Source organism: Aquisalinus luteolus (genome assembly GCF_009712425.2).
GTDB lineage: Bacteria > Pseudomonadota > Alphaproteobacteria > Caulobacterales > Parvularculaceae > Aquisalinus > Aquisalinus luteolus.
Genome location: NZ_VCJR02000001.1, coordinates 1,718,193 through 1,775,863, shown reverse-complemented (window position 1 = coordinate 1,775,863; position 57,671 = coordinate 1,718,193). Strand labels below are relative to the sequence as shown.

Below are 57,671 nucleotides of genomic sequence, written 5' to 3'. Positions count from 1 at the left end.
TGTAAGCCGCAAAAGGGATAAAAAAAGCCCCGGCTGAACTGCAGCCGGGGCTTGATTTCTACTGGCTTTGAGAGCAGGCGCTTACGCGTCTTTCTCTTCCTCGCCAGCGTCGCTTTCGACTGCATCGGCAGCGGTGGTGATACCCGGTTCGTCGAGGACTTCTTCCGGAGATACAGCCTGGTCGGCCAGGATCTCGTTGTCGACGGCGGCGTCGCCGGCGGCTTCCTCGATCTCGTCATCGGTGCGGGCCAGAACATTCTCGCCGCGGGCCTGGGCTTCTGCCTCTTCCTGCGAGCGGGCGATGTTGATGGAGACCGTGACGGCGACTTCCGGGTGCAGGAACACGCGGATGTCGGTGATGCCAAGGGTCTTCAGCGGCTTGTCGAGGACAACCTGGTTGCGGCTGACATTGAAGCCTGCTTCCCCGATCGCGGCAGCGATGTCGCGGGAGGAAACGGAGCCGTACAGCATGCCCATGTCAGAAGCCTGACGGATAAGCACGTAGGACGTGCCGTCCAGCTTGCCGGCTTCACCGGAGGCAGCTTTCTTGGCTTCCTCGTTGCGGGCTTCGATCTCGGCGCGCTGGGCTTCGAAGATCTTCTGGTTCTTCACCGTGGCGCGCAGCGCCTTGCCGCGCGGCAGGAGGAAGTTGCGGGCGAAGCCGGCCTTGACGGACACGGTGTCGCCGATGCCGCCGAGATTCTCGACGCGTTCAAGCAGAATGACTTCCATGGTTCTTACTCCCCTACGAATGGCAGCAGGGCGAGGAAGCGCGCGCGTTTGATCGCACGGGCCAGCTCACGCTGTTTCTTCTGGGATACCGCCGAAATGCGCGACGGGACGATCTTGCCTTTTTCAGAGATGTAACGCTGAAGCAGGCGCGGGTCCTTGTGGTCGATTTTCGGGGCGTTCTCGCCGGAGAACGGGCAGGTCTTGCGGCGACGGAAAAACGGTTTTGCCATTGGTCCTGTTCCTTTCTCTGGTCCTAGTTACGGTCGCGGTCGCGGTTGTCGCGGCGCTCGCCACGATCCCCACGGTCGCCGCGATCGCCACGGTCATCGCTGCGGCGGGACATGACGGGTGACGGGTCTGTATCGTGCTCTTCGACGCGCAGGGTCATGAAGCGGAGGATGTCCTCGTTGATCTTCATCTGGCGCTCAAGCTCGGTGATCGCCGCAGCCGGGGCCTCAATGTTCATGAGGGTATAGTGGCCCTTGCGGTTTTTCTTGATCTTGTACTGCATGTTGCGCAGGCCCCAATATTCGTGCTTGGCGATCTTGCCGCCGTTTTCTTTCACGATGGATTGGAGGCTGTCTGTCAGGGATTCCACCTGTGCAGGGGAGATGTCCTGACGTGCGATGAACACGTGTTCGTAAAGTGGCATTATGGCCTTCTCCTGTGAGGCGACGGAGACCGGCAGGGCGGAGGGCCCTGGCGACCTTCGGCTCGGCAACTGGCGGGACCATCCCGCACTACCAGCCACTATGGAGTACTGGCGCTGACGACCGTCGCTCGTGAACGGCGGGCTATAGCCGAGGATCGGGCCTGTGGCAAGAGGTTTACGGTGAAGGGGATTTCCTCAATTATGAGGGCTTATAAGCCTAAAAGGGGAGACAGGCCATGGCTATTCGCGCTGCATTATTCTCGATCATCCTGCTTTTCGCCGGGTCCGCTTTCGCGGCAGACGAGCCGTTGACGTCTGACGAGGTGAAACACTGGATCGAGACCGAGATCGAGGTGGTCGAGCTGCAGATGGACTACAAGGCCAATGCTGCCGAATATGAGGATGTCATCGCCGCCTTTTTCGCCGCCAAGGCGGATCTGGTGACGGATCGCAGCTATGCCTCCAACGATGCTTATGACGCACGGGCAGAGCGCATCTATGCGGCGGTCAATGCCATGGAAGAGCAGGAACGGCTGGAACAGGAACGAGCTGAGCGTGCTGCGGAGCCCAGCGAAGAAGAAAAAGACTCAGCGGCGATCGCCGAGCTGAAAGCCATGATCAGGGATATCGAGGAGAGCCCGTATCTGACACCTGAGCAGAAAGAGGAATCCATTGCTGCCATGGAAGAGGCGATGGGGGTGACGCTGGAGCACGACACCGAGGCAATGCAGGGCGAGGTGGATGCTGCCCAACAGGCTGCTGTCGATGCGACGAAGGCCGATTGGCCGGCTGTCGAGCCGTGGATCGAGGAACTGAACCACCTGACCGACTGGGCAGCCGGCAACCGACCCGATGCGCCGGTTATCGGTTAGGGCGATCAAATTCCTGCGGCCAGATTTACCGTACCGGCAGGCGCTGTTCGTACACACCGTTCCAGACCACTGTCCTGCAGTCACTGCCGCCATTCTGGTCGACAAAACGATGACTCGGCATCCAGTAGACCGGTTGGCCACGATAGGACGATCCGATGGCCGCCTTGACGGTATCGAAGTCATTGCTGGCCGAGCCGGAAAGCCCATAAGGCGCGATTTCCAGGAACGGGTCGTTCGCGGCGCGTTGTTCCATAGCTGCGACCTGTTCATGGGTCGCATCGTCCCAGATCACGTATACAACTTCACGCAGCGTGGCTTGCATAGGTGAATTGGCGCTGCACGTCCGGGTGCTGGTAACGAACGGTTCGATCCGTCCAATCCGGCCTGTATCGCCGGTGCCCGGAATACTGACGCGAGCACCCGAGAAGTTCTTTATCTCGCCATTCTGCATGTCCTCTTCCATGATGAAGGTAACATAGTGACGGGTCGGGAAAGCATCTTCACCGGAGGTCGCATCAGAGGAAGATGCCGTGCTGGTCCCGGCAGACCGAGACCGGTCTGTTGCATCGGGAAGATTCGTGTCTGCCGTCGCTAGGGTCGATGGCGTGGGGCCGCCATCGGCAGTACTTCTCTGCGAACGCCGTTTGTTGGGCACACCACCACCGACGGGTACGCCGGGGGCGCGGGAAGTCCTGATTGCGCCGTTGCGATCCCAAAGGGCCTGGGTGTTGCCATTGGCCGCGGCACGGGCGTTGTCCATCATTCCCTGTACGTCGAAAGTCTGCATACCCGGGCGCTGATAGAGGAGGTTTCCTTGAGCACCACCGCCGGGACGCCGACGGTTTTGCATCGCCAGCCTGTTATTCATCATGGCTGCGTCGGAGCCGCTATAGCCCTGTTCGGCTAGGCCGCGGCAATATCCCTGCGAATAGGGCGTGAGGTTGCCCGCGGCGGCCAAGCCCATCAGGCAGACCTGAGTTTCTTCTTCTATCCAGGCTTTGCGGGCCAATTCCGCCTGTTCGTCCTGATACTCGAACCAGTCATTATAGGCATATTGAAGATCTTTGCCGTTCTCTTCGTATCGCGCTTCGACCTCTTGGAGGTAGTCTTCCTGTTCGGCCAGCATGGTATCGAGGTCGAGAGGGGTGAGCCGCTGGTCTTCCGGCAGGTGGACGGCTGGCCATAACAATGTCTCGATCTCGTTCAATTCATCGATTTGCTGTTGGTAGATATCGAAATCGATCTCTGTGAGCATGCCGATGACACAATTCATATGGCGCTCGAAGGCCTCGGCATTGTCCTCGGCGATATATTCATACTCCTCCGGAAAAGCATCAGCGGGGTGGGGCGGCTCCTCCAGATCGAGGTCACCGCACGATGCCTTCCGCCCACCGGTCAGGGAAAGGGCAAAGAATTCTTTTTCGAGGGTCGCGTATTCAGCTCGGGCAGCGCCGTAGAGGCGTTGTTCTTCCGCCGCTTGTTCTTCCGCCAGTCTGGCTTTTTCTTCAGCGATCAGCCTGTCCTGTTCGCGCTCTGCGTAGACCGCGCCAGCTTTTTCGATCGCTGCCTGGCCGAAGGCGTCGGGCCTGATCGTCGGCGAGGCATAAAACAGGATATTGCCTTCGTCACTGATGCTGGATCTCATTGTCGGCATCCCGCGATAATAGCGCGCGGTTTTGCTGTCGAACGAGGCGATGCAGGCGCTGCAATAGGTCCAGTCCGTGGACAGCTTGCCCTGTGCATCCAGTGTACGATCTTCAGGCAGGCGGGCGTGGAGGGTGATTTTTTGCTTCCCCCCCAGTACCGGGCTCATCTTGATCGAAAACCATTCTGGCCAGCCAGTGATAATCGACTGGTCTATATCCCGGGGATAGAAGTGAACACGATAATAGGGCTCGGTGCCGGCAGTCTTCACCTCTATCGCTGCATCGACCACAAACAGTTTCTGTTCAGGGGTGATGTAACCGCCCCATAACTTGGACGGCTTATAGGTATCTCCCAGATATCTTGCATAAAAGAAGCCGGTTTCAGGGTGGTTCGCAACGCGATCAACACTGACCGGGCCATAGGAGGAAACCGTATCTGACATTTCGACAGGGCCGGTGGCGCAGGATGTGAGGGTGAAAAAGAACAGCGACGCGGTAACGAGAAAAGACTTATAAGACAAAACAGATCCTTGCACAGAATGAAACTGGACACTCGATGGAACTGCTTGGACGCAATCCCCCCTGTGCTATTTATAACGAATGCTGCGAGTAAATCAAATTCGCTAGTCTACGAAGCGTTTTGATGGAAAACTGAATTTGTCGATTCGCAGGAGGACCATCCCGATGGCTTGAAAAGCGTAGCGTCGTGGCAATCATGCTGGAAATGTCGGGCAGTCTAGCGGTTACTCCCGCAATGCAGCGCGTTGTTCGCGCAATGCGCGGACGGCTTTCACCTCCCGGCGCAGGCGGCGGGCGAGGAAAGCACGGCGGTGATCGGATGGCTTGCGGTTGCGGAATTGTTCGGTGCGCTGGCGTGGCATCATTGTCTCCTTAAAGCTGGACAGCGGGAAGGGCACCGCCGGTTCTCCCGGCGGCGTTGAAGACAGGAGGAAGGCCCGTGGAAGGCGTTTTCCAATGCGTTATTGCGTGAGTGCGATATGCGTTGAAGCGCAGATCGCCCGCCACGGCGGCATTCTGGTGCGCGGCCCTGAGGGAGCTCTCGCGTCCGCCCGTCTGGGCGGAATGCCGATCCCTGCCACGGGCGCCGACGCGCGCTCGCCCCTCCCGGCGGCAGGAATGCCTGTTGCCCTTGGCTGGCGGGTAGATCGCCCGAAAGCCAGAGACCTCCGCCCGGTTCTCACCGGGCTTGGGGAGAGAATAGACGGGTACGGAGGGGCGGGGATAAGTTTGGGGAGTAGTTGAGAGTTTTTAGTTAGGAGTTTTAAGAGGGGTAAGCTGCGGCCCACTAAAAACTTCTAACCACAAACTGTCCCTCACTTACCGCGTAATGCGCAGCTTGTTCAGCTCAGAGCCGATGGCGCCGAAAGCGTTGTCGAGGGAATCTGCCGAGGGTGCGAACCAGTATTTGCCGGGGTCGGAGGCGCAGCTCTCATAGAGCTGGCGCGTGCCGGTATTGGCGCTGGAGGCGAAGACGACCGTATAGATCGTGATGCCTTGCGATTTCGCCTCATCGCACAGGTCCTCCAGCCGGTCCTCGACCTCGTTGCGGGCGGTGGTGCTGTTCGACGTGCCGAGGATGGAGGTCATGCGAGCCTCGCCGAGGCGACCATAGCCGGTAATGTCGGAGCTTTCCGATCCTGCCTGAACGCGGCTGCCTTCATTGCCTGCATTGTAGACTGTGTTGTCGCCGTCGGTCATCAACACGATCGCCCGACGCCAGCGGTTGGAGTCCCAGATGGCGACACCTGTCTTGGGATCGTTGTAGTTGGCCGACTGGGTGAAGGGTTCGCCCGGCGACAGGGTGCGGATGCCCCAGGCCATGCCGATATCGGCGAAGGTGCCACCGCGGTTCCAGGCGGTCATCGCGTTCAGGGCACCGACGACTTCCGATCGAGTGCCGGTCAACGGGGTGATCGGCGTCGGGCAACCGACATTCGGGCCGGTGAAGTGGTTGGAGTTGCGATCGCCGCCTGGGTCGACCGTGTCGGGGTCGATTTCACCGAGGTCGGAGCCGGATGTTTCGACTTCATACTGGTTGTCATTGTAGATCGGCCAGATCAGCGGTTCCCATTTCGTTGTCGCTGGCGGGGTGTCGTCGAAGGAAGCGTCGCCAAGCCGCTCATAGACGCAGCCCTTCCACTGGGTCTTGTCCGTCGCGTGATAGGACAGCACTTCCAGTTCGTCATCGTCGAGGCCAGTGCGGTCCTGGGGGTCCTTGATGCGAAAATTATCCGTGATCGTCGTGTCGACGATGGAGGGGGCGACACTGCCAGGGTTTACCATCGAGGCATAGGGCACGACGGAGACGCGCAGTTCCGTCTCTTCGTCCTTGTTGAAGATGGAACTGGTCAGGCTGAGCGATGCAGAGCGCAGCGCCTCGATGCGGGTGGTGCCGTTCAGCGCCCCCCACATGGAGCCGGTATTGTCGAGGACGAAGGCAACCATCAGGCCGCCGCCGGCACGGTTGACGGAAGTCTTTGCCGTGATCGAAATATCCTCGCTGCGGACGAGCTTCATGAAATAGGTCTTCATTTCGGCATTCGCCGTGATCTTTACGGACTCTGCTGTCGACTGAACATTGACCGATTTTACGGTCGCTCCCGAAAGCTGGAAGTTCTGCGCGACATAGGATGTCGCAAGCGCCTCCAGTTTCTCCTGCGTGTCGAAAGTCGTGCCGACAGCGAGGGCTGCCGCGTCTGCTGCTCCCTGAAGCTCGTATTTCAGGAGCATGACCCGGGCACCGTCCACAGCGAGGCCTGCCGCAGTAAACATTGGCAGAAGCATGAAGGCCGTCAGTACGGAGATGTTGCCACGGCAAGCCTTGTTGAAGCGGCGCAGGGTTGAACTTATCCTATTCATTTTCGTATCCCACAATCACTTCGCCGACATCGGTGAGGTCGCCATCGATGGCGATGGCGCGTGTCGTGCGCGGTTTGAAGACTGAATCAGACGCCAGAGTCAGTGTCGTTCCGCCAAAAACGGAAAACATCGTTGTCGTCGAAAGCTTTGTGCGGATCAGCATGATGCTCTGGCCCGGCGGGGCGAGGCCGCGAGCGGTCTCGATATCATAGACAAGCTGGTCGGGTCCTCGCGACCGTGTCCATAGCAGCACCGGGTCGCCATCCTCCTCGAAACCGATGCTGACGATGATGACGGAGAGCGAGCTTTCCTCGTATTCGACCCCCGGCATGATGCGGTCGGACATGTCGTAAAACTCGTCGATGTCATCGTCAGTAAGCTCTGCGAAACGCGACAGGAAATCACCCAACTGGAACGTATAGCGGTCCAGCTCATCGGCTGCCTGGACACGGAAGGTCAGCTCGAAGATAGAAAGGGACAGCATGACGAGCAGCGGCATGATCAGCGCAAACTCTGTCGCAGCGATACCCTTCCTGTCTGAGAAGAAGCCCTTCATCGATTGCCCCTGGCCGTTCCCTCAGCACTCGTCGATACAGCCGAACGGCTCGTTCTTGGCGATCGAGTAGCCAACCATCAGGACCGGCTTGCCATCGGGCTGGAACACCTCCTTCAGCACCGGTGTATTGAACTTGTAGCGCATGGCGGCAGTGACCATGGTGACCTGTTCCTGGCGACCGGGGTTGAAATTGAAGTTCGTCGCCGTGCCCTCGTCATCGAATTCGGGCTTTTCGAACGTTACCGCGCTGAGCGAATTGAAAGCACGCACATCGAACTGGATGGAGTTGCAGTCGACAAAGGATGGCGTGTGCGAACAATAGGCGGTCTTGAACGCCTCTGCCGGCGTTCCGGCCCGCTGGATCTCACCCGTCTGGATATCGCGGGTCGATTCGAAAACCACATAACGCAGCGAGTGCCGGTGCAGCATGAAAAGCGAAGACTCGATGATGCTGAACACCATGAAGAAAAACACTGGCGCAACGATGGCAAATTCGACGGCGGAAGTGCCATCATCCTTGCCGGACAGAAACTTTCTGAACTTGTCGACGATCATCATCAGATGCCCCGTTAGGTTTGCAACGAGGCCGATTGTGATACCAAAATGTTAATAGCGCGGAAGAAACGCCGCTCGGATTTTTCGCAATTTTTAGGAAAACATTCAGCATGTTAGCCCGGTTCAAGCCGGAAATGCCGATCAGTGGTTGCGAATGTCAATCTTAGATGGCGTAGGGGCGGGATCAGTCGCCGAATTGCCGCATCCAGCCTGCATATTTTCCGACGCATTCTGGATAGAGGACATGTTCAGCCGTCAGGATTCTCTGCGACAGGGTTTCGACGGTATCGCCATCCTTAACCGGCACCGCCGACTGGCCGATGATGGGCCCGTCATCGAGATCCGGGGTGACGAGGTGGACGGTACAGCCGGAGATTTTAACGCCGGCGTCGAGCGCCTGTTTCTGGGCGTTGATGCCGCGGAAGGAGGGCAGGAGGGAAGGGTGAATGTTCAGCATGCGCCCCTTCCAGTTCGTGGTGAAGTCAGCCGTCAGGATGCGCATGAACCCGGCCAGACAGACCAGCTCGATATCATGGTGCTGCAGGGCATCGTCGATGGCGGTGTCGAACGCCTCGCGACCGTCATAGTCGCGGTGGTTGATGACCAGCGTCTCGATGCCCGCATCCTGCGCGCGGGTCAGGCCATAGGCGTCAGGCTTGTTGGAGATGACGAGCGCGATCTCTACCGGCCAGGCATCATCCTTGCCCGCGTCAATCAGCGCCTGAAGGTTCGAGCCGGAGCCGGAAATGAGGACGGCGGTCTTTACTTTCTGCATGCCGACGGGCCCCTACGTCCCGGCGAGGTCGCCGATGACGACGGGTTCTTCGCCGGCGGTCTCAAGCGAGGTGATGACATCGCCCGCATGGGCCGGGTCGACAATGAGGACGCCGCCAATGCCGCTGTTGAAGGTGCGGCGCATGTCGGCAAGGGAGAGGTTGCCTTGCTGCTGCAGCCACTGGAACACCGGTGGCAGGGAAAGGGCGCTCTCGTCATAGCGCGGGGTCAGCGTTTCCGGCAGGACGCGGGGGACGTTATCGGTCAGCCCGCCGCCGGTGATGTGGGCAAAGCCCTTGACCTGCCGGGCGGCGAGGAGAGGCTTGAGCGCATTGATGTAGAGTTTGGTCGGGGTGATGAGCGCCTCGCCGACGGTCTTGCCCTCGGCGAAGGGCGCGGCGTCTTGCCAGCCGAGACCGGATTCAGCGACGATCTTGCGGATCAGGGAATAGCCGTTGGAATGGGCGCCCGAGGAGGGCAGGCCGATCATCACGTCGCCCGCTTTCATCCCGCCGGGTCCAGCCTGAAGCGGTAGCAGGGCATCGCGTTCGGCTGCGCCGACGCAGAAACCGGCCAGGTCGTATTCGCCCTGGCCGTACATGCCCGGCATCTCGGCCGTTTCGCCGCCGATGAGCGCGCAGCCGGCCTGGCGGCAGCCCTCGGCGATGCCCGCGATGACGGTTTCGGCGACGCCGGTATCGAGCTTGCCCGTGGCAAAGTAGTCGAGGAAGAACAGCGGCAGCGCGCCCTGGGCGAGAACGTCATTGGCGCACATGGCGACAAGATCGATGCCGATCGTGTCGTGCAGACCGGTGTCGAAGGCGATTTTCAGCTTGGTGCCGACGCCATCCGTACCGGAAACGAGGATCGGGTCGGTGAACCCGGCATCCTTCAGGTCGAACAGGCCGCCAAAGCCGCCGATGGAGCCCATCACGCCGGGGCGCATGGTCGATTTGGCCAGCGGGCCGATGGCCTTTACCAGCCTGTCACCGGCATCGATATCGACGCCTGCCTTTTTATATGCATCGCTCATGACGGGTGTTTAGCAGGTTTGCCACGATTGGAAAGGGGCTGGTTTTCCCATACGCAAGCAGGGTTTGCGTGCCGCAATTTTGCCCGGCTCCCATGATGGTGTCGGGTCATAATTTGGGGGCAATCTGACCGGACTTTAAGGGTGTCAGGGCCGGTCAAGCACTGTATAAGGGCGCCTGAAGGAAGAATGGACAAGTATACCATGCGATTAGCCCTGATTGTTTCGGCTCTGGCGATTGTGCTGGCTGGCCCCGTTGCCGCCCAGACAGATGATGCCAGCACCGGGAACCAGCTCTCAGCCACCACTGCACAGCCTGTTGCTCAAGCGAGAGCAGGCAGCGTGTTCGAGGTGCCGATGGTGCCGGTCAGTGCCGAGGCGGAAAGTGCATCGGATGCGCAGGCGATCGCCCGTGACCGGGGCCGCCGGCGGGCGATGGATATCCTGTTGCGCCGGCTGACCGCCGAGGAAGACTGGGATTACCTGCCGCGCCTTGCCGCAGGCAATGTCGCGCCCGCCGCCGAAGGGCCTCAGCCGGTCGAGCCCGATGGTGGCATCGGTGATGGCGCAGGCCCCCCCGGCGCAGAGCCGAGCCTTTATGACCGCAGCTATTCCGGTGGCAAACAGGCAGTGATGCTCGATGCCTCGCAGCTGCCTGCCATGGAGCAGGGCTTTTCAGTCTTTGACGAGAAATCCTCCGCCCGCACGTATTCGGCCAAGATCAGCTATCGCTTCAAGGCAGAAGATATTCGTAACCTGTTGAAACGGGCCGGTATTCCCTATAGCGAATCGCAGACGCGCATGGCGCTGGTCATTCCCGTGCTGGAGACCCAGAACGGCGATTACCTGTGGGAGACGAACAATCCGTGGGCGCGGGCGTGGCTGGCCCGGTCCCTCACCAATGAGCTGACCCCCATGCTGCTGCCGCGCGGCGATGCGACGGACATGGAGATCCTGCCGGTTGGGGCGGCCCTGTCCTTTGACCAGGAGGCGCTGCGCCAGATGGCCGAGCGCTATGGCGTGCGGCAGGTGCTGATCGCCCATGCCTTCCTGGATGAGGAAGACGGCCAATACCGTATGCGCGGGCGCCTGCTCGACGGCTATCTCGCCTCCAGCGGTCGCAGCGCTGCGAACTACACTGCCGACAACGCTGGTGCGCTCTATGATGACACGGCGGGCTTCGGCTCTTCCGGTGTTCTGGTGCGCACTTCCGGCGAGCAGCCGGGCCGGGCGCTGTTCGAGAACTTCTTCCGTGACAAGACCGGTGACTTCCCGGCGCTGGCCCAACGGGCTGTCGAAAACATGGTCAGCCGCTATGCGGCCGGCTGGAAGGCACAGACACTGGTCGACCACTCGGTCGTGCGCCAGGTGCGCATGAATGTGTGGGTCGACTCGCTCGATGATTTCGCGTTGATCCGCCGGGCGCTGGAAGACTCGCCGATCGTGGAGAGTATCGAAACCGGGCCGATCTCGCTGCAGGGCGGCACGATCACCGTGTCCGTGGCTGGTGCGATGGACCAGCTGGTCGCTGATATGCGCCAGAGAAACGTGATCCTGTGGACCGTCGACAATATCGTCTGGAACGTGGCAACGCCTGAAAAGGCCGATGAAGTGCGCGACCGCGTGCGCCCTGTCGATGGCCGTGCTGAAGGCGAGTTTGGTGAGGGAGGCCTGCCGGGTGCCGGCCTCGTCGATCAGGCAGAAGACGCGATTGGCGAATTCTCCGCCCCATCAGACCGCGAGCGCCGCCTGCGCGATGGACCGCGCTCCCTCGTCGGGGGTAGCCAGGCCGACGAGAGCGCCGGAAACGAGGATGAGCCCCAGGACGATGCGAACTGACGACGGAAATCGCCGCCAGCTGCCGCTTCCGTTTGGAACGCCCAGCCCTGATGATGACCTGCCGCCATTCCTGCCCTCCGCCACCAATGAGGAGGCGCGGCGGATGCTGCAGTCGTGGGAGGCGGGTCTTGGCGATGCAAACAGCAGCCATTCCATGCTGATTGCCGGTCCGGCGGGGACAGGCAAGAGCCTGTTGCTCGCCTATGTCGCCCGGGACACTGGTGTACGCATTCACGAAGGTGATGATATCTGCAACCGGCAAAATCCGTTGCCGGACGATCCGGTGATCCTCGTCGACGATATCCATCTGTGCGAACCGAGCGACGTGATGCGGTTGATCAATGTCTGCATCGAGCGCGGGCGGATCTATGTCTTCGCCGGGACCGGCAACCCGAAAGACTGGGCCGGCGAGGGCGACGGGCGGCTGGATGACCTGGCCTCGCGGCTTTCTGCGACACCTACCGCCAGCCTCGAGAAGCCTGACGAGGCGCTGATGACCGAGGCGATCCAGCAGATGCTCGCCGACCGGCAGGTTAAGATTGCGTGGGATGTGGCTGCCTCTGCCGCCATGCGGTTGAAGCGTTCTTTTCACGCGGTTCGGCAATTCGTGGAAGTGCTGGACTCAGAGGCCATGGAACGGCAGAAAAAGATCGACAAGGCTCTGGTTCAACAGGTGCTGGCGACCATTCCCGACGCTGTTCTGTAGGTGCGGGTTTATCCCCGCGCCTTTAGGTCTAGATTAAGCCTGTTGGGGTATAGGCTCTCACCATCGAGCCAGCAGTGCAAAGCCAGTAACTGAGGAAAGCAGCGATCATGTCTGAAGCCGGCAAGACCGATAGCCTGCAGGAAATGGATGCCGAGACGCGGCCCCCCTCGCGGGCACGGCGCGAAACGCGTGACCTGGTCGAACGGGCCGAAGGCGTCGGCGAGGGGCTGGTGCCGATATCGCCTGACTCAAGCGACAGGTTCATCAACCGCGAACTGTCCTGGCTGGAATTCAACATGCGCGTGCTGGAAGAGGCCGCGAACGAAAAGCACCCCGTGCTGGAGCGCCTGCGCTTCCTGTCGATCTCGGCAAGCAATCTCGATGAGTTCTTCATGGTCCGGGTTGCCGGGCTGGTCGGCCAGGTGCGCGAGGGCATCACCGCCCTGTCGCAGGAAGGGCTGACCCCGAAACAGCAGCTCGACATGATCAACGAGCAGGCCTCGGAGCTGATGGAGGAACAGCAGCGCTGCTGGCGTGAACTGATCGGCGAGATGGCCGAGGCCGGCGTGGAAATCCTGAGCCCCGAAGACCTGTCCGGCGACGAGATGGACTGGCTCGAGGACGAGTTCCTCAACAATATCTTCCCGGTACTGACGCCGCTGGCGCTTGATCCCGCGCACCCGTTCCCGTTCATTCCCAATCTCGGTTTCGTTCTCTGCTTCGACCTGAAGGCCGACAAGTCGGGCAAGCAGATGACGGCGTTGTTGCCGGTGCCGGCCAAGATCGGCCGGTTCATCCGCCTGCCGTCCGGCGAGAAGATGGAAAACGGCCTGCCGCGGGTGCGGTATGTGCTGCTGGAAAAAGTGATCGCGCGTTTCCTGCATTATGTTTTCCCGCGCTACCAGAATATCGGCCAGGGCTCTTTCCGGCTGGTGCGTGACAGCGATGTGGAGCTGGAAGAAGAGGCCGAAGACCTGGTGCAGCAGTTCGAAACCCTACTGCGCCGCCGCCGCCGTGGCGATGTCATCCGCCTGAAGATGGATTCCGAAACACCGCAGCGGCTGATCGACATGGTCTCCCAGAAGCTGAAGGTGACAAGCCGCGACGTGGTGCTGGTCGATGGTATCCTCGGGCTGGCCCAGTCTGGCGAGCTGATCCCCGATGACCGGCCGGACCTGACGTTCACGCCGTTCGAGGCGCGCTTCCCGGAGCGAATCCGCGAGCATGGCGGGGATTGCTTCTCGGCGATCAAGGCCAAGGACATCGTCGTCCATCACCCCTATGAGAGTTTCGATGTCGTCGTGCAGTTCCTCAAACAGGCTGCCGCCGACCCGGATGTCGTTGCGATCAAGCAGACGCTGTACCGCACCTCGAAACAGTCGCCCATCGTTGAGGCGCTGATCGAGGCGGCAGAAGCCGGCAAGAACGTGACGGCGCTCGTCGAGCTGAAGGCGCGTTTCGACGAGGAAGCCAATATCCGCTGGGCACGGGCGCTGGAGCGGGCAGGCGTCAACGTCGTGTACGGATTTGTCGACTACAAGACCCACGCCAAGCTGTCGCTGATCGTGCGCAAGGAAGGCGAGGGCACGCGCTCCTATGTCCATATCGGTACCGGGAACTATCACCCGATCACGGCGAAGATCTATACCGACCTTGCCCTGTTCACGACTAACGAGGCGATTGCGAGGGATGCGGCACGGGTGTTCAATTTCGTCACCGGCTATGCCGAGCCCGAGGCGTTCGAGAAGATGGCCGTCGCGCCGCTGAACATTCGCGACAAGCTGTACAGCCATATCGATGCCGAGATCGAGCACGCGAAGGCCGGGCGGCCTGCCTCCATCTGGATGAAGATGAACTCGCTGGTCGATGGCGACATCATCGACCGGTTGTACAAGGCGAGTGCGGCGGGCGTGCAGATCGATCTCGTCGTGCGCGGCATCTGCTGCCTGCGGCCCGGCGTGCCTGAGCTGTCGGAGAATATCCGTGTGCGCTCAATCGTCGGGCGGTACCTCGAGCATTCACGCATCTATTGCTTCGGCAATGGCCACCCGATGCCGAACCAGAGCGCGCTGGTCTATATCGGCTCTGCCGACCTGATGCCGCGCAACCTCAACCGTCGCGTGGAAGTGCTGTGCCCGGTGGAGAACCCGACCGTGCACCGCCAGGTGCTGGACCAGATCATGGTCGCGAACCTGAACGACGAGGCACAGAGCTGGCGGATGATGCCGGACGGCACTTACCGCCGCCTGCAGACGCCGGAGAACGTGAAGCCGTTCAACATCCATTCCTATTGCATGACCAACCCGAGCCTGTCGGGCCGGGGGGCGGCGATCAAGGGCAATGCGCCGACCAAGCTGCGCCCGAAGAAGAAATAAGAATCACGCCATGGTTAGCCTCAAGGCAGGTAAAGAGTGATCCTGAAAGCCGCAGAACAGACCCGCACGCAGTTCCGGCACTGGCATCGCCGGGCGGTGATCGATATCGGGTCGAACTCGGTACGGATGGTCGTCTATGGCGGGCCTGACCGCACGCCTGTTTCCATCTTCAACGAAAAGACGCTGTGCGGCCTCGGGCGGCGCGATCCTGACACCGGCGCGCTGCGCGACGATGCGATGGAAGAGGCGCTGCTGACGCTCGCCCGCTTCAAGGCCGTGCTGGCGCGCTATGGCGACCCGGACCTGACGGTGTTCGCGACGGCGGCGAGCCGCGAAGCCTCCAACGGGCCGGACTTCATCGCGCGGATCGAGGATCTGGGCTTCCAGCCGGAAGTGATCTCCGGCGAGGAAGAAGCCCGGTTTGCGGCGCTTGGTGTGCTGTCCGGCGATCCCGGCGCTGTGGTGTGTGAGCCGGACCGACCGCATCTGTGCGGCGACATGGGTGGCGGCAGCCTGGAGCTGACACGGTTCACGGACAATTTCGACGAGCCGCTGGGCGAGCGGGTGAGCCTGCCGCTCGGGCCGCTGCGCCTGATGGCGGAATGCGGTCCGAAAGTGATCGACGCGGTCAGCTTTACCGAGGACCGGCTGGCGGAGAACCCGTGGCTGACCGAGGTGAAAACCGGTGACCTGCATGCCGTCGGCGGTGCGTGGCGGGCTATCGCCAAGGTACATATGGCACGGCGTAATTATCCCCTTCAGGTGCTGCATCACTACGTCATGAGCAAGGACGAGGCGGTCCAGATCTGCGAGCTGCTGGAGCACCAGTCCGCCGCGGCGCTGGAGAATATTCCGGGTGTCCAGAAGAAGCGTATTGACGTCCTGCCCCACGCGGCGATGGTGATGAAAGTCGTGATCAACATGACCAGGGCGCAGCGGCTGATCGTCTCCTCCAGCGGTGTGCGCGAGGGAGTGTTGTTCGACAAGCTGCCCATGGATGTGCGTCGCCGCGACCCGCTGATCGAGCTCGCCGAGGAATATGCGCTGCGCTATTGCCCGGACCCGGCCTTCGGCGAGACGGTGTTCGTGATGACAAACGATCTGTGGCCGGATGAAAGTGAGCAGGAGCGGCGCTTACGACAGGCGGCGTGCCTGTTGTCGGACGTCGCGGCGCTGCACCACCCGGACATGCGCGCCGACCAGGCCTGCGACATGGCACTGCGCTCGCCTTTCATTGGCATTGATCACCCGTACCGCGTCGCGCTCGCCATGGCGTTATACCAGCGCCACAAGAGCAAGCCGTCGACGCCGAACGAGCATGTGCCGATCCAGCTGGTCGGTGAAGAGCTCCAGAAGCGGGCGACGGGCATTGGCCTGATGCTGCGCTTTGCCGCTGACTTCTCGCCGAAATCCGCCGAAGGCATCGAAGGCTGCACGTTGGCGCAGGTAGACGACAAGCTGGTCTTCACCGCCCCGGAAATGCTTGCCGGGCTGATGGGGGAGCTGGCCTCGAAGCGGCTCGACACCCTCGCCAATTTCTTGGGCAAGCAGGCGGTGGTGGAGTTTGTTTGAGGTCTAGCTCTCGATCAGGTCGAGATTGCCGTTGGTGAGCTTCATGGCGATCTTGCCGTGTTTCAGCTTCAGGGCGGCTTCGCCGAAAACCTCGCGGCGCCAGCCTTTCATGGCTGGTACGTCGGCATTGTCATCGCGGGCGATTTCCTCGAGGTCGGCGACAGAGGCGATCAGTTTCGGCGCGACGTCATATTCCTTGCACTGACGGGCGAGCAGCACGCGCAGCAGGTCGAGCACATCCCCCGGCACCTGTGGCAGGTTGCGCGGGCGGTCGATGTCCGGCAGGTCGTTTTTCGGGATACCCTTGCCTTCCGTGATGGCGGACAGAAGCCCCTTGGCAGCGCTGGAGCGCTCGAACCCGTTGGGGATGCCACGGGCGCGGGCGAGGTCCTGCGGGCTTTCCGGCGTCTGGCGGGCAAGCTCGAACAGGGCGTCGTCCTTGAGAATGCGGGCGCGGGGCACGTCGCGCTTCTGGGCCTCTGCCTCCCGCCATTCGGCGATCTTCATCAGGGGGCCGAGTTCCTTGCTCTTGGTATTGCGCAGCTTGAGCCGCTTCCATGCGTTTTCGGGCTGGGTGAAATACAGCCCGGGGGAGAGCAGCGCTTCCATTTCCTCGATCACCCAGGAGAGGCGATTGGTGCGGGCAAGCTCAGACGACAGTGCGTCATAGACATCGCGCAGATGGGTGACGTCGCCAATGGCATATTGCAGCTGCCGGTCGGTGAGCGGGCGGCGCGACCAGTCGGTGAAGCGCGAGCCCTTGTCGAGGCTCTTGCCGGTAATGGTGCGCACCAGCGGCTCATAGCCGATCTGGTCGCCATAGCCGCAGGCCATGGCCGCGATCTGGGTGTCGAACAGCGGCTGCGGCACCGTCTGCATCATCTGGAAGAAGATCTCTATATCCTGACGGGCGGCGTGGAAGACCTTGGTCACCGCCGGGTCTGCGAGAAGCTCGAGGAAAGGCGTCAGGTCGAGGCCGTCGGCGAGGGGGTCGATGATCGCTGCCTCAGCCGGGCTGGCCGCCTGAATGAGGCAGAGCTGCGAAAAGTAGGTCTTTTCGCGCATGAATTCGGTATCGACGGTGACGTATGGGTGCTGCCGGAGGCCTGAACAGAACTCTGCGAGGGCGGCGGTGTCTGTAATAATCAACATGGATGAGTGACTTAGCAAGATTGGTGCGGGTCGTCATCCAGATAATCACGCGTTATATGAAGAGCATCCGGAAGAAGGAGACATACCATGATCAGGAACCTAATTTTTATCGTCGGCCTTATCGTCGTTGCGCTGTTGTTGCTGTCTGTCTTCGGCGTGATCTAGTCGAGCAACTCATCGAGCAGGCCTTTATGTAGGGATTGCCGGACGGTGGCGTAATCGGCCCACGGGTCTGATTTCAACTGAGCCAGCCGCTGGCGGATATTGGCGAGCGTGTAGTCGGCGCCTGAACTGGCGCGGGACAGCTCGTCCCATGTCAGCGGCGTTGCGACCGGCGCGTCCTTGCGCGCGCGGGTGGAGTAAGGGCAGATTGCGGTCGCGCCGCGCTCGTTCCTCAGCCAGTCGATGAAAATCTTGCCCTTGCGCTTGGCCTTGGACATGGTCGCGGTAAAGCGGGACGGGTCTTCCTGCGCCAGCCGCTTGGCAAAGCCGGACGCGAATCCCTTTACCGTCGCCCAGTCATGCTGGCGCTCCACCGGGATCACCACATGCACGCCCTTGCCCCCGGTGAGTATGGGGAAGGACTGAAGGTCAGCGGCGGCGAGCAGGTCGCGGATATCCCGGGCGGCTTTTTTGACGTCCTCGAAATCCTTGCCTTCATCCGGGTCAAGGTCGAAGACGATGCGGTCGGGCTTTTCGATATTGTCCCTGCGCGCGCCCCAGATATGCAGTTCGAGCGCACCGATCTGCGCGGCGGAAACGAGCGCTTTCTGTGAGCCGAGCAGGAGATAGTCGCCCTTGTCGCCATCTTTCTCGGTGATGGTGACTGACCCCATGTGGTCCGGCGTGCCGGCATTATGGTGTTTCTGGAAGAAGCAGGAGCCGGTGCGCCCGGACGGGCAGCGCACGAGGGACACGGGCCGGTCCTTGATGTGGGGCAGCATCTGTTCGGCGATCTCGGCGTAGTATTCCGCGAGGTCGCGCTTGGTGACGTCCTGGTCCGGGTAGAGGACCTTGTCGGGGCTGGAGAGCTTCACGCCCGCGACGGTGTCGCCGGATGATCTGTCAGCGGATGACTTTGCCGGTTCTGCCTCTTTCATTTTCTCTTTCTCCGACGTGACCTCTTTGGCCGGCTTGTCCTCGCGCAGGCCCAGGAAGGACGGATGACGCAGATGGCCGTCGCTCGTGACCTCGGTATAGGCGATCTGGCCGACGAGGTCAGGCGTCAGGAACACCGCGCCGCGTTTCGCGTCGGCGGGCATGTCGGCAAAGGGCGGTGTCTTGCGCTCCAGCTTTTTCATCTTCGCCGAGAGGCTGGCCATCAGGTCTTCGGAAAAGCCTGTGCCGACGCGGCCGCGATAGACGAGATCGCCATCGACATATTCGCCCAAGAGAAGCGAGGCGAAGGGGCGGCCCTTCTTGTCGGATTTGCGATAGCCGCCGATGACGAACTCGTCATTGCCGGTACATTTCGACTTGATCCACGCGCGGGTACGTTTGGACTGGTATCTCGCATCGGCGCGTTTGGAGATGATGCCTTCGAGGCCCATCTGGCAGGCCTTGCCGATGACATCGTCGCCCTTGCCGACGACGTGGTCGGAATAGCGGATCGGGTCTTTCACCCCGTCGAGCAGGTCGGCGAGGGCGTCCTTGCGGGCGTCCTGGGCTTGCTTGCGCCAGTCCTTGCGGCCGTGTTTCAGCAGGTCGAAGGCATAATAGATGAGGCGGGCCTGGTCGCCGGATTTAGTCGCCTGTTGCAGGGCACCGAAATCACTGTGGCCCTGATCGTTGATGGCGACGAGCTCGCCGTCGATGACGCCTGTGCCGGGCAGGGTGGCGAGGGCTTCGGCAATAGCCGGGTACTTATCCGTCCAGTCCTTGCCCGAGCGGGTGTATAGTTTGGCGCGTCCTTCAGCCCAGCAGGCGATGAGGCGGTAGCCGTCATATTTGATCTCGTGCAGCCATTCCTCGCCCTGCGGTGGTTCGTCATCGAGGGTCGCCAGTTGCGGCTCGATGAAGGCGGGCAGGCGGGCGGAAGATTTTGAAGAGGATTTTGGGGATGACTTTGACGCGGTTTTCTTCTCGCCATCCTTCCGGCGCTTGGTCTCGGTCTGCGCCTCCTTCAGGGTCGGGCCCTTTTTCTCGATGCCGTCGAAGCCGCGGCCTGTTTTGACCGAGTCCGGCCATTCCTTGACCGGGTCGAGGTCTTCGTTCTCGGTGCCGTCCCGCTCCTTGATCAGCAGCCAGTTTTCGCGTTTCTCACCCTTCTTGTTCTTCATGCGGACGAGGGCGAAACCACCCTTGAGGCGCTCGCCCTTCAGGGTGACCTTGAGCGAGCCTTTCTTCAACCCTTCATGGGGATCTTCCTGTGGCTCCCAGCTGCCTGTGTCCCACAGCATGACCGTACCGGCACCATAGCCGGAGGGGATCACGCCTTCGAAATCGCCATAGTCGACCGGGTGGTCTTCAGTGCGCACGGCAAGACGCTTGACCGAAGGGTCGAGGCTCGGCCCCTTCGTAACGGCCCAGCTTTTCAGGACGCCGTCCAGCTCCAGCCGGAAATCGAAATGCAGGCGCGTCGCGTCATGCTTCTGCACCATGTAGAGATTGCCCTTCTTGCGGCTGACCTTGCCCTTCGGTTCGGGTGTCTTCCCGAAGTCGCGTTTGTCGTGATAGGTCTGGAGCGAGCCGGCCATGGGTTAGCTCGCTTTCTTCTTCGTGCTCTTCTTCGTCGTCTTCTTTGTGGATTTCTTCGAAGACGATTTCGATCCGGAGACGGATTTCTTCAGTGCGTCCATCAGGTCGATGACATTGCTCTCGCTTTTCGTGGAGCTTTCAGAGTCATCGTGGCTGACCTTGCCCTTCTTCTCTTTCTCCTTGATCAGCTCGCGCAGGGCAGTCGCATATTGCGCCTCGAAATTCTCCGCGTTGAAAGGCTTCGATTTCTTCTCGATCAGCTCACCGGCAAGCTCCAGGAGCTCCTTGTCGAGCTTCATGTCCGGAATATCGTCGAAGATGCCGTCGCTCTGCTTGATCTCCTCGGCATAGCGCAGGGTCTCCAGCAACAGGCCATCGCCGCAGGGCTTGATCGCGACGACATAGTCGCGCCCGCGCACGGCCATCTGCCCGAGGGCGACTTTCTTGGCGTCGCGCAGCGCCTCGCGGATGACGATGAAGCCTTCATTGGAAATGTCGTCCTTCGGCACGACGTAATAGGGCTTCTCGAAATAGCGCGGGTCGATCTCGCAATGGTCGACGAACTGGACGAGCTCGATGGTCTCCTTCGTCTCCAGCCTGATCTCGTCCAGCTCCTCATTGGAGAGGATGACGTAATTGTCCTTGGAGACCTGATAGCCCTTGACGATCTCGTCGGTGTCGATGGGACCGACGCCCTCGACGATTTTCTGGTAGCGCACGCGCTTGCCCGACGGCTCGTGGATCTGGTTCAGGGAGGGCCGGGCGGCGGATTTCGTCGCCGAGAACAGCTCGATCCCGATCGAGACGAGCGAAAGTTTCAGATAGCCTTTCCAGTATGCGCGCGCGGCCATAGTCTTCCCCTGAAGTTGCGAATTCATGGGGGTAAACAGGGGTTTGGCGGGCGTGGTTCCGATTCGGAGCAGGGAGTAAAAAGCGGTAGGCGATGGCGGATTTTAGGATAGGATCGCGGCAGAGGATCGTATCAGGGGGATTTCATGCTGAAAAATCTGGTGGCCGGAACGGCAATCGCAGCGGCGCTTTGGGCTTTGCCTGTTATGGCGCAGGAGACTGGCTGCGCGGGGATCAGTGAAGACGGGGTCGGCATACCGAAGCAGGACATGGTGCTGACCTGGGAAGATGATGACGGCGACACCTTCGATGAAACGGTCATGGTCGTGCAGGAGGGTTTCGTCGTCACCCTTGCTGATTACGAGGACTTCCAGACCTATCTCGTCTTCTACAAGCACGAGTTCCTGACCGAGTTCGCGGCAGACCGTCTGGGTGTGGAGGATGTTATTTTTTCCGTAGAGGAAGATGGCACCCGGAAACTCCCTGCGGCCATCATCATCGACCTGCGCACCCGGTTCACAGACGATATCGCGGCGCTGGACCAGCTATGGCCACTGGAGGCGGGCAAGACGGCCGCGATGATACCGGATGCGGCAGGCGATTACGTCAGGTGGACCGTGGGTGAGGCCAGCGAGCAGCCGTTTCCCGATGCTGATGGTAAAACCACGATCATGCCCTTGCTCGGCGCATCGGAATCGCCCGGCATCGAGCCGGGGCGCTGGACGCTGAACTATTCAACAGAACACTGCATGGTCGTCGAGTTGTGGGAGAGTTTCGGTCACGATGCCTATCATGAGCGCGTAACCGGCATTTCCTTGCCGTAACGATATCTACTTCAAAATCCTTACATCGATGATCAGGGGAAGATGATCAGAACCGGTGCCGCGCCCGACGCGGACATGCGCTTCAAGATCGTTTGTTACAAAGGTGTGGTCGATGGGCAGGCCGAAAAATGGCAGGGGGCCCATCCAGCTTGACCATGGACCATAGGGAACGCGGCGCATGGCGCTTTCCCGCTCAGCATCGATCATCGCTTGCGACCAAGGCACTGTATTGAAGTCTCCGACCAGTACAGCGTGCTTATGCTCGCCCAGCGTTTTCATGGCCGCGGTAATGTCTGCGTTCCGATGACGATTCCAGGAGGGATACATGGGCGTGTGTGGATGGATGCCACCCACTGTAATGACCCCCGCTGGCGTTTCGATGGTGACCTTGCTTACCGGTCGAAAAGGAGCATCCATAACAGCCATATTGTCGACCGATCCTCGGCTGAGAATGACAACCTTCGTGAGAGTGGTTTCGTCTGGAAGAAGACGATATTGCCAGTTATCCGGCAAGGTCATTTCAATCCCGTCATATTCTGCCAGCAGAACGAGATCGGCATTTTCCTTCTCCGCAAGCTGGATAACTCTCTTCAGCGCAGAGGGTTTGTGAAACACGTTGGCCCACACGATCCGCATGTCGGGTTGTTCTACAGATGCTGGCGACGTTCTGAATTGGGCGCTCATCCCGATAATCGCGATGGCGGCAAATCCCAGTGAAAACAGACAGGAAGCGGGACGGCCGATCATGATCATGTAAAATGCCATCGCCAGCATCAGGAGAGCCAGTTGCGGCCTCAGGCTCGTGAATATCTCGAAGGGCCAGCCAAAACGCCCGGCGAAGCCTGCAAGGACAAGCACTGCGAGAATGAAATTGATGATCCAGAACATGTTTTCGTCTCACCCGATGGTCGCAACAGTGAGTTAACAGGATTCAAGATGGAAAATATGACGTTCTCCAGGTGAAAGCGTGTCCGGGTCCCCGCCACCCCTTTCCCCCCGCCGGAAAACCCGCTAACAACCGCCGCTACAGACAGAATTTCTGCCTGTGGCCGTCTTTTCGCGCGGTTGCGGGCCATCAGGAGTACGACATGCATATCTATCGCAGCCATACCTGTGGCGAACTTCGTAAATCCGATGTCGGCGAGAGCGTTCGCCTGTCCGGCTGGGTGCACCGTGTGCGCGACCATGGCGGGGTGCTGTTCATCGACCTGCGCGACCATTACGGCATGACGCAGGTCGTCGCCGACCCGGATTCCCCGGCGTTCAAGGCGGCCGAGCAGGTGCGCAGCGAATGGTGCATCCGCATCGACGGGCGGGTGAAGGCGCGCGATGACAGCCTCGTCAACGCCAACCTGCCGACCGGCGAGATCGAGCTTTATGCCGACGAGATTTCCGTGCTTGGCGCGGCGCAGGAACTGCCGCTGCCGGTTTTCGGCGAGCCGGACTATCCGGAAGAGATCCGGATGAAGCACCGCTATCTCGACCTGCGCCGGGAGACGCTGCACGCGAACATGATGCTGCGTTCCAGGATCATCCGCAGCTTGCGCAACCGGATGGAAGACAAGGGCTTCAACGACTTCCAGACGCCGATCCTGACGGCGTCCTCGCCGGAAGGCGCGCGGGACTTCCTGGTGCCGTCGCGGCTTCACCCCGGCAAGTTCTATGCGCTGCCGCAGGCGCCGCAGATTTTCAAGCAGCTGATCATGGTGTCTGGCTTTGACCGCTACTACCAGATCGCGCCGTGCTTCCGCGACGAGGATGCCCGCGCGGACCGGTCCGCCGGCGACTTCTACCAGCTCGACCTGGAGATGAGCTTCATCGAGCAGCAGGATGTCTTCGACGCGGTGGGGCCGGTGATCCGCGACACGTTCGAGCAGTTCGCCGAGGGCAAGCCGGTGTCGGCCTATCCGTTCCGCGAAATTCCGTATGCGGAAGCGATGCTGAAATACGGCTCCGACAAGCCGGACCTGCGCAACCCGCTTGAAATGCAGGTGGTGACGGAGCATTTCGTCGATTCAGGGTTCAAGATCTTCGCCCAGATCGCGGCCGATCCCGCCAACGAGATCCGCGCCATTCCGGCGCCGGGTGGTGGCAGCCGTGCCTTCTGTGACCGGATGAATTCCTGGGCGCAGAAACAGGGCCTGCCGGGCATGGGCTATATCATGTTCGATGAGGGCGACGGCAAGGGGCCGCTGGCCAAGAATATCGGCCCGGAGCGCACCCATGCGATCCGCGAGCAGCTGGGCCTGAAAGAGGGCGATGCAGCCTTCTTCCTCGCCGGGAAGCCGGCCGAGTTCGTCGACATCGCCGGCAAGGCGCGTAATGTCGTTGCCGACGAGCTGGAACTGGCCAACAAGGACTCGTTCGAGTTCGCGTGGATTGTCGACTTCCCCATGTATGAGTGGGACGAGGAGAACAAGAAGGTCGAGTTCGGCCACAACCCGTTCTCCATGCCCGCCGGTGGCCTCGAAGCGCTGGAAGAGGCTGGCGACGACCCGGAGAAGATCCTGGCGATCAAGGCACGCCAGTATGATCTCGTCTGCAACGGCTATGAGCTGGGCTCCGGTGGTATCCGTAACCACAAGGAAGAGATCATGTACAAGGCGTTCGATCTCGCCGGCTATGGCGCGGAAGTCGTCGAGGAGAAATTCGGCGGCATGCTGAACGCTTTCCGCTATGGTGCCCCGCCGCACGGCGGCGCGGCCTTCGGCGTCGACCGCATCGTCATGCTGCTGGCTGGCGAGCAGAACATCCGTGAGGTGACGATGTTCCCGCTGAACCAGCAGGGCGAGGACCTGCTTCTCGGCGCACCGGTCGAGGCATCGGACAAGCAGCTCAAGGAGCTGCATATCCGCGTGTCGAAACCGATCGAAGAGAAGAAGGGCTGAGGCGGCTTGTTCGGCTGGCTGACAGACCGGTTCCGGCGCAAGCCGAAAATGGTGCCGCCGGCCGAACAGCTAGCCCATCTCGACAAATGGGCGGCGGGGTTCGAGGGGATCGACCCGCCGCTGGAAGACCCGCATTACTGGAACTGGAAAATCTCCTGTTCCAGCGGCATGTTCCAGCCGCCGGTAGTGACCCGCGAGATCGAGGAGCGGGCGATCAATGCGCTGTTGACGGCGGCGGGGCATCTGTCGCGCACGCCATATGCCGTCGAGTTTCCGTATTTCCGAGCAGCCGTGCTGCTGCCCATGGGCGACCTGTTCATGAGCGAGGTGACGGCGTTTTATGATCGCGACTATGCGCTGCGGTTCTGGAGCGGCGAGCCGCTGCCGGTGGAGCGGGTGACGGAAAAGTATGACCTGAACATCCCTGAAGGCTTCGAGCTGCACGGCACCATCGTCGCCCATCCGCTGGACGATGAAGACGTGGTCGAGGGCATGCGCATTGATGAAGACGGCAAGCGCTGGTTCGATGAAGAGCGCTGGGTGATTGGGCAGAGACCATGAGGGGGCAGCGATAATGGGCAGGCGGCTTTCCATCCACAGGCCAACGGCGAAGGTGAGGGGTGTCGACCGCCGCCTGCGGGCGCTTGACCGGTGGGCGGACGGTTTTGCCGGATACGAGCCTTACATCGACGAGCGCTATATGAACCACAAGATCCCCGTGCTCGACCGACTTGTGAACCCGCCGACGACGACAGCGGCGATCCAGGAAAAGGCGCTGGCTGCGCTGATCAAGGCGGCGGACTATCTCTCCCGCTCGCCGGTTTGCGAGCGCGTGCCGTATTATCGCGCATGCGTGCTGATGGGACTGCCGGACATGTTCCATAGCGAGGTCACGGCGTTTTACGACGAGGAATACTATCGCAGCTTCTGGCGCAGCGACCGCATGCTCGACTCAAAGGTGCTGACCGAAAGTTTCGATGTGACCATTCCGGACGGTTTCGAAGTGTGCGGTTATATCGTGCCATTCCAGGTCGATTTCGACGACATCAATGGCGTGCGGACCGACGAGGAAGGCCGCTTCTGGATCGACGAGGAACGCTGGGTGATCGGCGAGAGGCCTTGATCTGTGTTGCGCGCTTGGCGGTGAGGGAGCAGCGCGATAGGCTGCGGGTGAGCAAATCGAAAGACCCGTCATGATCACTGTCCACCATCTCAACAATTCCCGCTCGCAACGTATTCTCTGGCTGCTCGAGGAGCTGGAGCTGCCATACGAGATCGTGCGCTATGAGCGCGATGCCGAGACCATGCTGGCGCCGCAATCGCTGAAGGATGTGCACCCGCTGGGCAAGTCGCCGGTGATCACCGATGGCGAGACGACCATCGCGGAGTCCGGCACCATCGTGGAGTACCTGCTGGAGAAATACGGGTTGGGTCGCCTGATGCCGGGCAAGGACAGCGCCGATTACTGGCAGGCGCGGTTCTGGCTGCATTATGCCGAGGGCTCTGCCATGCCGCCGCTACTGATGAAGCTGGTGTTCAACCGGGTGAAAGAGGCGGACATGCCGTTCTTCGTCAAGCCGGTCGCCAAGGGCATCGCCGACAAGGTGCTGTCGAATTTCGTCAATCCGCAGGTGAAGAACCACATGGCGTACTGGGAAGACTCTCTCGCCGCGACGGGCTGGTTCGCGGGCACTGAGCTGAGCGCCGCCGATATCATGATGAGTTTTCCGGTCGAGGCTGTCGCCGCCCGCACCGGTCTCGGGTCGGATCATCCGAATTTGAAGGCTTGGCTGGAGAAGGTCCATGGCCGAGACACCTACAAGGCGGCCCTCGAGAAGGGCGGTGAATACGCTCTGATGAGCTAGAGCTGGCGTAACCCCCCCCTGTTACTTTGGAAGGCTGGAACAGTCACCATACCCTGTGCGTTTGCGGGGCATGGAGCAGCTGGACCAGATATTCTCCACGCAGATCGGGGCAGGGGTAATCCTGCTGCGCTTGGCACTGGCCTGTCTGTTCGGGGCGATTCTCGGCATCGACCGGGAAATCCGCGACCGTCCGGCGGGGCTGAGGACTTTCATCATGGTCTCGCTCGCCGCCTGCCTGTTCACGATCATCGCCATCGAACTGAGCCTTGCCCTCGATGGCAGCGAGGACGAAACCTCGATCAGACCCGACCCGTTGCGCATTATCGAGGCGATCACTGCCGGGGTCGCTTTTCTCGCCGCCGGGTCTATCATCCGCCACGGTCGGCGGCTTGAGGGGCTGACGACAGGGGCCGGGATGTGGCTCGCCGGGGCCATCGGCCTTGCCTGCGGCGCCGGGTTCGAGGCCATCGCTGCGCTGGTGACGCTGCTGGCCCTCATCATTCTTGTCGGGCTGAAGAAGCTCGAAGATGGTCTGGATCGCAAAAAGTAGCCGTATTTTCCTGACTTAGCTGCCCTTCTTTATATCCGATAACAAACATAAAAAGTGAGCGTTCACTCATTTTCTGTCTGAACTGTAATTATGAACAATGTTCATTTCGTGGGATGTTTGTGAATGAAGGAGGCCTGTTCGGGCAGCTGACATGGTATGAACCGTTAACCGCGCCAGCACAGTTTCAGCCCAGATTAGAGCAGGCAGCATGATTTGGAGAGTGGATTATGCGTGACGTCTATATCAATGCGGCGGGGGCTCATTTGCCCGGCGAGGCGGTCGGCAATGACCGGATGGCGGCGATCCTCGGCGAGATCGACGACCAGTCGCAACGGCTCGGCCGGCTGATCCTGCGCCAGAACCGGATCGAGCAGCGCTATTACGCGATGAACTATCGCGGCGAGGCGCTCGACACCAATGCCGGGATGGCGGCAAAGGCGGCCCGGGCGGCGGTCGACACGTCTGAACTGGACCTTTCCGACATCGATTATCTCGCCACCGGCACGACACAGGGCGACCTGCTGGTGCCGGGTCATGCCAGCGCGGTGCATGGGGCGCTCGGTACCGGGCCATTGGAGATCGCGTCATTCCAGAGCGTCTGCGCGTCTTCCATGATGGCGGCAAAGAGCGCCTGGATGGCGCTGAAATGCGGCGAGGCCGAAGCGGCGCTCGTCACCGGCAGCGAGATGTCGAGCCGCTGGTTCCGACCCGGCTTCTATCGCCCGGCGCTGGACAGGCTGGGGAACCGGGATACGCGCATGGCGGCGGAATTCCTGCGCTGGACCCTGTCCGATGGCGGTGGTGCGCTTGTCATGCAGCCGCGCCCGCGGCGACGGGGTCCGAGCTTCAGGGTCGACTGGATCAAGCTTGTCTCCCTCGCCGATCGCTTCGATGTGTGCATGCATGCCGGCATCGCCCATGAGGACCGGCACGAGCCGGTGCGCTGCTGGAGCCATAATGAAGCCGGCCCGCAGGGCGCGGCGGCCGATGGCGCGATCATGCTGATGCAGGACATGATGCTCCTGAAACGGATCATCCGCGGCTGGGTCGGCGAATATCTCGCCCTGATCGACAGGGGCGCGATCGTGCCCGGCGATGTCGACCATGTGCTGTGCCATTATTCCGCCCATTCCCTGCGCGAGGAAATCATCAAACTGATGACCGCCGCAGGGGCGATGATCGACGAGGAAAAGTGGTTCACGAACCTCTATACCAAGGGCAATACCGGCTCCGCCGCCTTCTTCATCATGCTGGAGGAGTTCATGGCGCGGGGCGGGTATCGGCCCGGTGAAAAAATTCTGTGCGTCGTGCCGGAAAGCGGCAGGGCGGTGATATCGTTCATGATGCTGACAGTCGAGGAGGCTTGAGTATGTTACAGGACATTTCAAAACGCAGGCAGGAACTGGTCGAGGCGACATTTCGCGGGCTCGCCATGGCGTGGACCGATTTCGAGGGCCAGCTGGAGCAGGTGCCGGTCATCCGCAAGCTCAATCGCGGGCAGCTGCAGATCGAGGATTACCGGGCGCTGCTGAAGAATTTGCGCCAGCAGGTGGTCGATGGCGGCTGCTGGATCGCCAGAGCGGCAAGCCATGTGGATGCGGAGCATTTCGAGATCCGCTCCCACTTCATGAAGCATGCGGTGACGGAGCATCGCGATTTCCAGATGCTGGAGGCGAACTTCATTGCCTGTGGCGGCACGCTGGAGGAAATCAGGTCGGCGTCGAAGAATATGGGCTCCGAGGCGCTGTCTGCCTTCATGTTCCACAAGGCGTCGCAGCCGAACCCGTTCGGTCTCTTGGGCGCGATGTTCATGATCGAGGGGCTCGGCTCGCGCAAGGCGGTAGAGTGGGGTGCGGCCATCAAGGAACAGCTGGGGCTGGAAGACCACCAGGTCAGCTTCATGCTCTATCACGGCGAACACGACGACGATCATCTGGAAGAGCTGGAGACGCATCTGGCGATGACCGTGCATGACGAGGATGATGTGCAGGAGGTCGTGCGCACGGCGCGGATCGTCGGGCGGCTTTATGCCCTGCAGCTAGAGGAACTGAATCATGTCTGATGCTTGCTTGCTAATTCGCCCTCGTCCTTCGTGGCCCGGCTATGCCGGGCACCTCAGGATGAGGGCAGTTGCGGCAAACCCTCATTCTGAGGTGCTGCCCTTCGAGAAGCCGCCTACGGCGGTTCCTCAGGGTGAGGGCAGCCACGAAGAACGAGGGTTTGCGTCATGACAGCCAGACCGTTCGATCCCGCCAGTTTCGATCCGAAGGATCCGGATCCGTGGCTGGCGCTGTATCTCGACGACTCGCTACCCTTCGATGACAAGGCGAAGGCGGCGCTGCTGGAAGGCAACCGTTCATATGCGCGGCGGTTCCTGCTGCCGGCATCACGGCCTTTCATCTTTCTCTTCTTCGTCCTGGTAAAGATCTTCCGGCGCTTCTTCCGCAAATGGCCGCATGCGCCCAAGACGCTGCACAGGCTGATCTATTGGGGGCTGAAGACGTTTGCGCGGCCCGAGGCGAACCTGCTGATCCTGCGCCACTTCAATATCGGCACGGAAATCCTCGCCTTCATCAAGGCAAATGTGCCGGGGGTGGAGATCAATTCCCATCCGCTGCGGCCGATGACGCTGGCGGATTTGAAAGACAACACGTTTCTTCAGCACGACCTCAATATCTATAATTTCATCATCGAACTGAACCGGGGGCTGCGGGCGCAGGGACGGGAAATCGAGACGCCAGCGCGAATCGATTTCAGCCCGATCAGCGATGGCGGGTTTGACCTGGAAGCCTTTCCGGACAAGTGGCACAATTTCGTCGACGTGCAGACGGCAGTTGAATTCTACACCCCGATCTATGCGCTGTTCCTGTCGGATCATGACTTCGTGCGGGCGGCGAATTCTTTGCAGCTGGACGAAACCATCGGCATCTATCTCGCCCGAATCCTCGGCTCTGACTATCACATGAGCCTGATCAACAACCACCACCCCATGGTGCCGCTGTCGACCTTCCAGGCTGGGTTTCGGCTGATGATGCATGGCTATGATGCGGAGGCGCTGCATGGGCATCTGCGCGAAATGAAACGCCGTCAGCAGGCGGAGGATGCGGCTAAGTCCTCGTCCTTCGTGGGCGATGCTGTCGCCACCTCAGGATGAGGACTCTTTAATCGAAAGAGCCCGAATGGCGGGGGAGGGTAACCCTGCCATTCGGGCGTTCGAGCCTTGCCTGTCGGAGGGATGCGGCTTGGCGATCAGTACAAGGTCGAGTTTTGCGTCGCTTCATTGGGTGTCGCTTCGGGCCATGCTCAGTATCGAGCATTCCTGCACCTTAAGCCCGGCGGGCAGTTTTGTCATGGCATTGCCACAGGCGGAATTGAGCTGTTCCTGCATCAGCCCGGTGACGGTGGTCAGGTCAGCGCCCGTCAGGTCGGCATTGGTGAAGGTCGCGCTCGTCACGTCCGTCTCGTGCAGCACCGCCCCGATCAGCAGCGCCTCGTCGAAGCGGGCCCTGCGGAAGCTGACCCGCTCGGCGACCACGCCGATGAGATCGGCGCGGTAAAATACGCTGCGCATCGCCATCGTGTCCGTCAGCCGTGCTTCGCGGAAGGACGCACCGGAGAACTGGACGGCGGTCATGCTGGTGTCGCGGAACTCGGCATTGTCGAAGATCGCAGATTGCATCAGCGAACCGCCGAGGTCGGCCCTTTCGAACACACTGCCGGAAAAATCGCTGCCGCGGGCGGTCGTCTCCTTCAGGTCGGTCTGGACGAAACTCGCCTGGCGGATGAAGGCGCTGTCGAGCATGGAGCCGTCCATGATAGTGTGAGAGAAGGTGCTGCGGTCGAGCGTTGCCTTGACGAAGCTCGACTTGGGCATGAGTTCGCGTGAAAAGCGGCTGCCGGTCAGGTCTGCGTTGAGAGCCGTAACAGGTGCCTGTTCGACCTCCTTGCCTGTAAGGGCGTCCCAGACACTGGCGAGGCCGCGCCCTTTGGTGACGCGGTTCAACTCGATGCTGCCGGTGACGACCGTATCGATGGTCGTGTCGAGAACACTGCGAATTGGCCTCGGGAAGCGCTGTTGTTCCTGCAGGCTCGCATTGGCATAGCTGTAGAGCATCGTGTTGAAGATGACGGCGACGGTCAGGATGACGATCTTGATCATTGTCTGTCTCCGGGGAGTGAATGTGCCCCTGAAGGCTAGCGCCAGCGCGTATCCGATCGCTTAAATCCATTATTAGGGTTTGCGAAAATTTCGACTAAAGGGCGTCGCCATTTTTCGGCCATCTTTGCCCAACTACGGCGAGCATTGCCAACAAACGCCAGTGTTTGCGCGGTATTCGTTGGTGAGCGGATGGTTTTCAGAATGACTAAAACTGGAATGATTAAAAGGCGCTCTGTCGAGCGCCTTGTTAACCGCGAAATTTTTTGAACGAAAGCGACGAGTGCGCTTACGAGCAGCCGGTCGAGGAGCCGCAGCTTTCGCATTTCAGGCAGGTGCCGGAACGCACAAGCGTGAACTGGCCGCAATCGGGGCAGGCATCGCCCTCATAGCCCTTCACGATTGCTTCCTCTCGCTCGCCGCGCGGAGAGGAGAGTTTGCCGGACGGGATCGAGCCTTTGGCTGGTGAAGAGCCACGGGCGTTGGTTTGGCGCTCCTTGATCTCTTCAAGGCCCGCTTCGATGTCGTCTGGTTCCACGATCTCAGTGTCATTCGCACCGCGAGCGGATTTTTCGCGACCGGAGGCTTCCTGGCGCAGGCGGTCGAACTCGCCACCGCGCAGGACGACGAGATTGTCCATGCCGGATGAGCGCGAGAAGCCCTTGGAGATGAGGCGGGAAGCCTCTTCCTGAACCTTCTCTTCGTCAACGCCCTTGCCGAGGGAGTCGAAGCTTTCATTGCCCGGCGTGTGGGCGAGGTCGTCGCGGCCGAGGTAAGAGATGGCCAGTTCGCGGAAGATATAGTCGAGGATCGAGTTGGCGTTCTTGATCTTGTCATTGCCTTGAACAGGGCCTGCCGGCTCGAACCGGGTGAACAGATAGGCGTCGACATATTCTTCCAGCGGCACGCCATATTGCAGGCCGAGAGAGATGGCGATGGCGAAATTGTTCATCAGCGAACGGAAGGCGGCACCCTCCTTGTGCATGTCGATGAAGATCTCGCCGAGCTCGCCATCGTCGAATTCGCCGGTATGAAGGTATACCTTGTGGCCGCCGACGATGGCTTTCTGGATATAGCCCTTGCGTCGGTCTGGCAGGCGCTTGCGGCCCGGGGCACGCTCGACGATCTTTTCGACGACGCGCTCGGCGACGATGCGGGCCTTTTCGGCGGCCGGCGCGTCTTCCAGATCGTCTTCCATGTCGTCGGCGGACAGGAGCGCCGAGGCGAGGGGCTGGGACAGTTTTGAGCCATCGCGATAAAGCGCGATGGATTTGAGGCCGCGCGTCCACGCCGTGCGATAGGTACGCGCGCAATCGTCGACCGTGGCGCTGTTCGGCAGGTTCACGGTCTTGGAAATCGCGCCGGAGATGAAGGGCTGGACGGCGGCCATCATCTCGATATGGGCGGAGACGGACAGGGCGCGGGTGCCGATGCGGCCGCAGGGCGTCGCGCAGTCAAAGACGGCCAGGTGCTCGTCCTTCAGGCCCGGCGCGCCTTCGAGGCACATCGTGCCACAGCACCACAGGTTCGCCTGGTGGATATCCTGATCGGAGAAACCGATATCGCGCAGGAGCTGGTAACCGGACTTGAAGGTCTCGTCTTCCTGCAGGCCGAGCGTGCCGCGGATGAAGGCCTCGCCCAGCGTATGGGCGTTGAAGACATAGGTGATGTCGAACGCGCCGGGCAGGGCCGCTTTCAGGGCGTCGATCTGCTTCTCGCCGAAGCCTTCCGCCCGCAGATCATCGAAGGAGATTCCGGGCGCGCCTTCCAGCGTGCCGCGACCGACAGCGTAATGGCTGATCGCCTCGATCTCCTTTTCGCTGTAGCCGAGCTTGGCAAGCGCGGACGGGACAGCGCGGTTGATGATCTTGAAATGGCCGCCACCGGCGAGCTTCTTGAATTTGACCAGCGCAAAGTCCGGCTCGATGCCGGTCGTGTCGCAATCCATGACAAGGCCGATCGTGCCCGTGGGGGCAACGACGGAGACCTGCGCATTGCGGAAGCCGTGCTTGCCGCCGAGCTCCAGCGCCTGATGCCAGACATCGGCGAGCTTCAGCCCGAGGCCGGAGAAGGTCTTGCTTTCCGGCAGGGCACGCGGCTTGTGGGTGACGCCTTCATATTCATGTATGGCACCGGCTGCAGCGGCGTGGTTGCGCATGACGCGCATCATGGCGTTGGAGTTTTCGCTGTAGCGGGCAAACGCGCCCATATCGGCGGCAAGCTCCGCCGAGGTGCGGTAGGCGGTGCCGGTCATCAAGGCACTGATCGCCCCGGCGACGGTGCGCCCTTCCTCTGAATCATACGGCAGGCCGGAGGACATGAGCAGGCCGCCAAGATTGGCAAAGCCGAGGCCCAGCGTGCGATAAGCGTGGGAGAGCTTCGCCACCTCGCGGGTGGGATAGGCCGCCATCATGACGGAGATTTCCAGCGTGATCGTCCACAACCGGCAGGCATGGATGAAGCCGTCCATGTCGAAGCCGCCATCGGCTGTCAGGAATTTCTTCAGGTTGATCGAGGCAAGGTTGCAGGCCGTGTTGTCGAGGAACATATATTCCGAACACGGATTGGAGCCCTTGATATCCCCGCCGGCCGGGCAGGTATGCCATTCATTGATCGTGTCGTGGAATTGCAGGCCGGGATCGGCGCTGGCCCAGGCGGCCTCGCCGATCTTGCGCCACAGCTCGCGCGCCTTGACCGTGTGATGGACTTTGCCATCGGTACGGCGGATCAGGTCCCAGTCGCGGTTTTCCTCGACAGCCCGGATGAAGTCGTTAGTGACGCGGACGGAGTTGTTGGCATTCTGGCCGAAGACAGAACGATAGCCCTCGCCATCCCAGTCGGTCGAGAACTGGTCGACGGTGATTTCCTTGTAGCCCTGGCTGGCCCACTGGATCGCGCGCTTTATTGCTGTGTCGGGCACGGCATCGCGGCGGGCGGCTTTCACGGCAGCTTTCAGCGTCTCGTTCTTCTTCGGGTTGAACGGATCGGCGAGCTTGCCTTTCTCGCCCTCGACCTGCGTGGCCTTGAGGATCGCATTGAAATGCTTTTGCAGCGCCTTGGAGCCGACGACGAGGGCGGCGACTTTCTGTTCCTCGCGGGATTTCCACTCGATGAAGTCTTCGACATCGGGGTGGTCGATATCGACGATAACCATCTTGGCCGCCCGGCGAGTAACGCCGCCGGACTTGATCGACCCGGCGGAGACATCGCCCATCTTCAAGAAGGAAATGAGGCCGGAGGAGGTGCCACCACCGGATAGTGGCTCGCCCGTGCCGCGAATGGTCGAGAAGTTGGAGCCGGTCCCGGAGCCGAACTTGAACAGCCGCGCCTCGTCCCGCCACAGGGAGAGGATGCCGCCATCCCCGACGAGATCGTCCTTCACCGACTGGATGAAGCAGGCATGGGGCTGGGGCCGCTCATAGGCGGAGGTGGCGAGGCTGACCTCGCCAGACTTGTGGTCGGCAAAGAAATGGCCTTGCGCCGGGCCGTCTATGCCATAGGCCCAGTGCAGCCCGGTGTTGAACCATTGCGGTGAGTTGGGCGCAGCGACCTGGGCGGCGATCATGTGCCGCATTTCGTCGTAATAGGCGCGCGCGTCTTCCTCTGAATCGAAATAGCCGCCTTTCCAGCCCCACCAGGCCCAGGCGCCGGCCATGCGGTCGAAAACCTTCGTCGCGTCGCGTTCCGGGCCGTACCGTTGGTCCTCCGGGAGCGCTTCCAGCGCCTTATCGTCGGCGACGTGGCGGGCGAGGAATGAGGGGACGCCCTTTTCGTCGACAGGTTTCGTCGCTGCTGGCACACCGGCCTTGCGCAGATATTTCTGGGCGAGGATATCGACAGCAGTCTGTGACCAGGCTTCCGGCACGGTGATGCCGTCCAGCCGGTTGGTGCCGCCACCGTCCAGATTGCGCAGTTCGCTGGAGGCCTCGCGGAAAGCCATGTCGCCATAGGCGCCTGTGTCTTTGGTGGTGTAATAACGGTCGATCTTCATGGGGTCTGATGTCCTGCTGGGCGTCCTGCTTGAAGGCAGCTCATACTAACATGGGAATTCACCCTGTTTGTCAGCTTGTTCGCGCGGGTTTTCCACAGTGAAATGGCACCATATCATGTAGGAAATGCGGCATGAACCACAAGAAGGGGCGTATTTGCCCGCAAAGGTGCCAGCTTACCAAGTTGACACGGAAATTCCCCGAGACGCGCCATCTCGTCACTGGACGTGTCGGGCGCACTGCGCCATAGTCGCGCCAAAATCACGGGCTAAACGTGCCCATACTAGATCCAAGAGCGAGACACGATGCTGAAACGTATTTTTGCCTGGTGGGACAGCGCAACGATAGGCCTTTCCTTCACAATGTGGCGCACTGGCGCCAAGCTGATCGGCGAGGACGCGCAAGGCAACAAATATTACGAAGCCGCCGGCAAGCATGACTATGCCGACGGGCGCACCCGCCGTTGGGTCGTCTATCATGGCGTTGCCGAGGCTTCTCGAGTGCCGACCGAATGGCATGGCTGGCTGCACCACACGGTCGATGTACCACCGACGAAAGAACAATATGTGCCCAAGCCGTGGGAAAAGCCGCACCTGCCGAACATGACCGGTACGCCGCTCGCCTATCACCCGGCAGGATCGCTCTATCTCGCCGGCAAGGGGCAGGAGCCATGGCAGGACTACCAGCCATGGACGCCGGAAGGCATCGAGGGCGAGCTGGAATCGAAAGACGTCAAGCGGATCGAAGGGTCCGTCGCGAGTTAGGGACTTTCATGAAGCGCCTGTTGCTGATCACTGCTTCCTTTGCTGCCGTTACAGGGCTTGCCGTTGCCTATGCCCAGTCCGAGCAGTCTCGGGCGGGGCGAGCACAGATGCCGGAGCAGGAATTCGGCTGGCAGAAGACTCCGGAAAGTATTGACCCGGAACAAGTAGATCGCCCGCTGACGGAGCTGGAGCGGTTGTCGATTTCCGAATCGGGCTTGAGCTTTGGTGGCGATGCCTACAATCCCCGCTCAGACAACCCGCTCGAGCCGGTGTCGGTAACGCTGCGGGCGCTCGACAAGATCACCGCGCGCTATACGGACCTGGTCATCGATATCGGTGCCGAAGCGAAATTCGGGACGCTTGCCATCGTGCCGCGCACCTGCGACAAGCGCCCGCCGGAGGAGGTGCCGGAAATCACCGCCTTCCTCGAGATCGAGGCAACGGACGATTTCGTCCGCCTGCCGACGAGTGACGGGACAGACGCGCTGGATCGCGATTATGTCGAGGAAGAGCCCTTGGTCGCCGGTGAGTCGAAGGTCGACAACACCGTTGCTGCAGGCGCCGTCGAAGACGATCTCGACCCGACACAGGTAAGCTATGCCGAAGTCGAAACGACCGAAGGTGGCATTACTGCAGAGGACGATGATGGCGACAAGACGCTGTTCAATGGCTGGATGTTCGCCTCAAGCCCTGCGTTGAATGCGCTCGAACATCCCGTCTATGACGTCTGGGTTGTCGATTGCAAGATGGTCGATCCGGCGATCTGACGGGGCAGGGCAAAGAAATTGCCCCGCGTACTGAGCGCTTCATCAAGCAATTTCTGATAGCGTGCTTTCGGGACCTCGCTGATGCCGAACTGGCCGAGATGCGGTGTGTAGAACTGCGTGTCGAGCAGGGTGTAACCGCCCGCCGTCAGCCGACCGACGAGATGGACAAGGGCGATCTTTGACGCATCCGTGACGCGGGAAAACATGCTTTCGCCGAAGAACGCGCCATTGATCGAGACACCATAAAGCCCGCCGACAAGCTCGCCATCCAGCCACGCTTCGACCGAATGGGCATGGCCTTGGCGGTGCAGGGCGCAATAGGTCTCAAGGATGCGCTCGTTGATCCAGGTCTCTTCCCGGCCCGTCGCGGGCGCGGCACAGCCGATCATCGTTTCGCGAAAAGCGGTATCCACACGGATTTCCACCCGGTCCTGCCGCACGGCTTTCTTCAGCGATTTGGGAATGTGAAACTCGCCGATCCTGAGCACGCCGCGATATTCCGGCAACACCCAGAACACGTCCGGGTCGTCATGGGCCTCCGACATCGGGAAATAACCGAGGGTGTAGGCCTTCAACAGGTCTTCGGTCGACAGGGCTGAGCCGCGGACAGAATCACTTTGCATAAACCGATGGTATCACGAACCGGCGTCATGAAAAGCATCTTACCGGAACAGCATGACCGGCACCTTGCAGGAGCGGATCATCTCCGTTGTCGTCGAGCCGATGATCATGGTGCGGATGCGCGAATGGCCATAGGCGCCGATGACGAGGAGGTCGTGCTTGTCGGCTTCGACGGTCGAGGCGATGACCGTTTCCGGCTGGCCGGGTTTGACGTTGCTCTCGACACTGAAACCGGCTTCCTTCAGGAGGGCGGCAGCGCCGTCGAGCTGGCGGCGGGTCTCTTCCTTCGGCTCGCCGACGGTGAGCAGGGTGATGTGGGTGCCCTGCAGCAGCTTGCTGGCGGCGAGGTGTTCGACCGCTTTCAAGGCGCTCTTGCCGCCATCGAAGGCGATCAGTACACGTCCCACCGGTCTGAAGGCGCGGGAGGCGACGAGCACTGGCTTCTTGGTGGCGCGGACGACGCGTTCCAGGTTCGAGCCGATATGGCCCTTGTCGAAATCGGCGGCCTCGCCGCGCTTGCCGATGACGATGAGGTCGGTGCCGTCTTCCAGCTCGTGGACATTCTCGACAACGCCGCCATGGCGCAGATGTGTCTCGACTTTCGCGATGCCCGCTTCGGTCAGGTGCGTGCGGGCATCCTCGAGGATGGCGCGGCCACGCACCTTGGCGAGCTTGGCGCGCTGGGCGTCATGCTCGGATAATTCATTCAAGAGAGCGGTGCGAGCGCCGAGGCCGATCTGGCCCGACAGGTTCTGGGTTGAACTGGACAGGTGACGGCGGCCGAGCACGTGCAGGATCTCGATGGAGCGGTCCGTGCGGCCGGCGACCCAGGCGGCGTGATCGCAGACGCTGTGCGAGTAGGCGGAGCCATCGATCAGGGCGGTGATTTTTCTCATTCTTGTCTCCCTAATGGTTCAGCAGCCGGTCCATCGCGCCGGGCTTGTCATGTTCTGCCAGCCGGTCGACCAGGGTCTCGCTTGCCTTGTTCATGCCGACGATCTCGACCTCAGCGCCTTCGCGGCGGAATTTCAAGACCGTCATGTCGATGGCCGTGACCGAGGAGATGTCCCAGATATGGGCTTGTGAAACATCGATGACGACCTTGTCGAGCGCTTCCTTGAAATCGAAGGCGGCGTTGAAGTCTTCGACTGAGGCAAAGAACAGCTGGCCGGTGACGCGATAAGTGCGGGTGGTGCCGTCCTCCGACAGGGTCGAGTTCACACCGAACAGCTGGGCGATCTTCCAGGCGAAGAAAATGCCAGAGAGCAGCACGCCGATCAGCACGCCGATGGCGAGGTTGTGGGTGAAGATTACGGTGACGACGGTCGCGATCATGACGAGGGACGAGGAGCGCGGATGATCGCGCAGGTTCCGGATCGACGACCACGAGAAGGTGCCGATGGAGACCATGATCATGATCGCGACGAGGGCTGCCATGGGAATCATCGAGACGAGATCGCCGAGGAAGACCACGAGTATCAGCAGGATGATACCGGCGGCGAAACAGGAGAGCCGTCCGCGGCCGCCGGATTTCACGTTGATGATCGACTGGCCGATCATGGCGCAACCTGCCATGCCGCCGATAAAGCCGGTTGCGGTGTTGGCGATGCCCTGGCCGATACATTCCTGGTTCTTGTCGGAGGGCGTGTCGGTCAGCTCGTCGACGATGGAGGCGGTGAGGAGGGATTCCAGCAGGCCGACCACGGCGACGGCGGCTGAGTACGGCAGGATGATCTGCAGCGTTTCCCATGTGAGCGGGATATCCGGCAGGAGGAAAACAGGCAGCGTGTCCGGCAACTCGCCCATATCGCCAACCGTGCGCAGGTCGAAGCCGAAGAACAGCGCGATGCCGGTGAGCACGACGATGCAGACGAGCGGCGACGGGATCGCCTTCGTCAGCATCGGGAAGAGATAGATGATGGCAAGCCCGCCCGCGACCATTGGATAGGTCAGCCATGGCACGCCGATCAGCTCCGGCAGCTGCGCCATGAAGATGAGGATGGCCAGCGCGTTGACGAAGCCGGTGAGCACCGAGCGCGAGACGAAGCGCATGACATAGCCAAGTTTCAAGAGACCGCAGCCGATCTGTATGAGACCGGCGAGCACCGTGGCGGCGAGCAGGTAGTCTAGCCCATGATCGCGCACAAGCGAGCCCATGAGCACGGCGGTGGCGGCAGTGGCGGCGGAGATCATGCCCGGACGCCCACCGGTTATCGCGACGAGGACGGCGATGGAGAAGGAGGCGTATAGCCCGACCTTGGGATCGACACCGGCGATGATCGAGAAGGCGATCGCCTCCGGGATCAGCGCCAGGGCGACAACGAGACCGGCAAGGAGGTCGGCGCGGATATTGCCGAGCCATTCGCGCTGCATGCGGGCGATAAAGTCAGTAGTCAATGATCGTCTCCAACGGGGCTGGGAGCGTACAATAATGCTGTTCTGTCTGGTTGATGGGCAGGGCTTAGCAGCGTTGGGCGGCGATAGCCAGTCTTGATTTTGCGCTGCAGCAAAGGAGCGTTTGTCCATTTCAGCTTGCCCAGCAAGCCGGTTCACCGCAACCGGGTTTGAGCAGGCGCCGATTACAGATAAGCTGGGAAAAGACAACAAGAGGAAACTGGAATGGCACTATCCCTACACCGTTCGCACATGTTCAAGGCATCTCTGCTGGCCATGGCCAGTGGGTTTGCCATTGTTGGCTGCGCCACCGCTGACGATGACATGAATCTCGGCGCGAAAGAGGCATCCAAGGTCAGCTACAAGCTGGAGCAGTCCCCGCCTGCCGGTTACGACCTGGTGTGGGCTGACGAGTTCAATGGCGACGGCCTGCCTGACAGTTCCAAGTGGGCCTACGACACCCATGCCAACAAGGGCGGGTGGTATAATAACGAGCTGCAATATTATTCCGATGCGCGGCTTAAAAACTCCCGCCAGGAAGATGGCGTACTGATCATCGAGGCCCATGCCGAAGAGCTGGACGACATGGACGATTGGGGCGGGCAGGAGTTCACCTCCGCCCGACTGATCACCAACGGCAAGCAGACCTGGACTTATGGGTTTTACGAGATCAGCGCCAAGCTGCCCTGCGCCTATGGTTCATGGCCGGCGATCTGGACGCTGGGCACGGCCGAGGACAAGAACTGGCCGGAGATCGGCGAGATCGACATCATGGAACATGTCGGTCGCGACCCGGGCACGGTGCATGGCACGCTGCACACCAAGGACTTCAACCACACCATCAACACCCAGCGCGCCAACCAGATCTATGTCGAGGATGTGTGCGAGGCCTTCCATCGCTACCAGCTGCACTGGACGCCGGAAAAAATCGCCATCGGCATGGATGACGAGATGTATTTCGAGCTCAAGAACAATGGCGAGGGCTATGGCTCCTGGCCGTTCGACGACCCGCATTATCTGCTGTTGAACGTCGCCGTCGGCGGCTGGGGCGGCGAGCCGGACCAGATCGACAAGGCCGACTTCCCGGTACGGATGGAAGTCGACTATGTGCGCGTCTGGCAGGAAGCGGAATAATAATGCAGCATGCCCGGCCCGTTACTCAGCTGAGGGAAGTACTCAAGGTGTGGTCTCTAGCGGGCCTGATGGTGTAGCGACTGAGCCATCTGATTGATATCTCGCCAATAGCAGCGTTACCTGGCGAAGCCACCCTCCAGGATTCGACGCAGCGCTATTTGTTGATGCCGTGATCTTCAGACTATAAACCAAGTTTCTGTCAGGAAATGGTTGGTTCATATCACGGGGGAGGCGAATGTTCATAGGCCGGAAAGGTGAGCTGAATACGTTGCAACAGCTCTGGGAGAAGGCGAAAGCTGGTTCTCCCCAAGTCGCGGTGCTTTTGGCCGAGAGCGGGTTTGGCAAGACACGCCTTGCCCAGGAGTTCTATAACTGGCTTTCCCTGAGTGAAGACCAGGGAGGCTACTGGCCTGACCGCCTTGCGCGGGATCGGAAAAATCTTGAGGTCAATCCAGATCCGCGTGATTGCGGTCAAGCTGATACCGATCCGTCCTTTCTATGGTGGGGATTGCGAATCTCCGATCCCGGTCGACGGAACATCAATGCGGGTGGGTGCCTATGGTCTGGGCTGCAGGTACTGAAGCCGCATCTGGCTTCGCTCGAAGCCTCGTTTCAGGGCAAGAGCCGACGGGATGCCCGTAACCAGACATTGGCAATGGCTGCCGGTGGCACGTTGCTTACGGCCATTCCGGTCTTTGGCACGTTTATAGGTCTCGGCATGACCGCTTATGATATCGGCAAGGCGGCTTATGATGAAAGACAGGCCGCGCGCGAAGAAGATGAGATCCGCAGCCATAGTGGCGACGAGACAGCCAAACGCGCAGAATTGGACCTGACTGAACAGATTGCGCTTCTGTTGCGGGCGGTCGTCCATAAACCCCCTCCCGGCATTGAGCCGAAACCTGTGGTCCTGCTGATCGACGATGCACAATGGAGTGACAAGGATGCGTCGATCACGGCCTTTGTCGAGGACCTGCTTCAGAAGGCCAGAACGGAGAACTGGTCCATCATGGTGGTCATTACTTCGTGGCAGCGTGAGTGGGCACAATGGTCCTCCGGTGGTGAACAGCAACATTTGGCCAGCCTGAGCGTTGCGCATGGTGACTGTATGACGACGCTGGAACTTGACCGTCTTTCCGGTCTGGAGGCGATGGTCAGAGCGGCTTTCCCGGGCTTGAGCGATGCACAGGTCACGCTGTTCGCGGAACGGGCTGATGGCAATCCACTTTTCATGGATGAGCTGGTTGCGGAATTTGCCGCCAAACCGCGTTATTTCACGGGAAGAGATCAGCTCAACCCCCTGACGGAAGAGGGTGAGCGCTATGTCATGGAATGCGATCTGATTGACCTGATCTATGAGCGCCTGTGTGAAACATCACAGAGCGTACAGGGTTCGCTGGCAGCGGCCAGCCTGCAGGGGGTCAAGTTCTCCCGCAAGCTCGCTTTGGCTGTTGCGGAAAAACTGGCCTTGCCGGAACCGGACGCAGGTCTGGATGCCGCCGAAAATCCCTACGCTTTTGTTTCTTCCTCGCTAATGGATAAGCAGGAGTTTCGCACGCGCCTTTATCAGGAAGCGGCACGCCAGAGACTACAGGATCTCGTAGATGAAGCGCAGGCACAGGAGGCGTTGCGCGCAGTTCGCGAAGCCGCGATGGGCATATCCACTGAAACTGCCGAGGATGCAGAGCTGGAAGTGCTGCTGGACTTGGCAATTGCCGAGGGCGGCGAGGCTTTTCGGGACGTTATCGAGGTGGCACACATGGCTGTCTTGAGGCTTGAGCACAGGGACGCATACAGAGAAAGTGACGCCTTGGCGAGAAGCGTTCTGGATCAATTCGATCCCGAAAAAGTAGTGATCGATCCGCACTCGATCTATGGACTCGACAAGATGCTGGGTGTGATCCTGGGGATGGGGAGAGCTGGTTACGCCATTGGCTGGTACCGCGCGATGATGCCTCAGATTTTGAAAGAAGACCCTGGTGCGGACGTTTTCATGAATCATTTTGATCGTGCCCACTATCTGCAAAGGTACGGCACGGCGCTGATGAAAGCAGGCCAGCTCGATGAAGCCGAGACAGTGCTGAAGCAGTCTATACAGTTGGCAAGAACTGAAATGGCTGGGCTGCCCGAAGCGGCATTCAATCACAAAATCATTATCTCCTGCAAGGAGATGACGAAGCTGCTTTTCCAGAAAGGAGAAATCACAGGGGCTGAGCAATTTGCCAGAGAGGCGCTGTCCTATTCAAGAGAATATTATAAAGAAAAAGGGACCTTTTCCAATCGCCGGGGATTACTCGAAGCGATTGGCATTCTTTGTGATATTGAAAACTCCAAGCACAATCATGAGGGCGTCGGGACGCTGATTCCTGAATTGATGACCCATGCAGGGGAGCTGTTTGAGCAAACGCAAGATATGACGGACAGGCAGAATCTATCCGCCGCCCTTGAGCGTGCCGGAGACTACTATTTGGCAGTTGGTAAAAGAGAACTTGCAAAAGGACATTTTGAAGAATCGTTGGCTCACTCACGGTTCATTGCCGAGAAAAGAGTGACACCAATTGCTCAAAGGATGCCGGTTGCTGCCCTCGGTCGACTGGGCAGAATAGCGCTCGAAGACAGGGCTTTCGACGTCGCGCGTGAACTGTTTGATGACAATCTGCGCATTGCCCAGAGGCTGTATGACTGGGTTGGAGATGCGGGTGCAAGGCGAGATCTGGTTATTGCATTACAGCAGACAGCGTCACTCGAAGCGGCGCAGGGCAACAGCTCGGTAGCGATCGGTATATTCAAGCAGTCGCTCGACCATGCCCAGGTGCTGTTCGACATGAACCCTGCACCAGATAGCGCTAGTTCGGTTATTATTTCAGCGATGCAATTGAGAAACCTCTACTTCAAACAGTTCAAATTCATTTCGATGTTCGACACGATAAAGCTTATCATGAGGTACTATCCGTACCTTGAATGATTACTCTGCTGCTGACTCAGTTTCCTCATCCGCGCCGATGAAGCCGCCGGACTGGTGGGCCCAGAGATCGGCATAGATGCCGCCGCGTTCGACCAGTTCGCGGTGGCTGCCCTGTTCGACGATCCGTCCACGGTCGATCACGATCAGCCGGTCCATTGCCGCGATAGTGGACAGGCGGTGGGCGATGGCGAGCACCGTCTTGCCGGCCATGAGCTGCTGCAGCTGTGTCTGGATCGCCAGTTCAACTTCGGAGTCGAGCGCCGAGGTTGCCTCGTCGAGGATGAGGATCGGTGCGTTTTTCAGGATCAGCCTTGCGATGGCGATGCGCTGGCGCTGGCCGCCGGAGAGTTTTACCCCGCGCTCGCCGACATGGGCGTCATAGCCCTTGCGGCCCTTGCCATCGACGAGATCGGGGATGAAGTCGGCTGCCTCGGCGAGGCGGGCAGCGTTTTCGACCATCTCCATCGTCGCATCTTCGCGGCCATAGGCGATGTTGTCGTAGATCGAGCGGTGGAGCAGGGAGGTGTCCTGCGAGACGACGGCGATGGCGCGGCGCAACTCGTCCTGCCTGACTTGCGAGATGTCCTGTCCGTCGATCAGGATACGGCCTTTTTCGACATCGTAGAGACGCAAGAGCAGGGAGACGAGGGTCGACTTGCCCGCGCCGGAGCGGCCGACGAGGCCGACCTTCTCGCCCGGGGCGATGTCGAGGGACAGGTTCTCGATGATGCCTGAGCCCTTGCCATAGTGGAAGCCGACCTTGTCGAAGGCGATGGCGCCGCCCTTGATGGCGAAGGGTTTCGGCTCGGCGACGTCAGCCACCTTGATGGGACGGGCGACGGTCTCGATGCCGTCCTGCACCGAGCCGATGGATTCAAACAGGCCAGCGACCTCGAAGATGAACCAGTGGCTCATGCCCTGGATACGCATGAGAAGCGCCCCTGCGACGGCGAGCGCACCGGCCTGCACCAGACCCTGCGACCACAGCCACAGGCCGAGACCGAGCGTGCCCGCGATCAGCGCGGCGTTGATCACCGCGAGTGTCACCGACAGGCCGGTCACCTGCCGCATCTGGCGGTAGACCGTGTCCAGCATGATCTCCATGCCGTCGCGGGCATAGGCTTCCTCGTTACGGCCGGAGGAGAACATCTTGACCGTCTGGATGTTGGTGTAGGCATCGACGATGCGCCCGACGAGGGCGGAGCGGGCATCGGCCTGTTCCTTGGCGACATCGCGCAGTTGCGGCAGGAAATGACGCATGGTCGCGAAGTAGGCGACGAGCCAGATCAGGATCGGTGCGGCAAGGCGCGGGTCGGCACTGGCGAACAGGATGACGGCACCGATGAAATACACGGCGACATAGACAAACAGGTTCGTCACCTTCACAACCGCATCGCGCACGCCAAGGGCGGTCTGCATGACCTTCGTCGTCAGGCGCCCGGCGAAGTCATCCGTGAAGAACTGGGTTGATTGGCGCAGCATGAATCGGTGGGCGCGCCAGCGGATCTGCATGGCATAGTTCCCGAGCAGGCCATTATGCAGGATCGTGTCGCTGATCAGCCCGAAAAGCGGCCAGACGATCAACGTGACGAGGCCGATCAGGACCAGTTCCGTGCCGCGTTCGGCGAACAGGGCGGAGGGGTCGGTGCCGGCCAGCCAGTCGACGATCGAGCCCAGAAAGTTGAAGATCGCGACCTCGACGACCGCAGCGCCCGCTGAGAACAGGGCGAGGCCGACAAGGAGCCAGCGGAATGGCTTGGTATAATGCCACGTGAAGGCCAGAAGGTCCTTTGGCGGCATGTCCTGATGCTCGTCAGGGAAGGGCGAGACGGCTTTTTCGAACCAGCGGAACCACATGATCTCTCTCCAGTGTGCGCCAGCCCGGTCGCCAGCCGGCCCGGATATCAGAGACCTTTGAAAAAGTCACCTCAAAATTATCCTAGATTTATGCGCCGGGTGATATATGCCTTAATATCAAGAGTTTGTGCGCCTCGGGCAGGGTTGCGTGCTGTGATTATTAGCGAGCCTTCCGAGGGACGGCTGAAGAAGGCATGCAATGATTTTTCGCCCCGCTACACAGAACGATGCCGGGAATGCTGACCGGCCGGGCCGTCCGCTGGCCCTTGTCCTGTTTTTCCTCGTTCTCGCCGTCCTTCTGCCGAGCCTGCTTTTTTCCATAGCGCTGATCCACCGCAACGACGATGCGCGCAGGGATGCGGTCTATGCCCAGGCGGAAGCGGCGGTGACGACCGTTGCAGACGGTTTCAGGCGGGAGACTGCGCGCATGCGCTATATGCTGCAGCTGCTGTCGACCAAGGGCGCATTGCTGACTGATGATTTCAGCCGGATTCACCAGGATGCCCAGACGGCACTGGCTGGCTCCAGCACGTATTTCCTCGTGCTCGATGAAGAGTACAACCAGATCCTGAACACCCGTGTTGCCTATGGCAGCCCTCTGGGCAAGGGCTCCTCGACGGAGGCGATCGATGCGTCGAGGGAATCCGGTCAGATCGAAATGTCGAGCCTGTTCTTCGGCCGGACATCGGGCGAGATCGTGTTCAACATGGCCTATCACCTGCCTCGGGAAGGCATGGCGCCCATCAACCTCGCGCTGACGCAGAATGCCAGAGACCTCGTTCGCGCTGTGGACCTGCCAATGGCGCAAGGCTGGGATTTTGCGATTGTCGACCCGAACAATCAGTATGCGGCAGGCACTGCCGATATCGCCACCGGCCAGACCTTCCTGTTTGAACACGACATGCTCGAGGCGATGGAGCCGGACGATCATACCTTCGTTGAACGCGATGGCGTGCGCTATCTCGTCTCCGTGCGGTCGGTCCAGCCGGAGGGATGGCTGGCCGTTGTATGGGTGCCGGCGGAAGTTGTCGAGGCGCCGTTGCGACGGGCATGGTTTCTGGTGGTGTTGACTGGCTTCCTGCTGCTGCTGATCTCGATCGGTGCGGCGGCGGGCGGAGCGTGGGTGCTGGCGCGCCCGATGAAACAGCTGGCGCGTGATGCCCATGCGCTTGGTGCCGGGGAATTAGTCGCCGCCCGCAAGACAGGTATCGCGGAAATCGACATCGTTTCAGAGCAGCTTGCCTCTGCATCCCGTGAACGGGTTCAGAAGGAAGAGGAAATCCGGTTCCTGCTCAAGGAAGTCTCGCACCGGGCAAAGAACCAGCTGACCGTTGTCGGCTCCATTGCCCGGCAGAGCCTGCGCAGCTCGGGCGCTGATCCGACCGTTTCCGATGCCTTGCTGGAACGTATCAATGCCCTGTCCCTGTCACTGGACCGCCTCGTCGGTACGCGCCTCAATGCGGCGGAGCTGAGAGCACTTGTCGAAATCCAGCTCGATTCCTTCCTGACTGAGCGGGCCGGGCAGGCAGAATTGAAGGGGCCGGATTATGAAGTCAGCCCGACTGCGGCACAGGCGCTGGGCCTCGCCTTGCATGAACTGGCGACGAATGCTGCCAAATACGGTGCCCTGTCCGTACCCAGCGGTAAACTCAATGTGACGTGGGATATCCTGCCGCCGGATAGCGCCGAAGATGGTTCTGGCGGCTTCCTGATCCTGCGATGGAAGGAGAGTGGCGGGCCTGCCGTTACCGAGCCGACCCGCACCGGGTTCGGCACCCAGATCGTCGAGACCTATCTGGGCGCCGCCATCGGTGCGAACGTCAAGCGGACATTCGCACCGGAAGGGTTTTCCTGCATCATCCGTGTTCCCCTCAACAAGCTGCGCCCCCAAGAGGATGACGAAGAGGAAGACACGCCCTAGCGCGGCGAGATCATGTGCTCCGGCTTGACGATATCGTCATAATCCTCTTCCGAGACATAGCCGAGCTTGACGGCTTCCTCGCGCAGGGTCGTGCCGTTCTTGTGCGCTTCCTTGGCGATCTTCGTGGCATTGTCATAGCCAATGGTCGGCGCCAGCGCCGTAACCAGCATAAGCGAGCGTTCCATCAGGTCTTTGATGCGATCGGTATTGGCCTTGATGCCGATGACGCATTTGTCGGTGAAGGAATTGGCCGCATCACTCAGCAGGCGGATCGACTGCAGCGTGTTGTAGGCGATGACAGGCTTGAACACGTTCAGCTCGAAATGACCCTGCGACCCGGCGAATGAGACGGTGGTGTTATTGCCCATGACCTGGGCGCAGACCATGGTCATCGCCTCGCACTGGGTCGGGTTGACCTTGCCCGGCATGATCGACGAGCCGGGCTCGTTTTCCGGCAGGGAAATCTCGGCAATGCCCGAACGCGGGCCGGAACCAAGCAGGCGGATGTCGTTGGCGATCTTGAACAGGGAGACGGCGACTTCGTTCAGGGCACCATGGGCTTCGACCATCGCGTCGTGCGTGGCGAGTGCCTCGAACTTGTTCGGGGCGGTGACGAAAGGCAGCTTGGTGAAGCTGGCGACTTCTTCCGCAAACTTCTCGGCGAAGCCCTTCTTTGAATTGATGCCGGTGCCGACCGCGGTGCCGCCCTGAGCGAGCGCATAGAGACGCGGCAACACGCCCTCGACCCGCTCGATGCCGTATTCGACCATGGCGGTGTAGCCGGAGAACTCCTGGCCGAGGGTCAGCGGGGTCGCGTCCTGCAGATGGGTGCGGCCGATCTTGATGATGTCGTCGAACTTGTTGGCCTTGTCATTCAGGGCGTTGCGCAGGGTCTGCAGCGCCGGGACGAGGCGGTGGACGATCTCCTCGGCGGCAGCGATGTGCATGGCCGTCGGGAAGGTATCGTTGGAGGACTGTGAGCGGTTGACGTGGTCGTTCGGGTGGACCGGCGATTTCGAGCCGATCTCGCCGCCGAGGATCTCGATGGCGCGGTTGGCGACGACCTCGTTGGTGTTCATGTTCGACTGGGTTCCGGACCCGGTCTGCCAGACTGACAGCGGAAAGTGGTCGTCGAGCTTGCCTTCGGCGACTTCGGTCGCGGCATCTACGATCGCCTTGCCGACCTTCGCTTCGAGATTGTCCTGCGCCATGTTCACATTGGCGGCGGAGCGCTTGATGATGCCGAGCGCACGGATCAGCGGCGACGGCATCGTCTCTGTGCCGATCGGGAAGTTGATAAGGGAGCGGGCCGACTGGGCGCCGTAATATCTGTCGGCAGGGACTTCCAGCGGGCCGAAGCTGTCGGTTTCGGTACGATGATCGCTCATGATGGGCTCCTCGATTGCAGTTATTCCGGCGCGGTATATCCTGTCATGATGATGAATGCCATAGAGCATTCAGAGCATTCTCAGTATGGCTGGAGAGGAAGGGGCCCCAGATGGAAGAGAGCAGGGAAGATAGCGGCGGCAAGATCGAGTTCCTGTGCAATCCCGATCTGGCAGGCGTGATCCCAGCGCCGGAGCGTGCCGGCAAGTTCATCCCTGACTGGTACCGCAGCCTGGAGCGGGAGATGGGCATGCCGACGAAGGAAGGCCTGCCGGGGCTGACCGCGAAAGCCTGCCTGCCGATGGCCGATGCCTTCGGCCTTGGCTATGTGATCCCGTTGCCGATGTCCGTGCGCCTGCTGGTGCCGGAAGACAGGATCAATATCCAGATGGGCTGGGCGGCGGATGCCCCGTTCCAGCCGGTCGAGCAACATCACCCCGGCCAGATCGGCGCGCCGGAGCCGCCATTCCAGCAGGTGATGCCGCTGAAGTTCATCAATCCGTGGCGCATCAGGGTACCGGAGGGCTATTCGGTTCTCTTCACCCAGCCGTTCAACCATGCCGAATTGCCGTTTTCCTGTTTCACCGGCTTCGTCGATTGCGACCGTTTCCACACGACGGTGAATTTCCCGTTCCAGTGGACCGGGCCAGTAGGCGACTTTACCCTGCCTGCGGGCATGCCGATCGCGCAGCTTGTGCCGATCAAGCGGGACGCGTTGCTGAGGGACCATGAAGCACGGGCCGCCAGTGATGCAGAAATGGCCGAGCAGGATGAAGCCAACAGGATGAAATATAACGAGGTTTCATCCTATGCGCGGGAATGGCGTACACGGAAGTAATCCCACAAAAACGGTTCAGTCGTTCCAGTAGAAAGACTGAACGTTGAAGGTGCCTGTCGCATAGCTGCGCAGCCTGGTGCCCGTCGCGCCACGCTTGGGCCGGTCCATGGAGGCGCGGGACAGGTAGAGCTTGCGGTTTGCGAAGTCCATGATGAAATCATGCTGCGCGAACATGCTGGCCCCGGCGATGAACAGCGGCTGGCCCGGGGCGCCGGAGATGTTCTCAGAATCGAATTCATGCACCAGAACCATATGATCGTAATAGGCGTAATCGCCGATCCGCAGCACCGGATAGATGCTGGCAACGGTTGGCAGGAATTCCTCCACCGCGCCCTGCATCTGCCATTCGCGTCGCATGTTCTGGCGTGACTTGCGAAGGTTCGGGTGCTGAATGTCTTCCCAGTTCATCAGCGTATAGGCAGACCCGAGATCGACGAGGCCGGGGATGACCCTTTCGTCTATTGAGATATCGGCGAAATACAGCTCTTCAAGCCCGGTGGCATAGGGGTCGCGCTGCAGGGGCACCTCGATCCAGCCGGTCTCGACGTAGGGCTCGAGGCTTTTCTGCGGGATGAAATAAAATGATTGCTCCTCCGGGTACCAGGCGAGGGCGAAATCGTGGAGGATATCGAGGCCGAGAAGACCCCAGGCGGTAGCGCCGGCATTCTGGCGGCGGCTGTCGAGGACGACGAGCACCTTGTCCTCCTCGCGAATGGTGCCGATATCCATGGAGGCAATCCGCACGACCGGGCGCATGGCAGTGCCGACGATGCCCCTGACCTGCACCTGCCGGTTTGGCACGACATCAAGGTTCAGTGTCGCGCGGGCATCGTTGAAAATGGCTGACGTGGTCGAGCCGGTATCGACGAGAAACGGGTAGGGACCCTGACCGTCTACCAGCACATCGATGAGCATGCCGCCGTCATCGGTAAAGGTAACGGGCATCACGATGGCGCCGTCCTCACGCAGTTCGATGAAATTGTCCTGGATGCGATGGGTCTGGCAGCCTGTCAGGCAGACCACGGCGACAAGAAGCAAAAGGTTGGGTATTGCCGCGAACGGCATCCTGCTGAACGCTCTCCATCCCCGGACCTGCATGTTCAGGCCTTTCCTTCCCGGACCGGACGTTTTCTGTGGTCTTGTCTGCCCTTTTCCAGCCCTCTTTCATGCATATTAACGCAAAAACAGATCTCCGTCCCCCAAGCGAGCGACAAATGGTGCGCTCTTCAAGACGAATTGATCGGAGCGGACGGCGGAACAGGTTTGTTGCCAAAGCTGTAGGGCAATGAAATCATATCGGAAAAGGCCGATCTGGCCGGAAGAGGATGCGTAATGGCTTTTGGAACGGATATCGGCAAAAAATTTGCGGCAGCGATACTGTCGGCGGGATTGGTATTTGGTGCAGCCAGTGCCCAGACCGCGCCGGTGCCGGGCGCCGGGGAGGCTGCGGCTTTCGATCAGGACATCGCGCTGACGGAAAATCTGGGCCGGGCGATCTATGAGCGGGACACGGCGGCTTATCTGGCCGCGATGGATCTGCAGGATCAGTTTGGCGACGATGAGCTTGGCTGGCTCGATGGCTGGATCAGCGTCAAGGAAGGCGAAGAGCTGAAGGTGATGTTCATCGGCGAGGAAAACGGCGAACCGCGTGCCCATTTCATCGCCTTTGCCCGCAATGGCGAAATCTATGACCGTTTCGCCCCGCCGGGCGGCATGGGCCTGTCCCGGGCCGAGCGGGGCTATTGGGTTGCGAGGCAGGATGCGCTGGATCGCGACACGCAGGAATGCTCGACCCAGTACAACCCCGTCATCATGCCCTACAAGGGTCGCGAGGGTGCCGAGGGCGGGCTGTTCGTCTATCTGATCCCGGCGAGCATCGAGGCTGGCCTGATCAAGGCCGGGGGTTATCAACTGTTCGATTATTCAGCCGACGGACAGACGATGAAGGGCGAGATGCCGTTCAACACCAACTGCCTCGACGTGGAAAAGAGCGGCAATGAAGATGAAGGCCTGATCCTGTCGCATTCGCTGACGCCTTATCCGCAGGAGCACCACGTCTTCATGAGCCTGCTCTATGATACGGATGTGATCGTCGTGACCATGGAGAACGACCTGGTCTGGAAGGTTTCCGGCGGTGATGTCAGCTTTGTCGAGAAGCGAACGCGATAACATCGAATGAAGGGGGGCGGGTTCATCGGCAAGGGCAAGGTTCAGGTCGCCTATAACGGCGATACGGTCTTGCTGCGCGTGCGCCATGTCTCGACCCAGACCCGGAAGCTGAAAGGGCTGGTCGCGGAATTCTGCCGCAAGGAGGTTGCGGTGAACCGGCCATATTTCGGGCCGTTCGAGGTGCGCATCTGGACGTCCAAACTGCCGGATATGCGCGGTGCCCACGATGTCGATAATGTCGCCAAGGCCTGTCTCGACGCGCTGACCGGCGTGTTCTGGCGCGATGACCGACAGGTGGTGCGGCTGATATCAGAGCGGTTCACGGGCGATGCCAACGAGATCTGCATCCGCGTACGCCCGCTGGACAATGAGTTGGAGCCAGTGCCGATGGACGAGGCGCTGTTCAGTATCTGACTGCCGCGGTGGCAATCAGCCTATTGATCGCCTTGGTCTGACGGATAGGATCGCACACCCGTATTGTAATACTCAAATAACGGGGGGACCATGTTCATCTCCTCGGAAATGGCGAGCTTGATCGCCGACTGGCGGGCGATCAGGCGGTCGACCATGCCCAGCATCGTCGTCGCCCCTTCATCGGCACCGCCGGAGATGATGTCGCGGCGGCGTGCCTCGATCGCGTTACCGACAGTGCGGATATCCTTGTGCCGCTGGAGCATGCAGGCGTTGTAGGCGCGCAGCCAGCCGGAATGGACAGAATAGGAGCCGTAAGTATCGCCAATGCGGGCCTCGATATCGTGGCGCAGGGCGATGCAGCCTTTCAGCCCTTCCTCGACCGCCGACAGGGCGCGGTTCAAGTCGATCTCTGAAGCATAGCGCAGCTGGGAGAACTCGACGAGCGGCTCGGCTGTCTCGTCCTCGGGCGGAGCCTTGTAGTTTACGCTGGTGAGAACGGCTTCCTCTTCGGTGACGATGTCATCGACCGATTCAAGCTCCTGTTCCTGGACGGCGACCGGGTTCTGGGGCTGCGTTGGGCGGGGCCGGGCGTCAGGTGGCAGGTTGTCCTGCGCAGCTGCACTGCCAAGGGTCAGGAAGACCATACCGAGTGTCGCAGCGCCTAGGGTGAATCTGGTCGAACGGGTCATCAAAAATCTCCTGCAATCCCCCTGACTATAAGCATCGTTGAGTTGGCATTCAAATGCGACGGAATTGGGCCGTGCCGAACGAATTCCATGACGAGCGGAAAGCGGCATTGACATCATGTTAAAAAATATATACATAAAGTTGATCAAGATTACCATTTGGCATTGGGAGGTTTTATGAGTTTCAAGGAAAAAAGCAGCTGGATTGTCCTGCTCGGCATGCTCGCCCTGTTCGGCTGGTATGGCTGGAATTTCTACGTGACCGGCGGGTTCGGCGCCGCTACGCGCGGGGTCATCCTGGGCGGCATGATTGCGTTCATCATTCTCGTCGTGATCGGTCATATCGTCGTTGCGATCCTGCAGGCCATTGCGACGGGCAAGGACGATATCGATGATTCAAGCGATGAGCGTGACCGGGCGATAGAGTTGCAGGCGGAGCGGGCAGGCGGCTTCATACTTGGCTTTGCCGTGCTGGCAGCACTCGCTTTCTGCCTGATAGCCGAACAATATATGATCGCCAGCATGCTGTTCATGGCGATGGTTGTTTCCGAGATCGTCAAGAACGCCTGGCAGGTCGTGCTTTACCGGCTTTCCGCTTGAGGCCGCCCGATGGTCAATAAAAAGTCCAGTACCGCGTTCAGCAACAAGATCCGCCTGTTGCGGTTCACCCATGACGAGATGACTCAAGGCGACCTGGCCGAGCGGATCGGCGTGACCCGCCAGACGATCGCCTCTATCGAAAAGGGGAAATATTCCCCGTCGCTGGAAGCTGCATTCCGGATCGCTGCCGTGTTCGGTGTGCCGCTGACAGAAGTATTCGAATATGACGAAGGGTCGGATACCTATTTCAACAAGCGCAAGAAATAGCCGGTCAGAGCCGGCTTTTTCTCGACCTATTTTTTCCGGAATGAGTCCAGGCTTATGACATCGGCCCCGCCATCGGGCGCGCCGCCTGACGGGTCATCGTCATTGTCGCCATCATCCTCGGCTGAAGCCTCCTGCGGCTCATCGGCAGGCGTTTCCTCTTCTTCCGTATGCGATGGATCGTAAGGTACCGGCTCGAAGCGCAGCTTGAATTCCACTGATGGATCGACGAAAGCCGTGATTGCCGCATAGGGAATGATGAGATGATCGGGGATGCCCTTGAAATGCAGGGTTACCTCGAAATGATCGTCCTCGACGACGAGGTTCTCGAACTTCTTCTGCAGGACGATGGTCATGCGTTCGGGATAGGCCTCGATCAGGTCCGGCGATATCGTCACGCCCGGGGCCTGGGTCAGGAACTCGATATAGAAATGATGGTCGCCCGGCACATCGCCAAGGTCGCGTGTGATCTCCAGCACGTCGCGGATGACACCGCGCAGCGCCTGCTGGGTCAGGAAGGCATAATCGAGTTCTATGTCGTTATCAGTCATCAATCCGCATGATAGGTGGCTTCATCTGGAGTCTTACGCATCTCCGCCACCCGGAACAAGCGCAAGTTTGGCGGCAATCTGGACGGCGATGTCGCGGATCACGCCGGCACTGTCGCTGTGGGGGGCTTCGAGCACGTAAGGCCGGCCGGCATCGGAGGCGGTGGCGATGGCCGGTTCCAGCGGCAGGGTCGCGAGCATGTCGAGGCCGAGCGCCTCCGCGGTACGGGCAACGCCGCCTTCGCCGAACAGCTTCTGGCGGCTGCCATCGGGCAGGGTAAGCCAGGCCATGTTCTCCACGATGCCGAGCACGGGCGTGTCCATGGACGTGAACAGGGCAGCCCCGCGGCGGACATCTGCCAAGGCCATCTCCTGCGGGGTCGAGATGATGACCGCGCCGGAGACGGGGATTTTCTGGAGGAGCGTGAGATGGGCATCGCCGGTGCCGGGCGGGGTATCGACGAAGAGGATGTCGAGATCGCCCCAGTGCACGTCGGTGAAGAGCTGGCGCACCGCGCCCATCACCATCGGCCCGCGCCAGGCGACGGCCTTTTCCTCAGAGACCAGAAGCCCGATCGACATCGCCTTGACGCCATGGGCCTCCATCGGCTGGATCTTGCCGTCACGGAACTCGCCCCGGCCTTTCAGTCCGAAGAGGACGGGCAGAGACGGGCCGGAAATATCGGCATCGACGATGCCTGTGCGGAATCCGGCTTGTGCGAAGGCGGCGGCGAGATTGGCGGCCAGCGTCGACTTGCCGACGCCGCCCTTGCCGGAGGCGATGGCGATGACGTGCTTGACGCCGGGAATGGGCCTTTCCTCTTCGGCTGTTTTACCCCCCAGACCGAGCGGATTTGAGTGACCACCAGCTGGTTTCGGTGCTGGCGATTTGGGCGCAGCGCGGTGGGACGTCTGGACGATGGAGACATCGGCGATGCCGTCAATTCCGCGCACGACTTCTTCGATCTCTGCACTCAGCCGGTCATTCTGCTGACCCGGCCCGCCGGGCAACTCCAGCGTGATCGTCGCCTTTGCGCCAGTATCCGTCATGCGGACAGCATGGCCGGTGACGAGGCCGCCGGTCAGAACGTCCTTGCCGGTGCGCGGATCGATGATGCCGGACAAAGCGGCGCGCAGGCGCGTCTCCAGCGCTCTTTTCTGTGCCTCATCGGGACTTTTGGGGGGCTCTTGCACAAATTCCATCCTCGGCGCTGCCAAAAGCGCCGCACCACAGTTGCGGTTGCGTTTTCGGGTGACATATATAACCGATACAGGCTATCGCCATAACTAAACGCAGGAAACAGTTAGGAAAAATCTATGCCATGGACAGACAAGCCCGGCGGCGGCTCGGGGCAGGGCGGCAACGGGTCTGGCGGCGGCCGAGGGCCGTGGGGGCAACCCCCGAACGGCGGCAACGGCAATAATAACGGCAGCGGCAATCGCGGCGGCGGTAACAACAATCAGTCGCCTGACCTGGAAGAGCTTCTGCGCTCTGGCCGGGAACGGTTCAAGCGCTCCATGGGCGGGCGCGGTGGACGTGGCGGCTCCGGTGGCGGTGGCGGCGTGAAGCTGCCCGGCAAGGGAATCATCACGGTCGTGCTCATCCTGCTCGTCGGCCTTTGGGCTGCCTCCGGTGTATACACGGTCGGACCGGGCGAGCGCGGCGTCGTGACGACCTTTGGAAAATATACGACCATGACCGGACCGGGCCTGCAGTTCCATGTCCCGTGGCCGGTGCAGAATGTGGATGTCGTATTGGTGACGAATGAACGCGTCACGCAGATCGGTACAAGCAGGGGCAATCAGAACGAAAGCACCATGCTGACCAGCGACCTGAACATCGTCGATGTATCGATCGAGGTGAACTGGCGCATCAAGGTCGGACCGGTTGAGGATGGCGAACTGCCGGGACCGGCAAAATTCGTCTTCAACAACGAAGATCCCGAGAACATGGTCCGCGCTGTTGCGGAGTCGGCGTTGCGCGAGGTCGTCGGCGGCAATGAACTCGACCCGATCATCTCCAACGGCCGTGCGATCGTGCCTCAGAACACGCTCGACGTGATGCAGCGCACGCTTGATGCCTATAACAGCGGGATCGAGATCATCCGGATCACCTTCCAGCGGTCCGATCCGCCGACAGAGGTCATTCAGGCTTTCCGGGACGTCATTGACGCCCGCTCGGATGCGGAAACGACCATCAACAACGCCCAGCGTACGGCCAACGAGATCGTTCCTCTTGCCCGTGGTCAGGCGGACAGGGTGATCCTCGACGCCGAAGCCTATGAGGCACAGGTGGTCGCGGAAGCGCGCGGTCAGGCGGCCCGCTTCGTCGATATCTACGAGGAATATGCCAAGGCACCGAATGTGACGCGCCAGCGCATGTATCTGGAAACAATGGAACGCGTGCTCGGCGACATGGACAAGATTGTCGTCGACCAGGACGCCGGCGGCACAGTGCCGTTCCTCAATCTCAATGAACTGACGCAACGTCGTCAGACACAGAACTAGGAGGGCCGGACAGTGAAAAACGGACTTCTCATCATGATCGGCGTCGCACTCGTCGCCATCTTCATCGTCGCTCGCACAGTTTTCTTCACCGTCAGCGAACGCCAGCATGCTCTCGTCATTGCCTTCGGTAATCCGCAGGAAGTGCTGATCGACGATCCGGGCCTGCATGTGAAACTGCCCTGGTATGACGTCGTCATGCTCGACAGCTGGAACCTGGAATATGACATCCGTCAGGGTCAGGAGCTGGAGATCATCGCCGCCAATGAAGAGCGGCTGATCATCGACGCCTATGTGCGCTATCGCATCGTAGAGCCGCTGATGTATTACGAGGCGTTCAAGTCTGGCGCCGATAGCTGGCGTACGCTGAAAGACACTGGTGATGCTCGTCTGGGTTCCGTCCTGAACGGTGCCCTGCGGAACACGCTGGGTGAGGTTACGATCAACGAGATCATCACCACCAAGCGGGTCGAGCTGATGCAGCAGATCCAGCGGCAGGTCGCAGAAGAAGCCCGCCGCTTCGGTGTCGAGATCGTCGATGTGCGCATCCGCCGGGCCGACTTCCCGGACCAGAACGCCGAGCGCGTCTATGAGCGCATGCGCTCCGAACGTCAGCAGCAGGCCCAGCGCATCCGTGCCGAAGGCCGCGAGCAGGCAGCCCGCATCGAAGCGACGGCCC

At 60.5% G+C, this 57,671-nt stretch carries 51 protein-coding genes (1 of these 51 only partly in view); 26 read left to right on the top strand and 25 right to left on the bottom strand.

The window, feature by feature from the left end; all coding sequences use genetic code 11:
- Positions 1-81: 81 nt before the first annotated feature.
- Genes rplI through rpsF form a run of 3 tightly spaced genes read right to left on the bottom strand, consistent with a single transcriptional unit; the run spans position 82 to position 1,384 of the window.
- Complete coding sequence (rplI, locus tag FF098_RS08290; RefSeq protein WP_155139220.1) at positions 82-732, bottom strand: 50S ribosomal protein L9; 651 nt, start codon at positions 730-732, stop codon at positions 82-84.
- Positions 733-737: 5 nt separating this feature from the next.
- Positions 738-962 (bottom strand): 30S ribosomal protein S18, encoded by a 225-nt coding sequence (gene rpsR, locus FF098_RS08285; RefSeq protein WP_155139218.1) that lies wholly within the window; start codon positions 960-962, stop codon positions 738-740.
- Between the two features lie 23 nt (positions 963-985).
- Positions 986-1,384 (bottom strand): 30S ribosomal protein S6, encoded by a 399-nt coding sequence (rpsF, locus tag FF098_RS08280; RefSeq protein WP_155139216.1) that lies wholly within the window; start codon positions 1,382-1,384, stop codon positions 986-988.
- Between the two features lie 236 nt (positions 1,385-1,620).
- Here rpsF and FF098_RS08275 point away from each other — a divergent pair, with 236 nt between their 5' ends.
- Complete coding sequence (locus tag FF098_RS08275; RefSeq protein ID WP_155139214.1) at positions 1,621-2,256, top strand: hypothetical protein; 636 nt, start codon at positions 1,621-1,623, stop codon at positions 2,254-2,256.
- A gap of 25 nt (positions 2,257-2,281) precedes the next feature.
- On the opposite strand, the gene FF098_RS08270 is transcribed toward FF098_RS08275, so the two are convergent.
- The 7 genes from FF098_RS08270 to purM all read right to left on the bottom strand — a co-directional run bounded on the left by FF098_RS08270 (position 2,282) and on the right by purM (position 9,700).
- Positions 2,282-4,423 (bottom strand): DNA-binding protein, encoded by a 2,142-nt coding sequence (locus FF098_RS08270; protein ID WP_155139212.1) that lies wholly within the window; start codon positions 4,421-4,423, stop codon positions 2,282-2,284.
- A gap of 222 nt (positions 4,424-4,645) precedes the next feature.
- Positions 4,646-4,786: a hypothetical protein gene (locus tag FF098_RS08265; protein ID WP_155139210.1), complete on the bottom strand. Its 141-nt coding sequence runs from the start codon at positions 4,784-4,786 to the stop codon at positions 4,646-4,648.
- A 454-nt stretch (positions 4,787-5,240) separates the two neighbouring features.
- Positions 5,241-6,782 (bottom strand): pilus assembly protein TadG-related protein, encoded by a 1,542-nt coding sequence (locus FF098_RS08260; protein WP_155139208.1) that lies wholly within the window; start codon positions 6,780-6,782, stop codon positions 5,241-5,243.
- Positions 6,775-7,338, bottom strand: coding sequence for a TadE/TadG family type IV pilus assembly protein (locus FF098_RS08255; RefSeq protein WP_155139206.1), 564 nt, complete (start codon positions 7,336-7,338; stop codon positions 6,775-6,777). Before FF098_RS08255 ends, FF098_RS08260 begins: the two co-directional genes overlap by 8 nt.
- Positions 7,339-7,359: 21 nt before the next feature.
- A complete protein-coding gene (locus FF098_RS08250) occupies positions 7,360-7,896 on the bottom strand; it encodes a TadE/TadG family type IV pilus assembly protein (RefSeq protein WP_155139204.1) in 537 nt (178 codons plus the stop codon).
- A 181-nt stretch (positions 7,897-8,077) separates the two neighbouring features.
- Entirely contained in the window at positions 8,078-8,668 is a 591-nt protein-coding gene (gene purN / locus FF098_RS08245) for a phosphoribosylglycinamide formyltransferase (protein WP_155139202.1), read from the bottom strand.
- A 12-nt stretch (positions 8,669-8,680) separates the two neighbouring features.
- Entirely contained in the window at positions 8,681-9,700 is a 1,020-nt protein-coding gene (purM, locus tag FF098_RS08240) for a phosphoribosylformylglycinamidine cyclo-ligase (RefSeq protein ID WP_155139200.1), read from the bottom strand.
- 186 nt (positions 9,701-9,886) lie between these two features.
- Here purM and FF098_RS08235 point away from each other — a divergent pair, with 186 nt between their 5' ends.
- The 4 genes from FF098_RS08235 (at position 9,887) to FF098_RS08220 (ending at position 16,189) form a co-directional block, all read left to right on the top strand.
- Positions 9,887-11,536 (top strand): DUF2066 domain-containing protein, encoded by a 1,650-nt coding sequence (locus FF098_RS08235; protein ID WP_155139198.1) that lies wholly within the window; start codon positions 9,887-9,889, stop codon positions 11,534-11,536.
- The gene (locus tag FF098_RS08230; RefSeq protein ID WP_155139196.1) at positions 11,526-12,242 is read left to right on the top strand and encodes a P-loop NTPase family protein; all 717 of its coding nucleotides are present in this window, start codon (positions 11,526-11,528) and stop codon (positions 12,240-12,242) included. Before FF098_RS08235 ends, FF098_RS08230 begins: the two co-directional genes overlap by 11 nt.
- 143 nt (positions 12,243-12,385) lie before the next feature.
- Entirely contained in the window at positions 12,386-14,617 is a 2,232-nt protein-coding gene (locus tag FF098_RS08225) for an RNA degradosome polyphosphate kinase (RefSeq protein ID WP_155139507.1), read from the top strand.
- A gap of 36 nt (positions 14,618-14,653) precedes the next feature.
- Positions 14,654-16,189, top strand: coding sequence for a Ppx/GppA phosphatase family protein (locus FF098_RS08220; protein WP_155139194.1), 1,536 nt, complete (start codon positions 14,654-14,656; stop codon positions 16,187-16,189).
- A 3-nt stretch (positions 16,190-16,192) separates the two neighbouring features.
- On the opposite strand, the gene rnd is transcribed toward FF098_RS08220, so the two are convergent.
- From rnd to ku, 3 genes are all read right to left on the bottom strand, one after another.
- Positions 16,193-17,341, bottom strand: coding sequence for a ribonuclease D (rnd, locus tag FF098_RS08215; RefSeq protein WP_155139193.1), 1,149 nt, complete (start codon positions 17,339-17,341; stop codon positions 16,193-16,195).
- 161 nt (positions 17,342-17,502) lie between these two features.
- The gene (ligD, locus tag FF098_RS08210) at positions 17,503-20,037 is read right to left on the bottom strand and encodes a DNA ligase D (protein WP_155139191.1); all 2,535 of its coding nucleotides are present in this window, start codon (positions 20,035-20,037) and stop codon (positions 17,503-17,505) included.
- Between the two features lie 3 nt (positions 20,038-20,040).
- Entirely contained in the window at positions 20,041-20,889 is an 849-nt protein-coding gene (gene ku / locus FF098_RS08205) for a non-homologous end joining protein Ku (protein WP_155139189.1), read from the bottom strand.
- A 144-nt stretch (positions 20,890-21,033) separates the two neighbouring features.
- On the opposite strand from ku, the gene FF098_RS08200 reads away from it, so the two are divergent.
- Positions 21,034-21,711, top strand: coding sequence for a hypothetical protein (locus tag FF098_RS08200; RefSeq protein ID WP_155139187.1), 678 nt, complete (start codon positions 21,034-21,036; stop codon positions 21,709-21,711).
- A 6-nt stretch (positions 21,712-21,717) separates the two neighbouring features.
- Here the strand turns inward: FF098_RS08200 and FF098_RS08195 are convergent, their stop codons facing one another.
- Positions 21,718-22,599: an endonuclease/exonuclease/phosphatase family protein gene (locus FF098_RS08195; protein WP_155139185.1), complete on the bottom strand. Its 882-nt coding sequence runs from the start codon at positions 22,597-22,599 to the stop codon at positions 21,718-21,720.
- A gap of 200 nt (positions 22,600-22,799) precedes the next feature.
- Between FF098_RS08195 and aspS the strand changes: the two genes are divergently transcribed.
- From aspS to FF098_RS08155, 8 genes are all read left to right on the top strand, one after another.
- A complete protein-coding gene (gene aspS / locus FF098_RS08190; RefSeq protein ID WP_155139183.1) occupies positions 22,800-24,599 on the top strand; it encodes an aspartate--tRNA ligase in 1,800 nt (599 codons plus the stop codon).
- A 6-nt stretch (positions 24,600-24,605) separates the two neighbouring features.
- Positions 24,606-25,160: a DUF3916 domain-containing protein gene (locus FF098_RS08185; protein ID WP_155139181.1), complete on the top strand. Its 555-nt coding sequence runs from the start codon at positions 24,606-24,608 to the stop codon at positions 25,158-25,160.
- Positions 25,161-25,173: 13 nt separating this feature from the next.
- Complete coding sequence (locus FF098_RS08180; protein ID WP_155139179.1) at positions 25,174-25,722, top strand: DUF3916 domain-containing protein; 549 nt, start codon at positions 25,174-25,176, stop codon at positions 25,720-25,722.
- A gap of 70 nt (positions 25,723-25,792) precedes the next feature.
- Entirely contained in the window at positions 25,793-26,464 is a 672-nt protein-coding gene (locus FF098_RS08175; RefSeq protein WP_155139177.1) for a glutathione S-transferase, read from the top strand.
- Positions 26,465-26,534: 70 nt separating this feature from the next.
- Positions 26,535-27,014, top strand: coding sequence for an MgtC/SapB family protein (locus tag FF098_RS08170; protein WP_155139175.1), 480 nt, complete (start codon positions 26,535-26,537; stop codon positions 27,012-27,014).
- 227 nt (positions 27,015-27,241) lie between these two features.
- Positions 27,242-28,381 carry a 3-oxoacyl-[acyl-carrier-protein] synthase III C-terminal domain-containing protein gene (locus FF098_RS08165; protein ID WP_155139173.1) on the top strand — a complete coding sequence of 380 codons (1,140 nt, stop codon included), beginning with the start codon at positions 27,242-27,244 and terminating at the stop codon, positions 28,379-28,381.
- 2 nt (positions 28,382-28,383) lie between these two features.
- Positions 28,384-29,076, top strand: coding sequence for an iron-containing redox enzyme family protein (locus FF098_RS08160; RefSeq protein ID WP_155139171.1), 693 nt, complete (start codon positions 28,384-28,386; stop codon positions 29,074-29,076).
- A gap of 165 nt (positions 29,077-29,241) precedes the next feature.
- A complete protein-coding gene (locus FF098_RS08155) occupies positions 29,242-30,168 on the top strand; it encodes a DUF6999 family protein (RefSeq protein WP_155139169.1) in 927 nt (308 codons plus the stop codon).
- A 123-nt stretch (positions 30,169-30,291) separates the two neighbouring features.
- Here the strand turns inward: FF098_RS08155 and FF098_RS08150 are convergent, their stop codons facing one another.
- Entirely contained in the window at positions 30,292-31,173 is an 882-nt protein-coding gene (locus tag FF098_RS08150) for a pentapeptide repeat-containing protein (protein WP_155139167.1), read from the bottom strand.
- 286 nt (positions 31,174-31,459) lie between these two features.
- Positions 31,460-35,161, bottom strand: coding sequence for a vitamin B12-dependent ribonucleotide reductase (locus tag FF098_RS08145; protein WP_155139165.1), 3,702 nt, complete (start codon positions 35,159-35,161; stop codon positions 31,460-31,462).
- 303 nt (positions 35,162-35,464) lie between these two features.
- Between FF098_RS08145 and FF098_RS08140 the strand changes: the two genes are divergently transcribed.
- Positions 35,465-35,923: an NADH:ubiquinone oxidoreductase subunit NDUFA12 gene (locus FF098_RS08140; protein WP_155139163.1), complete on the top strand. Its 459-nt coding sequence runs from the start codon at positions 35,465-35,467 to the stop codon at positions 35,921-35,923.
- 8 nt (positions 35,924-35,931) lie between these two features.
- A complete protein-coding gene (locus FF098_RS08135) occupies positions 35,932-36,690 on the top strand; it encodes a DUF2155 domain-containing protein (RefSeq protein WP_166426399.1) in 759 nt (252 codons plus the stop codon).
- Here FF098_RS08135 and aat read toward each other — a convergent pair.
- From aat to FF098_RS08120, 3 genes are read right to left on the bottom strand one after another with little or no spacing between them, the layout of a single operon-like run.
- The gene (gene aat, locus FF098_RS08130; protein WP_155139159.1) at positions 36,642-37,313 is read right to left on the bottom strand and encodes a leucyl/phenylalanyl-tRNA--protein transferase; all 672 of its coding nucleotides are present in this window, start codon (positions 37,311-37,313) and stop codon (positions 36,642-36,644) included. The two genes, FF098_RS08135 and aat, sit on opposite strands and share 49 nt — an antisense overlap.
- Before the next feature lie 39 nt (positions 37,314-37,352).
- Positions 37,353-38,207 (bottom strand): universal stress protein, encoded by an 855-nt coding sequence (locus tag FF098_RS08125; RefSeq protein WP_155139156.1) that lies wholly within the window; start codon positions 38,205-38,207, stop codon positions 37,353-37,355.
- Between the two features lie 10 nt (positions 38,208-38,217).
- Entirely contained in the window at positions 38,218-39,684 is a 1,467-nt protein-coding gene (locus tag FF098_RS08120; protein WP_155139505.1) for a SulP family inorganic anion transporter, read from the bottom strand.
- A gap of 246 nt (positions 39,685-39,930) precedes the next feature.
- Here FF098_RS08120 and FF098_RS08115 point away from each other — a divergent pair, with 246 nt between their 5' ends.
- Complete coding sequence (locus FF098_RS08115) at positions 39,931-40,839, top strand: glycoside hydrolase family 16 protein (protein ID WP_205967421.1); 909 nt, start codon at positions 39,931-39,933, stop codon at positions 40,837-40,839.
- A 235-nt stretch (positions 40,840-41,074) separates the two neighbouring features.
- Positions 41,075-43,804, top strand: coding sequence for an ATP-binding protein (locus tag FF098_RS08110; RefSeq protein ID WP_155139154.1), 2,730 nt, complete (start codon positions 41,075-41,077; stop codon positions 43,802-43,804).
- Here FF098_RS08110 and FF098_RS08105 read toward each other — a convergent pair whose 3' ends face one another.
- A complete protein-coding gene (locus FF098_RS08105; protein ID WP_155139152.1) occupies positions 43,805-45,661 on the bottom strand; it encodes an ABC transporter ATP-binding protein in 1,857 nt (618 codons plus the stop codon). It abuts the gene before it with no gap.
- A gap of 199 nt (positions 45,662-45,860) precedes the next feature.
- Here FF098_RS08105 and FF098_RS08100 point away from each other — a divergent pair, with 199 nt between their 5' ends.
- Entirely contained in the window at positions 45,861-47,582 is a 1,722-nt protein-coding gene (locus tag FF098_RS08100; protein ID WP_155139151.1) for a sensor histidine kinase, read from the top strand.
- Here FF098_RS08100 and fumC read toward each other — a convergent pair.
- Complete coding sequence (gene fumC / locus FF098_RS08095) at positions 47,579-48,970, bottom strand: class II fumarate hydratase (RefSeq protein ID WP_155139149.1); 1,392 nt, start codon at positions 48,968-48,970, stop codon at positions 47,579-47,581. The genes FF098_RS08100 and fumC overlap by 4 nt on opposite strands.
- 110 nt (positions 48,971-49,080) lie before the next feature.
- On the opposite strand from fumC, the gene FF098_RS08090 reads away from it, so the two are divergent.
- Positions 49,081-49,806 carry a hypothetical protein gene (locus FF098_RS08090; protein ID WP_155139147.1) on the top strand — a complete coding sequence of 242 codons (726 nt, stop codon included), beginning with the start codon at positions 49,081-49,083 and terminating at the stop codon, positions 49,804-49,806.
- A gap of 15 nt (positions 49,807-49,821) precedes the next feature.
- Here FF098_RS08090 and FF098_RS08085 read toward each other — a convergent pair whose 3' ends face one another.
- Positions 49,822-50,871 (bottom strand): retropepsin-like aspartic protease, encoded by a 1,050-nt coding sequence (locus FF098_RS08085; protein ID WP_166426398.1) that lies wholly within the window; start codon positions 50,869-50,871, stop codon positions 49,822-49,824.
- A 267-nt stretch (positions 50,872-51,138) separates the two neighbouring features.
- Here FF098_RS08085 and FF098_RS08080 point away from each other — a divergent pair, with 267 nt between their 5' ends.
- Positions 51,139-51,975, top strand: a complete 837-nt coding sequence (locus FF098_RS08080) for a hypothetical protein (RefSeq protein WP_155139143.1) — start codon at positions 51,139-51,141, stop codon at positions 51,973-51,975.
- Between the two features lie 6 nt (positions 51,976-51,981).
- Positions 51,982-52,389, top strand: a complete 408-nt coding sequence (locus tag FF098_RS08075; RefSeq protein WP_155139141.1) for a RusA family crossover junction endodeoxyribonuclease — start codon at positions 51,982-51,984, stop codon at positions 52,387-52,389.
- 20 nt (positions 52,390-52,409) lie between these two features.
- Here FF098_RS08075 and FF098_RS08070 read toward each other — a convergent pair whose 3' ends face one another.
- On the bottom strand, positions 52,410-53,078 hold the full coding sequence (locus FF098_RS08070) for a hypothetical protein (protein WP_155139139.1): 669 nt from the start codon (positions 53,076-53,078) through the stop codon (positions 52,410-52,412).
- A gap of 174 nt (positions 53,079-53,252) precedes the next feature.
- Here FF098_RS08070 and FF098_RS08065 point away from each other — a divergent pair, with 174 nt between their 5' ends.
- Both FF098_RS08065 and FF098_RS08060 read left to right on the top strand, forming a co-directional pair.
- The gene (locus FF098_RS08065) at positions 53,253-53,675 is read left to right on the top strand and encodes a hypothetical protein (RefSeq protein ID WP_155139137.1); all 423 of its coding nucleotides are present in this window, start codon (positions 53,253-53,255) and stop codon (positions 53,673-53,675) included.
- Between the two features lie 9 nt (positions 53,676-53,684).
- Positions 53,685-53,942: a helix-turn-helix transcriptional regulator gene (locus FF098_RS08060; RefSeq protein WP_155139135.1), complete on the top strand. Its 258-nt coding sequence runs from the start codon at positions 53,685-53,687 to the stop codon at positions 53,940-53,942.
- Positions 53,943-53,968: 26 nt separating this feature from the next.
- Here the strand turns inward: FF098_RS08060 and FF098_RS08055 are convergent, their stop codons facing one another.
- Together FF098_RS08055 and FF098_RS08050 are read right to left on the bottom strand one after the other, a co-directional pair.
- Complete coding sequence (locus FF098_RS08055) at positions 53,969-54,490, bottom strand: SspB family protein (RefSeq protein WP_155139134.1); 522 nt, start codon at positions 54,488-54,490, stop codon at positions 53,969-53,971.
- A 33-nt stretch (positions 54,491-54,523) separates the two neighbouring features.
- Positions 54,524-55,681 carry an Mrp/NBP35 family ATP-binding protein gene (locus FF098_RS08050; protein WP_166426397.1) on the bottom strand — a complete coding sequence of 386 codons (1,158 nt, stop codon included), beginning with the start codon at positions 55,679-55,681 and terminating at the stop codon, positions 54,524-54,526.
- Positions 55,682-55,804: 123 nt separating this feature from the next.
- On the opposite strand from FF098_RS08050, the gene hflK reads away from it, so the two are divergent.
- Both hflK and hflC read left to right on the top strand, forming a co-directional pair.
- Positions 55,805-56,995, top strand: a complete 1,191-nt coding sequence (gene hflK / locus FF098_RS08045; protein WP_155139130.1) for an FtsH protease activity modulator HflK — start codon at positions 55,805-55,807, stop codon at positions 56,993-56,995.
- A gap of 12 nt (positions 56,996-57,007) precedes the next feature.
- Positions 57,008-57,671 carry the 5' portion of a protease modulator HflC gene (hflC, locus tag FF098_RS08040; protein ID WP_205967420.1) on the top strand. It continues 239 nt past the right edge of the window, so 664 of the gene's 903 nt are visible here — the first part of the coding sequence; its start codon is at positions 57,008-57,010; its stop codon lies off the right edge, out of view.

Bases quoted from the DNA above. Each gene is read 5' to 3' on its own strand.
- FF098_RS08065 (WP_155139137.1), top strand. From the start codon at position 53,253: ATGAGTTTCAAGGAAAAAAGCAGCTGGATTGTCCTGCTCGGCATGCTC.
- FF098_RS08200 (WP_155139187.1), top strand. From the start codon at position 21,034: ATGCTGAAAAATCTGGTGGCCGGAACGGCAATCGCAGCGGCGCTTTGG.
- FF098_RS08080 (WP_155139143.1), top strand. From the start codon at position 51,139: ATGGCTTTTGGAACGGATATCGGCAAAAAATTTGCGGCAGCGATACTG.
- FF098_RS08090 (WP_155139147.1), top strand. From the start codon at position 49,081: ATGGAAGAGAGCAGGGAAGATAGCGGCGGCAAGATCGAGTTCCTGTGC.
- FF098_RS08165 (WP_155139173.1), top strand. From the start codon at position 27,242: ATGCGTGACGTCTATATCAATGCGGCGGGGGCTCATTTGCCCGGCGAG.
- FF098_RS08155 (WP_155139169.1), top strand. From the start codon at position 29,242: ATGACAGCCAGACCGTTCGATCCCGCCAGTTTCGATCCGAAGGATCCG.
- aat (WP_155139159.1), bottom strand. From the start codon at position 37,313: ATGCAAAGTGATTCTGTCCGCGGCTCAGCCCTGTCGACCGAAGACCTG.
- ligD (WP_155139191.1), bottom strand. From the start codon at position 20,037: ATGGCCGGCTCGCTCCAGACCTATCACGACAAACGCGACTTCGGGAAG.
- hflK (WP_155139130.1), top strand. From the start codon at position 55,805: ATGCCATGGACAGACAAGCCCGGCGGCGGCTCGGGGCAGGGCGGCAAC.
- FF098_RS08275 (WP_155139214.1), top strand. From the start codon at position 1,621: ATGGCTATTCGCGCTGCATTATTCTCGATCATCCTGCTTTTCGCCGGG.
- rpsR (WP_155139218.1), bottom strand. From the start codon at position 962: ATGGCAAAACCGTTTTTCCGTCGCCGCAAGACCTGCCCGTTCTCCGGC.
- purN (WP_155139202.1), bottom strand. From the start codon at position 8,668: ATGCAGAAAGTAAAGACCGCCGTCCTCATTTCCGGCTCCGGCTCGAAC.
- FF098_RS08225 (WP_155139507.1), top strand. From the start codon at position 12,386: ATGGATGCCGAGACGCGGCCCCCCTCGCGGGCACGGCGCGAAACGCGT.
- FF098_RS08055 (WP_155139134.1), bottom strand. From the start codon at position 54,490: ATGACTGATAACGACATAGAACTCGATTATGCCTTCCTGACCCAGCAG.
- rpsF (WP_155139216.1), bottom strand. From the start codon at position 1,384: ATGCCACTTTACGAACACGTGTTCATCGCACGTCAGGACATCTCCCCT.
- FF098_RS08195 (WP_155139185.1), bottom strand. From the start codon at position 22,599: ATGTTCTGGATCATCAATTTCATTCTCGCAGTGCTTGTCCTTGCAGGC.
- FF098_RS08265 (WP_155139210.1), bottom strand. From the start codon at position 4,786: ATGATGCCACGCCAGCGCACCGAACAATTCCGCAACCGCAAGCCATCC.
- ku (WP_155139189.1), bottom strand. From the start codon at position 20,889: ATGGCCGCGCGCGCATACTGGAAAGGCTATCTGAAACTTTCGCTCGTC.
- FF098_RS08100 (WP_155139151.1), top strand. From the start codon at position 45,861: ATGATTTTTCGCCCCGCTACACAGAACGATGCCGGGAATGCTGACCGG.
- FF098_RS08140 (WP_155139163.1), top strand. From the start codon at position 35,465: ATGCTGAAACGTATTTTTGCCTGGTGGGACAGCGCAACGATAGGCCTT.
- FF098_RS08135 (WP_166426399.1), top strand. From the start codon at position 35,932: ATGAAGCGCCTGTTGCTGATCACTGCTTCCTTTGCTGCCGTTACAGGG.
- FF098_RS08170 (WP_155139175.1), top strand. From the start codon at position 26,535: ATGGAGCAGCTGGACCAGATATTCTCCACGCAGATCGGGGCAGGGGTA.
- FF098_RS08075 (WP_155139141.1), top strand. From the start codon at position 51,982: ATGAAGGGGGGCGGGTTCATCGGCAAGGGCAAGGTTCAGGTCGCCTAT.
- FF098_RS08230 (WP_155139196.1), top strand. From the start codon at position 11,526: ATGCGAACTGACGACGGAAATCGCCGCCAGCTGCCGCTTCCGTTTGGA.
- FF098_RS08255 (WP_155139206.1), bottom strand. From the start codon at position 7,338: ATGAAGGGCTTCTTCTCAGACAGGAAGGGTATCGCTGCGACAGAGTTT.
- FF098_RS08260 (WP_155139208.1), bottom strand. From the start codon at position 6,782: ATGAATAGGATAAGTTCAACCCTGCGCCGCTTCAACAAGGCTTGCCGT.
- FF098_RS08070 (WP_155139139.1), bottom strand. From the start codon at position 53,078: ATGACCCGTTCGACCAGATTCACCCTAGGCGCTGCGACACTCGGTATG.
- FF098_RS08085 (WP_166426398.1), bottom strand. From the start codon at position 50,871: ATGCCGTTCGCGGCAATACCCAACCTTTTGCTTCTTGTCGCCGTGGTC.
- FF098_RS08180 (WP_155139179.1), top strand. From the start codon at position 25,174: ATGGGCAGGCGGCTTTCCATCCACAGGCCAACGGCGAAGGTGAGGGGT.
- FF098_RS08115 (WP_205967421.1), top strand. From the start codon at position 39,931: ATGGCACTATCCCTACACCGTTCGCACATGTTCAAGGCATCTCTGCTG.
- aspS (WP_155139183.1), top strand. From the start codon at position 22,800: ATGCATATCTATCGCAGCCATACCTGTGGCGAACTTCGTAAATCCGAT.
- FF098_RS08175 (WP_155139177.1), top strand. From the start codon at position 25,793: ATGATCACTGTCCACCATCTCAACAATTCCCGCTCGCAACGTATTCTC.
- FF098_RS08125 (WP_155139156.1), bottom strand. From the start codon at position 38,207: ATGAGAAAAATCACCGCCCTGATCGATGGCTCCGCCTACTCGCACAGC.
- FF098_RS08160 (WP_155139171.1), top strand. From the start codon at position 28,384: ATGTTACAGGACATTTCAAAACGCAGGCAGGAACTGGTCGAGGCGACA.
- purM (WP_155139200.1), bottom strand. From the start codon at position 9,700: ATGAGCGATGCATATAAAAAGGCAGGCGTCGATATCGATGCCGGTGAC.
- FF098_RS08060 (WP_155139135.1), top strand. From the start codon at position 53,685: ATGGTCAATAAAAAGTCCAGTACCGCGTTCAGCAACAAGATCCGCCTG.
- FF098_RS08105 (WP_155139152.1), bottom strand. From the start codon at position 45,661: ATGTGGTTCCGCTGGTTCGAAAAAGCCGTCTCGCCCTTCCCTGACGAG.
- FF098_RS08110 (WP_155139154.1), top strand. From the start codon at position 41,075: ATGTTCATAGGCCGGAAAGGTGAGCTGAATACGTTGCAACAGCTCTGG.
- fumC (WP_155139149.1), bottom strand. From the start codon at position 48,970: ATGAGCGATCATCGTACCGAAACCGACAGCTTCGGCCCGCTGGAAGTC.
- FF098_RS08250 (WP_155139204.1), bottom strand. From the start codon at position 7,896: ATGATGATCGTCGACAAGTTCAGAAAGTTTCTGTCCGGCAAGGATGAT.
- FF098_RS08150 (WP_155139167.1), bottom strand. From the start codon at position 31,173: ATGATCAAGATCGTCATCCTGACCGTCGCCGTCATCTTCAACACGATG.
- rnd (WP_155139193.1), bottom strand. From the start codon at position 17,341: ATGTTGATTATTACAGACACCGCCGCCCTCGCAGAGTTCTGTTCAGGC.
- rplI (WP_155139220.1), bottom strand. From the start codon at position 732: ATGGAAGTCATTCTGCTTGAACGCGTCGAGAATCTCGGCGGCATCGGC.
- FF098_RS08120 (WP_155139505.1), bottom strand. From the start codon at position 39,684: ATGCAGCGCGAATGGCTCGGCAATATCCGCGCCGACCTCCTTGCCGGT.
- FF098_RS08145 (WP_155139165.1), bottom strand. From the start codon at position 35,161: ATGAAGATCGACCGTTATTACACCACCAAAGACACAGGCGCCTATGGC.
- FF098_RS08235 (WP_155139198.1), top strand. From the start codon at position 9,887: ATGGACAAGTATACCATGCGATTAGCCCTGATTGTTTCGGCTCTGGCG.